The 57671-nt window shown below is 33.8% G+C and carries 50 protein-coding genes (2 of these 50 running past the window's edge); 19 read left to right on the forward strand and 31 right to left on the reverse strand.

From position 1 onward, the window contains the following. Positions 1 to 978, reverse strand: the beginning of a protein-coding gene (locus CSW08_RS17075; RefSeq protein WP_238987304.1) for a glycoside hydrolase family 3 C-terminal domain-containing protein. It extends 1293 nt beyond the left edge of the window; the window shows 978 of its 2271 coding nt (coding positions 1-978); the start codon lies at positions 976 to 978; its stop codon lies beyond the left edge, outside the window. A gap of 239 nt (positions 979 to 1217) precedes the next feature. Here CSW08_RS17075 and CSW08_RS17080 point away from each other — a divergent pair, with 239 nt between their 5' ends. The 5 genes from CSW08_RS17080 to CSW08_RS17100 are packed head-to-tail and all read left to right on the forward strand — an operon-like array spanning position 1218 to position 8172. Beyond that, positions 1218 to 3374: an alpha-glucuronidase family glycosyl hydrolase gene (locus CSW08_RS17080; protein ID WP_106661129.1), complete on the forward strand. Its 2157-nt coding sequence runs from the start codon at positions 1218 to 1220 to the stop codon at positions 3372 to 3374. A gap of 29 nt (positions 3375 to 3403) precedes the next feature. After that, positions 3404 to 4507, forward strand: a complete 1104-nt coding sequence (locus CSW08_RS17085) for an endo-1,4-beta-xylanase (protein ID WP_106661130.1) — start codon at positions 3404 to 3406, stop codon at positions 4505 to 4507. A 16-nt stretch (positions 4508 to 4523) separates the two neighbouring features. Then, complete coding sequence (locus CSW08_RS17090) at positions 4524 to 5663, forward strand: endo-1,4-beta-xylanase (RefSeq protein ID WP_106661131.1); 1140 nt, start codon at positions 4524 to 4526, stop codon at positions 5661 to 5663. Positions 5664 to 5671: 8 nt separating this feature from the next. Beyond that, on the forward strand, positions 5672 to 7108 hold the full coding sequence (locus CSW08_RS17095) for an MFS transporter (RefSeq protein WP_106661132.1): 1437 nt from the start codon (positions 5672 to 5674) through the stop codon (positions 7106 to 7108). Between the two features lie 26 nt (positions 7109 to 7134). Then, positions 7135 to 8172, forward strand: a complete 1038-nt coding sequence (locus tag CSW08_RS17100) for a glycoside hydrolase family 43 protein (RefSeq protein ID WP_106661133.1) — start codon at positions 7135 to 7137, stop codon at positions 8170 to 8172. Between the two features lie 76 nt (positions 8173 to 8248). Here CSW08_RS17100 and CSW08_RS17105 read toward each other — a convergent pair whose 3' ends face one another. The 4 genes from CSW08_RS17105 to CSW08_RS17120 form a co-directional block, all read right to left on the reverse strand. Beyond that, positions 8249 to 11605 carry a VCBS repeat-containing protein gene (locus tag CSW08_RS17105; RefSeq protein WP_238987305.1) on the reverse strand — a complete coding sequence of 1119 codons (3357 nt, stop codon included), beginning with the start codon at positions 11603 to 11605 and terminating at the stop codon, positions 8249 to 8251. 106 nt (positions 11606 to 11711) lie between these two features. Then, the gene (locus CSW08_RS17110; RefSeq protein WP_203226916.1) at positions 11712 to 13211 is read right to left on the reverse strand and encodes a RagB/SusD family nutrient uptake outer membrane protein; all 1500 of its coding nucleotides are present in this window, start codon (positions 13209 to 13211) and stop codon (positions 11712 to 11714) included. Positions 13212 to 13226: 15 nt separating this feature from the next. After that, positions 13227 to 16244, reverse strand: a complete 3018-nt coding sequence (locus tag CSW08_RS17115) for a SusC/RagA family TonB-linked outer membrane protein (protein ID WP_106661134.1) — start codon at positions 16242 to 16244, stop codon at positions 13227 to 13229. A gap of 303 nt (positions 16245 to 16547) precedes the next feature. Beyond that, complete coding sequence (locus CSW08_RS17120) at positions 16548 to 17783, reverse strand: 3-deoxy-D-manno-octulosonic acid transferase (protein WP_106661135.1); 1236 nt, start codon at positions 17781 to 17783, stop codon at positions 16548 to 16550. 143 nt (positions 17784 to 17926) lie between these two features. Between CSW08_RS17120 and CSW08_RS17125 the strand changes: the two genes are divergently transcribed. Both CSW08_RS17125 and galE read left to right on the forward strand, forming a co-directional pair. Then, positions 17927 to 19081, forward strand: coding sequence for a DegT/DnrJ/EryC1/StrS family aminotransferase (locus CSW08_RS17125; RefSeq protein ID WP_106661136.1), 1155 nt, complete (start codon positions 17927 to 17929; stop codon positions 19079 to 19081). Next, a complete protein-coding gene (gene galE / locus CSW08_RS17130; protein ID WP_106661137.1) occupies positions 19074 to 20096 on the forward strand; it encodes a UDP-glucose 4-epimerase GalE in 1023 nt (340 codons plus the stop codon). Before CSW08_RS17125 ends, galE begins: the two co-directional genes overlap by 8 nt. 48 nt (positions 20097 to 20144) lie before the next feature. Here galE and lspA read toward each other — a convergent pair whose 3' ends face one another. The 6 genes from lspA to CSW08_RS17160 all read right to left on the reverse strand — a co-directional run bounded on the left by lspA (position 20145) and on the right by CSW08_RS17160 (position 25428). Continuing rightward, on the reverse strand, positions 20145 to 20657 hold the full coding sequence (lspA, locus tag CSW08_RS17135) for a signal peptidase II (protein ID WP_106661138.1): 513 nt from the start codon (positions 20655 to 20657) through the stop codon (positions 20145 to 20147). A 13-nt stretch (positions 20658 to 20670) separates the two neighbouring features. Then, positions 20671 to 21555, reverse strand: coding sequence for an ACP S-malonyltransferase (fabD, locus tag CSW08_RS17140; RefSeq protein WP_106661139.1), 885 nt, complete (start codon positions 21553 to 21555; stop codon positions 20671 to 20673). A gap of 31 nt (positions 21556 to 21586) precedes the next feature. Continuing rightward, positions 21587 to 22147, reverse strand: coding sequence for a sugar O-acetyltransferase (locus tag CSW08_RS17145; protein WP_106661140.1), 561 nt, complete (start codon positions 22145 to 22147; stop codon positions 21587 to 21589). 10 nt (positions 22148 to 22157) lie between these two features. After that, complete coding sequence (locus tag CSW08_RS17150; protein ID WP_106661141.1) at positions 22158 to 23714, reverse strand: NAD(P)/FAD-dependent oxidoreductase; 1557 nt, start codon at positions 23712 to 23714, stop codon at positions 22158 to 22160. A gap of 198 nt (positions 23715 to 23912) precedes the next feature. After that, a complete protein-coding gene (locus CSW08_RS17155; protein WP_106661142.1) occupies positions 23913 to 24476 on the reverse strand; it encodes a DUF4256 domain-containing protein in 564 nt (187 codons plus the stop codon). Positions 24477 to 24543: 67 nt separating this feature from the next. Continuing rightward, a complete protein-coding gene (locus CSW08_RS17160; protein ID WP_106661143.1) occupies positions 24544 to 25428 on the reverse strand; it encodes a dihydrofolate reductase in 885 nt (294 codons plus the stop codon). Positions 25429 to 25716: 288 nt separating this feature from the next. Between CSW08_RS17160 and CSW08_RS17165 the strand changes: the two genes are divergently transcribed. Further along, on the forward strand, positions 25717 to 26007 hold the full coding sequence (locus tag CSW08_RS17165; protein WP_106661144.1) for an isoamylase early set domain-containing protein: 291 nt from the start codon (positions 25717 to 25719) through the stop codon (positions 26005 to 26007). 51 nt (positions 26008 to 26058) lie between these two features. On the opposite strand, the gene CSW08_RS17170 is transcribed toward CSW08_RS17165, so the two are convergent. From CSW08_RS17170 to CSW08_RS17190, 5 genes are all read right to left on the reverse strand, one after another. Beyond that, positions 26059 to 26883, reverse strand: coding sequence for a thymidylate synthase (locus CSW08_RS17170; RefSeq protein ID WP_106661145.1), 825 nt, complete (start codon positions 26881 to 26883; stop codon positions 26059 to 26061). A gap of 160 nt (positions 26884 to 27043) precedes the next feature. Beyond that, positions 27044 to 28567, reverse strand: a complete 1524-nt coding sequence (locus CSW08_RS17175) for a NupC/NupG family nucleoside CNT transporter (RefSeq protein ID WP_238987306.1) — start codon at positions 28565 to 28567, stop codon at positions 27044 to 27046. 12 nt (positions 28568 to 28579) lie between these two features. Next, a complete protein-coding gene (locus CSW08_RS17180) occupies positions 28580 to 29197 on the reverse strand; it encodes a bifunctional nuclease family protein (RefSeq protein WP_106661146.1) in 618 nt (205 codons plus the stop codon). A 121-nt stretch (positions 29198 to 29318) separates the two neighbouring features. Beyond that, positions 29319 to 30278, reverse strand: a complete 960-nt coding sequence (locus CSW08_RS17185; protein ID WP_106661147.1) for an electron transfer flavoprotein subunit alpha/FixB family protein — start codon at positions 30276 to 30278, stop codon at positions 29319 to 29321. Positions 30279 to 30425: 147 nt separating this feature from the next. Beyond that, the gene (locus tag CSW08_RS17190; protein ID WP_106661148.1) at positions 30426 to 31172 is read right to left on the reverse strand and encodes an electron transfer flavoprotein subunit beta/FixA family protein; all 747 of its coding nucleotides are present in this window, start codon (positions 31170 to 31172) and stop codon (positions 30426 to 30428) included. A gap of 280 nt (positions 31173 to 31452) precedes the next feature. On the opposite strand from CSW08_RS17190, the gene CSW08_RS17195 reads away from it, so the two are divergent. Both CSW08_RS17195 and CSW08_RS17200 read left to right on the forward strand, forming a co-directional pair. Continuing rightward, a complete protein-coding gene (locus tag CSW08_RS17195; protein ID WP_106661149.1) occupies positions 31453 to 32430 on the forward strand; it encodes a pyruvate dehydrogenase complex E1 component subunit beta in 978 nt (325 codons plus the stop codon). Between the two features lie 64 nt (positions 32431 to 32494). After that, a complete protein-coding gene (locus tag CSW08_RS17200; protein WP_106661150.1) occupies positions 32495 to 34990 on the forward strand; it encodes a DUF5686 and carboxypeptidase-like regulatory domain-containing protein in 2496 nt (831 codons plus the stop codon). A 10-nt stretch (positions 34991 to 35000) separates the two neighbouring features. Here the strand turns inward: CSW08_RS17200 and clpX are convergent, their stop codons facing one another. From clpX to CSW08_RS17230, 6 genes are all read right to left on the reverse strand, one after another. Next, a complete protein-coding gene (gene clpX, locus CSW08_RS17205) occupies positions 35001 to 36233 on the reverse strand; it encodes an ATP-dependent Clp protease ATP-binding subunit ClpX (protein WP_106661151.1) in 1233 nt (410 codons plus the stop codon). A gap of 75 nt (positions 36234 to 36308) precedes the next feature. Beyond that, on the reverse strand, positions 36309 to 36983 hold the full coding sequence (clpP, locus tag CSW08_RS17210; protein WP_106661152.1) for an ATP-dependent Clp endopeptidase proteolytic subunit ClpP: 675 nt from the start codon (positions 36981 to 36983) through the stop codon (positions 36309 to 36311). Positions 36984 to 37124: 141 nt separating this feature from the next. Next, a complete protein-coding gene (gene tig, locus CSW08_RS17215; RefSeq protein WP_106661153.1) occupies positions 37125 to 38453 on the reverse strand; it encodes a trigger factor in 1329 nt (442 codons plus the stop codon). A 137-nt stretch (positions 38454 to 38590) separates the two neighbouring features. After that, positions 38591 to 38944 carry a phage holin family protein gene (locus CSW08_RS17220; RefSeq protein ID WP_106661154.1) on the reverse strand — a complete coding sequence of 118 codons (354 nt, stop codon included), beginning with the start codon at positions 38942 to 38944 and terminating at the stop codon, positions 38591 to 38593. Positions 38945 to 38979: 35 nt separating this feature from the next. Then, positions 38980 to 39744 carry an alpha/beta fold hydrolase gene (locus CSW08_RS17225; RefSeq protein ID WP_203226917.1) on the reverse strand — a complete coding sequence of 255 codons (765 nt, stop codon included), beginning with the start codon at positions 39742 to 39744 and terminating at the stop codon, positions 38980 to 38982. A 115-nt stretch (positions 39745 to 39859) separates the two neighbouring features. Then, entirely contained in the window at positions 39860 to 40582 is a 723-nt protein-coding gene (locus CSW08_RS17230) for a pyridoxine 5'-phosphate synthase (protein WP_106661155.1), read from the reverse strand. Positions 40583 to 40691: 109 nt separating this feature from the next. Here CSW08_RS17230 and CSW08_RS17235 point away from each other — a divergent pair, with 109 nt between their 5' ends. The 8 genes from CSW08_RS17235 to murI all read left to right on the forward strand — a co-directional run bounded on the left by CSW08_RS17235 (position 40692) and on the right by murI (position 48986). Next, a complete protein-coding gene (locus tag CSW08_RS17235; RefSeq protein ID WP_106661156.1) occupies positions 40692 to 41351 on the forward strand; it encodes a CBS domain-containing protein in 660 nt (219 codons plus the stop codon). A 3-nt stretch (positions 41352 to 41354) separates the two neighbouring features. Continuing rightward, positions 41355 to 42236, forward strand: a complete 882-nt coding sequence (locus CSW08_RS17240) for an NAD kinase (protein ID WP_106661157.1) — start codon at positions 41355 to 41357, stop codon at positions 42234 to 42236. 99 nt (positions 42237 to 42335) lie between these two features. After that, a complete protein-coding gene (gene porG / locus CSW08_RS17245) occupies positions 42336 to 43022 on the forward strand; it encodes a type IX secretion system protein PorG (RefSeq protein ID WP_106661158.1) in 687 nt (228 codons plus the stop codon). A 3-nt stretch (positions 43023 to 43025) separates the two neighbouring features. Continuing rightward, complete coding sequence (locus CSW08_RS17250; protein WP_106661159.1) at positions 43026 to 43766, forward strand: isoprenyl transferase; 741 nt, start codon at positions 43026 to 43028, stop codon at positions 43764 to 43766. Further along, positions 43699 to 46338, forward strand: coding sequence for an outer membrane protein assembly factor BamA (bamA, locus tag CSW08_RS17255; RefSeq protein ID WP_106661160.1), 2640 nt, complete (start codon positions 43699 to 43701; stop codon positions 46336 to 46338). Before CSW08_RS17250 ends, bamA begins: the two co-directional genes overlap by 68 nt. A gap of 273 nt (positions 46339 to 46611) precedes the next feature. Next, a complete protein-coding gene (locus tag CSW08_RS17260; protein ID WP_106661161.1) occupies positions 46612 to 47601 on the forward strand; it encodes an OmpH family outer membrane protein in 990 nt (329 codons plus the stop codon). 31 nt (positions 47602 to 47632) lie between these two features. Then, positions 47633 to 48139, forward strand: a complete 507-nt coding sequence (locus CSW08_RS17265) for an OmpH family outer membrane protein (RefSeq protein ID WP_106661162.1) — start codon at positions 47633 to 47635, stop codon at positions 48137 to 48139. A 67-nt stretch (positions 48140 to 48206) separates the two neighbouring features. Further along, positions 48207 to 48986: a glutamate racemase gene (murI, locus tag CSW08_RS17270; RefSeq protein WP_106661163.1), complete on the forward strand. Its 780-nt coding sequence runs from the start codon at positions 48207 to 48209 to the stop codon at positions 48984 to 48986. A 72-nt stretch (positions 48987 to 49058) separates the two neighbouring features. Here the strand turns inward: murI and CSW08_RS17275 are convergent, their stop codons facing one another. The 3 genes from CSW08_RS17275 to CSW08_RS17285 all read right to left on the reverse strand — a co-directional run bounded on the left by CSW08_RS17275 (position 49059) and on the right by CSW08_RS17285 (position 52668). After that, complete coding sequence (locus tag CSW08_RS17275; protein ID WP_106661164.1) at positions 49059 to 49574, reverse strand: gamma carbonic anhydrase family protein; 516 nt, start codon at positions 49572 to 49574, stop codon at positions 49059 to 49061. A 94-nt stretch (positions 49575 to 49668) separates the two neighbouring features. Then, positions 49669 to 50403 carry a LytR/AlgR family response regulator transcription factor gene (locus CSW08_RS17280; protein WP_106661165.1) on the reverse strand — a complete coding sequence of 245 codons (735 nt, stop codon included), beginning with the start codon at positions 50401 to 50403 and terminating at the stop codon, positions 49669 to 49671. A gap of 93 nt (positions 50404 to 50496) precedes the next feature. Beyond that, on the reverse strand, positions 50497 to 52668 hold the full coding sequence (locus CSW08_RS17285) for a tetratricopeptide repeat-containing sensor histidine kinase (protein ID WP_203226918.1): 2172 nt from the start codon (positions 52666 to 52668) through the stop codon (positions 50497 to 50499). A gap of 203 nt (positions 52669 to 52871) precedes the next feature. On the opposite strand from CSW08_RS17285, the gene CSW08_RS17290 reads away from it, so the two are divergent. Continuing rightward, entirely contained in the window at positions 52872 to 53588 is a 717-nt protein-coding gene (locus CSW08_RS17290; protein WP_106661167.1) for an SIMPL domain-containing protein, read from the forward strand. 44 nt (positions 53589 to 53632) lie between these two features. On the opposite strand, the gene CSW08_RS17295 is transcribed toward CSW08_RS17290, so the two are convergent. The 6 genes from CSW08_RS17295 to ruvC form a co-directional block, all read right to left on the reverse strand. Then, entirely contained in the window at positions 53633 to 54211 is a 579-nt protein-coding gene (locus tag CSW08_RS17295) for a PhnA domain-containing protein (RefSeq protein WP_106661168.1), read from the reverse strand. A 128-nt stretch (positions 54212 to 54339) separates the two neighbouring features. Next, a complete protein-coding gene (locus CSW08_RS17300; RefSeq protein WP_106661169.1) occupies positions 54340 to 55167 on the reverse strand; it encodes a hypothetical protein in 828 nt (275 codons plus the stop codon). A 156-nt stretch (positions 55168 to 55323) separates the two neighbouring features. Continuing rightward, positions 55324 to 55686, reverse strand: a complete 363-nt coding sequence (locus CSW08_RS17305) for an MmcQ/YjbR family DNA-binding protein (protein ID WP_106661170.1) — start codon at positions 55684 to 55686, stop codon at positions 55324 to 55326. Positions 55687 to 55696: 10 nt separating this feature from the next. Continuing rightward, positions 55697 to 56104: a GNAT family N-acetyltransferase gene (locus tag CSW08_RS17310; protein WP_106661239.1), complete on the reverse strand. Its 408-nt coding sequence runs from the start codon at positions 56102 to 56104 to the stop codon at positions 55697 to 55699. A 32-nt stretch (positions 56105 to 56136) separates the two neighbouring features. Next, positions 56137 to 57264, reverse strand: coding sequence for a radical SAM family heme chaperone HemW (hemW, locus tag CSW08_RS17315; RefSeq protein ID WP_162495566.1), 1128 nt, complete (start codon positions 57262 to 57264; stop codon positions 56137 to 56139). A gap of 98 nt (positions 57265 to 57362) precedes the next feature. After that, on the reverse strand, positions 57363 to 57671 hold the 3' portion of the coding sequence (gene ruvC, locus CSW08_RS17320; RefSeq protein WP_238987307.1) for a crossover junction endodeoxyribonuclease RuvC. It continues 294 nt past the right edge of the window; the window shows 309 of its 603 coding nt (coding positions 295-603); its start codon lies beyond the right edge, outside the window; its stop codon occupies positions 57363 to 57365.

A 57671-nucleotide genomic window follows, 5' to 3' on the forward strand; every position in this document is an offset into this window, starting at 1 on the left:
AACAACACCGCAATTAAGGCTTACGCCACTTTTAAGCGCTAGTGCAGCTGCCTCAACTGGCGTGTTAACCACACCATGACCGCCTGCATTAGCCTGCTTATAAAAATCTTCCAGCGCTCCACAATCGGTTAAAACGTGTCCTTTAAAATGCCACTTATTTCTGAGAACTTCTGTTATTAAATAATTGCTTGAACAGCATGGTTCTCCATTTGTTCTATTATAAGCACACATTACAGATTCAACATTGGCATTAACCAAGGCCTCAAATGCTGGCAAGTACGTTTCCCATAAATCTTTTTGGCTAACTTCAGCGTTAAATTCGTGTCGAACTTGTTCAGGACCACTATGCACTGCAAAATGTTTGGCACAAGCCGCTGTTTTTAAATAATCTGGATTATCGCCTTGCAATCCTTCAACAAAAGCTGTCCCTAAAATAGACGTTAGATAAGGATCTTCTCCATAAGTTTCTTGCCCGCGCCCCCATCTAGGATCTCTAAAAATATTAATATTAGGCGTCCAAAACGTTAAGCCATTATATTGTTTGTAATACCCTTTTTCACTGGTAGCATTATATATAGCTCTGGCTTCATCTGAAATAGCGGATGATACTCTAAATGCCAAATCGGCATCAAACGTAGCGCCAAGCCCAATAGCTTGAGGGAAAATAGTTGCGGCGCATGTACGACCTACCCCATGCAAAGCTTCATTCCAATAATCATAAGGAGGAATATCTAATCTTTCAATTGAAGGCGTGCCATTCATCATCTGGCTTATTTTTTCCTCAAGTGTTAATCTTGAAATTAAATCTTGAATTCTTTCATCTATGGTAAGTGAAGGGTTATAAAAAGGAAGGGAATCATAAACATTGTCAGATACTTCATTTACATTTTCTGAAGCATTTTCACTCTTACGATTGCAGGAACTGATAATTAAAAGTGATAGAATAATTAAAATAGCAGGAAACATTCTTTTTCTCATGATAATTGGTTCTATTTAGTTAAATTGGAATATATTGTAATACAGTAAATGTATTGAAAATTTTTATTTTAAATTTGATTGTTTTAATTTTACGAATTAAATCACGGTATAAATAAATCTTCCACATTTTAATGGTGGCTGTATTGCTAAATATGTATTAATTCCGCATTTTTAAGCACTTTAAAAAAAAATTGATACTGCTATACAGATGAAAATTATTTATCTTTCAAACAAAATTTATGTTTAAAAAAAACATCTTTTTCCTTGCTTTTTTAATTGTTTTTTGCAATAATCTTTTAGCAAATGATGGCTATCATTTATGGCTACAATATAGTTATGTAGAAAATGCTTCTTTAAGACAAGAATATTTAACAGCATTAGAAAAATTATCAACTTCTGGAAATTCTGAAACGATAAAGATAGCATCAAAAGAACTTAATAGAGGACTTAGTAGTATGCTTGGCCCTGAGTTTTCATCCACTTCAACTAATAACAATGGCAATACTTTGATTTTTGGCGCAAAAGCTAACTTGTCAGAGGATGTCATTCTGCAATTGGGAAATGCTTTTAATGAAATAAATGAAGAAGGATACATCATAAAATCCTATTCGCTTAAAGGCAAAAACCATATAATTATTACAGGCAATTCTGATATTGGGGTTCTATATGGGGTTTATAACTTTTTAAAATTATTGCAAACAAATAAATCGATAGAAAAGTTAAATATTATTGATTCGCCTAAAATCAAAGTACGTATTTTAAATCATTGGGACAATTTAGACAGAACTGTTGAAAGAGGCTATGCTGGTTTCTCAATTTGGGATTGGCATCGTTTGCCAGATTATTTAGATCCCAGATATACTGACTATGCAAGGGCAAATGCATCTGTAGGTATAAATGGTACCGTATTAAACAATGTAAATGCCAACGCCCTTATTTTAACTCCGCAGTATCTAGAAAAGGTTGAAGCCCTTGCCAATGTTTTTAGACCATATGGCATTAAGGTATATTTAACCGCACGTTTTTCTGCACCCATTGAAATCGGTGGATTAAAAACAGCAGATCCATTGGATGCCGATGTTATAAATTGGTGGAAAGAAAAAACCAAGGAAATTTATAATAGAATTCCAGATTTTGGTGGCTTTGTAGTTAAAGCAAACTCCGAAGGGCAACCAGGGCCCCAAGATTATGACAGAAATCATGTTGATGGTGCCAATTTGTTGGCTACTGCCGTTGCCCCTTTTAACGGCATTATTATGTGGAGAGCTTTTGTGTACTCTGAACATGATACAACAGATAGAGCAAAACAAGCCTATCCAGAATTTGTACCCTACGATGGACAGTTTAAAGACAATGTGATTATTCAGGTAAAAAATGGTGCCATCGATTTTCAACCTCGAGAGCCATTTCATCCAATGTTTGGAGCGATGCCTAAAACGCCAATAATGATGGAGTTTCAAATAACACAAGAGTATTTAGGCTTTAGCACTCACACCATTTTTTTGCCTACTATGTATGAAGAAACGTTACAAGCAGATACTTATAGAAAAGGTAAAGGTTCTATTGTAGCTAAAGACCTTGATGGTACATTGCATAATAAAAGATTAACTGGCATGGCTGGTGTAAGCAACATAGGTAACGATATTAACTGGACAGGCAACCCAATGTTACAAGCCAATTGGTATGGGTATGGCAGACTTGCTTGGGATCCCTATTTAAGTGCCGAAAGTATTGCAGATGAATGGTTGAGATTAACATTCAGCAATAACAAAAAATTTATTGAACCCGTTAAAGAAATGTTGTTGAATTCGAGGGAAGCTGCCGTTAATTATATGACTCCTTTAGGCTTGCACCACATTATGGATACAGGGCATCATTACGGACCAGGACCTTGGGTATCCAATCTATCTAGACCAGAATGGAATCCAATTTATTACCATAAAGCAGATTCACTTGGTATTGGTTTCGATAGAACGTCTACAGGTAGTAATGCCACTGAACAATATGCTCCAGAAGTTGCTAACGTTTTTAATGATTTAAACTCTATTTCCGAAAAGAACTTATTATGGTTTCATCATGTGCCTTGGGATTATAAACTCAAAAACGGCAAAACACTATGGGATGCTATGGCATTAAAATATCAAGAAGGAGTTGACCAAGTTGCATCCATGATTACTACATGGAATCAAATGGAAAGCTATGTTGATGCTGAAAGATATAACAATATTAAAATGTTATTAAACATTCAATATAAAGAAGCAAAATGGTGGCGAGATGCCTGCTTATTGTATTTTCAACAATACTCTAATATGCCACTACCCGAAGGCGTCGAAAAACCAACACAAACTTTGGAATATTTTCAATCATTAGAATTTCCTTTTGCTCCTGGGAATTAAATGAGACATTGTAAAAACTAATTTATTAAATGAAATTAACTAATTGTTTAACTATAATAATTGCAGCACTTTTAATTAGTTGCTCAGGTTCTGGAGATGACGACCCTAACGTTAGTCCAACTCCAACTCCAACGCCCACACCCACTGCTACACTGAAAGAATCTGCTAATTTTCCAATAGGAAATATTGTTTCTGCAAATAGGTTATCTGGTACAGATACTTATTTTAGAACACTATTAAATAAAGAATTTAATAGTATCACAGCCGAAAACGATATGAAAATGGGAGCCATGTTCGTAGGGCCAGATACTTATGATTTTAGCAAAGGAGACGCCATTGTTAACTATGCAAAAGCAAATGGGCTTAGAGTTCATGGTCATGCCTTGGTTTGGCATGCATCTATACCCAATTGGTTAAAAAATTACGCGGGTACTGATGCTGAATTTGAAGCACAAGTGAAAGGTTATATTAAAACCACTGTGGCACATTTCGCCGCTATAAAAACAACAGAAGGAAAATCCGTTCTTGAAAGCTGGGATGTTGTTAATGAACACTTTACAAATGATGCTGCTGCCGCTGTTTTTAACACTAGAATAGGAAGCGATTATGTTTCGAAATGTTTTACTTGGGCACGTGAAGCAGATGCTGATGTAAAATTATTTTATAATGATTATAATCTAGGAAGTACGGGTTCCAAAGCTGCTCAGGTTGTAGACATGGTAAATACTTTTAAAACAAATTTAACACCTATAGACGGTATTGGTATGCAAATGCACATTGATTTAGAATATCCAGACTTAACAACATTATCAAATAATGTGACGATGCTTAAAAATACAGGATTATTAATTCATTTCTCTGAATTGGATATGTCTGTAAACAAGGATAAATCATTGACCACCTTAACGGCAAGCAGAGCGAATGCTCAAAAAGAAAAATATAAACAAGTTGCCATTTTGTATAAAACTATACCTGAAGCACAAAGATTTGGCATTACATTTTGGGGAATGAGAGATACAGACAGTTGGCTTATTAATTTTCTTAACAACCCCAATGAATGGCCACTTTTATTCGATTCAAATTATAATTATAAACAAGCTTTCATTGGCTTTTTAGACGGATTAAACAACTAAACTAAATATTTAAATCATGAACATAAAAAAACAATTCCTATTAATTACAACCATTCTAATATTAGTAATTGGTTGTAAAGAATCAACTGTGGAAACGCCTACAGAACCTGTAACGCTTAGAAACGTTTATAAAGATGCCTTTTATATTGGTGCTGCCCTTAATAGATTTCAAATAGATGAAACAGATTCAATAATGGCAGGCATCGTTGGTAGGGAATTTAGCAGTATTACTGCCGAAAACGAAATGAAATCAATGCAAATCCATCCAACAAAAGACACTTTCAACTATGAATACCCTGACAAATTTGTCGCTCTGGGCGAAAAACACAATATGTTCATACATGGGCATACTTTAGTTTGGCACAGTCAATTATCTCCATGGATAAGAAATATAGAAGATAGTACAGAAATGGCTGAAGCACTCAAGAGCCACATAACGGCAGTTGTGAGCAGATACAAAGGCAAGATCCATTCTTGGGATGTTGTAAACGAAGCTCTTAATGAAGATGGTACCTTAAGAAAGTCTGTTTTCTTAGAAGTTATGGGAGAAGACTATTTACCTTTAGCATTTAAATGGACATCGGAAATCGATCCTGATGCAGACTTGTATTATAATGATTACAATATGGCAAACCCAGAAAAAAGAGCAGGTGCTATACGATTAGTTAAAAATATTATGGATAAAGGTGTTAAAGTAGATGGCATAGGTATGCAAGGCCATTGGCATTTAAACACTCCCTCCCTTGAAGAGATTGAAAAAAGTATAGTAGATTATGCATCCCTTGGTGTAAAAGTAGCTATTACTGAACTTGACATAAGTGTTTTACCGAATCCTAGAGATCTTGTGGGGGCTGACATAGGTCAAAATTTCGATAATAGTGAATTATTAAACCCTTACACAAAAGGCTTACCAGATTCTATTCAAGTAAAATTAGCAAACCGTTATACTGACATTTTTAAAATATTTTTAAAGCATAAAGATAAAATAAGCAGAGTTACTTTTTGGGGTGTTAATGACGGACAGTCATGGCTTAATGGTTTTCCTGTAAGAGGAAGAACCAATCACCCTTTACTCTTCGATAGAGAGTTAAAACCAAAAAGTGCTTATGATAGTATCATTGCACTAAAACAAAGAGACGATAAACAATCCAACTAATTAAGTACATGGGTTCAGATTCACACAAACTATCCATAAAAGAAAAAATTGGATATAGTTTAGGAGACCTTGCTGCAAACTTGGTATTCCAAACATTGGTTACTTATTTAGCCTATTTTTATACGGATATATATGGGCTTAAAGCGAATGACGCTTCTGCAGTTACATTAATTGTTGGTCTCATTGCTGCTTTTGTTTTTAATCCATTAATGGGTGTTATAGCTGATAGAACAACTACAAAATGGGGTAAATTTAGGCCTTGGATATTATGGACGGCAATCCCTTTAGGTGTGGCATCCATGATGGCTTTTAGCACACCAGATTTTGCCTATAAAGGAAAAGTTATTTATGCCGTAATTACTTATACGCTATTACTATTGCTATACGCTGCAAACAATTTGCCTTATTCCGCTTTAAGTGGCGTTATAACAGGTGATATGAAAGAACGAAACAGCTTGTCGGCGTATCGTTTCATTGCTGTTATGGGTGCTCAATTTTTTGTTCAAGTATTCATGTACGACTTTATTTTGAAAGCTGGTGATGGTAACAAAGCTGCGGGAATGGAAACCGTAATGACCTGGTTGGCCATTATTGGCACCATTATGTTGCTAATTACATTTTTTACTACAAGAGAACGTGTTGTACCTAATTTAGACCAAAAATCCAGTATAAAAGAAGATCTAGGTGATTTAGTAAAAAACAAACCTTGGATTATCATGCTGAGCCTAACAACGTTGGTTTTTATAACATTGGCTATGAAAGGTGGGTCTTATGTATATTATTTTGAAAACTATGTGGATCAAAATGGATTAAAATCATTCTTGGACCCTTTAAAGCGTTTTTTACCAACTTTTGAAAATGAAACATCTTTAGGATTGGGTGTTTTTAATGGAGGGGGTATTCTTATTGGTTTAATAGGTATAGCACTATCTAAAAAATTGGCAGATAAGTATGGCAAACGTAATGTATTTGGTGCATCGTTGTTTATTTCAACATTATTTATAATTGCTTTTTATTTTTATCCTCCTAAAGCAATAGAAATAATTTTTGCATCTCAAATATTGCATATGTTTTTCTATGGAATTAGTACTCCTATCCTATGGGCAATGATTGCAGATGTAGCAGATTTCTCTGAATGGAAAAACAATCGTCGTGCTACAGCTATTATATTTTCTGCCATGATGGTTGGTTTAAAAGGCGGCTTAAGTATTGGAAGTGCTTTAGTATCTTGGCTTTTAGGCGTCTATGGATATATAACTAAAGAAGCTGCCGTCGCAGGAATAATAACCGTACAACCAGAATCTGCTATACAAGGAACTAGACTTCTTGTAAGTATTTTTCCGGCAATTCCATTTTTAATAGGCGTAGGATTGTTGTTTTTCTATGAAATTAATAAAAAAATGGAGACTCAAATAGAAGCCGAATTAAAAATAAGAAGATTATAATATAACCAATAAAAAAATTAAAAATAATGCCAGAAGAAGCCATTGAACATATTGATTTTGAGAGTTTGAATAAAAAAGCTATTTCCAAACCTTTGGTATCTCATATCTATACAGCAGATCCATCGGCTCATGTTTTTAATAAAAAAATTTATATATACCCATCACATGATGTAGATGCAGGAGAAGCATTTGATGACTTAGGAAGTCATTTTGCCATGGAAGATTACCATGTAATATCTATGGATAGTATTGACAGTGATGCTGTTGATAATGGGTTGGCGCTACATGTAAACGATGTCCCTTGGGCAGAAAAACAAATGTGGGCTCCAGACGCTGCACATAAAGACGGAAAATATTACTTATTTTTTCCGGCAAAAGGATATGATGGTATTTTTAGAATAGGAGTCGCAGTAAGTGAGTCTCCTGTTGGCCCATTTAAACCACAACCAGAAGCTATAAAAGGAAGTTTTTCAATTGACCCTGCTGTTTTTGAAGATGAGGATGGAAGTTATTATATGTATTTTGGAGGCATTTGGGGCGGACAATTACAACGTTGGAAAACAGGCGTTTTTAATGCAGAACATCCGGAAAATCCAACTGCGCATCTCCCTAAAGACAATGAACCGGCGCTGACTGCAAAAGTAGCAAAAATGACAAATGACGTATTGGAGTTTTCCGAAGCCCCAAGAGATATAGTTATTTTGGACGCAAAAGGAAACCCTTTATTAGCAGGAGATCGAGAAAGACGCTTTTTTGAAGGTCCATGGGTACACAAATATCATGGCAAATACTATTTTTCGTATTCAACAGGAGACACTCATTTTATATGCTATGCCACTGGAGATAATCCTTATGGCCCTTTTACCTATCAAGGAAAAATTTTAAATCCTGTAGTTGGATGGACCTCACACCATTCCATTTGTGAAGTAGAAGGTAAATGGTATTTATTTTATCATGATTCAAGTTTATCTAAAGGTGTGACTCATTTAAGATCTATTAAAGTTGCCGAAATCACTTATAATGAAGATGGCACCATTAATACTTTAAATCCGTATAGAGATTAATCGTTTTAAATTTAAACTAAAAACCCCTCAATAAGAGGGGTTTTTAGTTTAATATAATCTATTTCTTTTAGTTTAATTAAAGTTTTATAGATTCTATAAATTGCAAATAATCATTATTCTTCGCTGCGATAATATATGATTTGCTACCTACTTTTATTGTAGCCATATCTTTTACATCGCCAGGGACAAAGAAACCGCTTTTGGAAACAGGCACAGCCTGAAAACCACCTTTGCCATTTCCTTTTAGAAAAAGACCATATCCTGCATCATTTCGAGGTGTTTCGACTTCAGAAGCGTGTAAGTTTCCTGCTATTAAAGCATCTAAATGTCCATCATTATCATAGTCGTTAACTAAAATCTGATTGATGCTTGATATTTGGGCCAAATTTGGCAATTTATGGACAATGAACTTCCCTTCTTTATTTTCAAGATATATACTTGCAAACGATTTAACTTGATAATGCAGCGAATTTTCTAAATCCTTTTTTGAGTAAACATCAACTAAAGAGGCTTCTGCAAACGTTTCATAATCTTTGAATTTCTCCTTAATTGAAGGTATTTGTTGGGAAGAACAACCCCTACCCCTTACTGGGTATTGGATACCTTCATTGTAATAACTTAATACAATATCTGTTTTATTATTCTTATCAAAATCATTCGCATAAATATCGAAAGTTTCATTTCCTTCAGCTTTATACTTATAGTTTAACCCATTGTTTCCTATTATATAATCCATATCACCATCATTATCAAAATCACCTTGATTGATGCTCCACCACCAACCGGCTGAGTCTTCATCTAGGCCCATATCTTTTGATACTTCTTTAAATCCGGTCTTTACATTCTTAAAGACACGTATTGGCATCCATTCACCAACTATAATAATATCTAGCCATGTATCATTATCAATATCCGTAATAATGGCACTTGTTGCCATTCCTAGATCTTTAAAAACATTTGGTGAAATTATATCAAACTTTACAGAGTTTCCTTCACTTTTGTTGGTTAATACAAAACTATCTGCCGGTGATGGATAATTTCCTGGAACTTGCCTTCCTAAAGTCAAAATATCCGGCTTTCCATCTTTGTTAAAATCGGCTGAATAAACTCTAGATCCACTTGTAATCATTTCGGGAAGGGCATTATTTGCTTTGCTAAAGTTTCCTTTTCCATCATTTAAATATAATCTGTCCTGCAAACTTTTGGCTCTTTTATCGCTTAAAAATTCATAGCCTCCACTTACTATATACAAATCATTATCTCCATCGTTATCAATATCAATAATTAAAGCTCCTAAATCTTCCGAAACTTTATCTTCAGCAAAAAAGCTTTGTGTTTGCTTTTCAAAAGTTCCTTTTGACGTTTGATAAAATAACTGACCTTCAAAACCAGAAGCGCCTCCAATAAAATAATCGTCTAAACCATCATTATTCAGATCGCCAACAGCAAGTGCAGGACCAAACATTGACATTTTATGAGGAAGCAACACTTGTGTTTCAAAATCATCAAATATATTTTCTTCATGCTTAAATGTTGGAAAAATTTGGGACGTTTCTAAAACCGTTTGAAACAAAACATTATCGTTTAATTGTTTCTCCACAGCATTTTCTGTTATGGCATCTTTGTACTTTAACTTTAATTTTTGATTGGCATTTACATTATTTAATTCTTGTATTTTGCCGTCTCCCCAAACTACTTTTAGTTTTTCGATAGTTTGAGATTGCCCTAGTCCAAAATGTAATTCTGGTGCAACTGACGATTGAAATCCGCGAGTTAAAGTTAACTCTTGCATTTGGGTTTCATCATTATTAGTAACATACACCTGATTTCCAAGTCCAAACTTATTACCATCTTTACCCTCAAAATTTATAGAAATGTAATTGTTAGTTTCAGAACTTTTATTTTCAAAAAGGGTAGCAATATCGTCGATGTTGCTTATTACTACTTCTAAATCACCATCGTTATCTAAATCGGCGTAAGCAACACCATTAGAAAAACCTTCTATTTCTATTCCCCATTTTTCATTAACCTTTTCAAAATTAAGATCTCCGTTGTTTTTAAACATGAAATTATCAATTTTCTCTGAAGGAATTCCTAAGCTTTTTTCCAGAACGGACAAGTCTTTTCTTTCATGATCCAAACTTTTGAAATAGTCGTTATGGTTAATTTCTTTACGAGTACCATTGGTAACATATAAATCTTTTTTACCATCATTATCAAAATCAGCAAATAATGGCCCCCAGCTCCAGTCTGTCGATGTGGTTCCAGTAATTCCAGATACATTTGTAAAATAAGGAACGCCATCATCTGTATAAAGTCCTGTGTTAATCTGCATCACATTGTTCATATATTGATAATGAAATCCCGCATCAACAACATCCCAAAATAATTGGGGATTCATACTAGCCATATTGGCTTTTTTACGACGGTTGTTATTGGCATCCATATCCACTTGAAATATATCAAGGTGCCCATCATTATTTATGTCGGCTATATCGGCACCCATACCATAAAATGCTGTATGTGGTGATGCCTGTTTGTTAACTTCTTTAAATGTGCCATCTTGATTATTAATATAAAAATAGTCAGGAGAACTAAAATCGTTAGAGACATATATGTCAGCCCAACCATCGTTATTTATATCGCTAACAGTTGCACTTAAAGTGAGTCCAAAGTTTTTAACACCGGCCTCACTAGTTACATCTATAAACTTTCCGTTATCATTTCTATATAAATGATCCGAATCAATATCCTTAATATTATTCATGGCGTATTTATATACTTCTACAGGTGCAGAAAATGGTGTTGCAGGATAATTAGCTACATAAACATCTAAATCGCCATCATTATCATAATCAAAAAAAGTAGCTTGCACACTACTACCTCTATCATCAAGGCCATATTGTGCAGCCATTTCTGTAAAAGTTAAATCTCCATTATTAATAAACAATTGATTTTGTCTTGAACCAGATTGACCACTAACAGAACAGTAAATATCCAACAAGCCATCATTATTTACATCGGCCATAGTTACACCTGTATACCAACGACTATCTCCTCCTACATTGGCTTTATCTGTAACATCTTCAAATTGTAGATTACCTTTATTTAAATACAGCTTATTTTCAACCTGATTTCCTGTAAAATAAATATCCACTAAACCATCATTATTTATATCACCAACAGCTACTCCACCACCCATATAAAGGTATCCATAAGTAAAATAATTTAAAGTATCGCTTTCAGTAAGTGTATTGTTAAAAGTAATTCCTGTTTTAGAAACATCAAGTTTACTAAAAATTTTTTCGTCAGTTACAGATGTATTTGATTCCTCCTTTTTCGAACAGTTTTGTAAAGTGCTTAAAAAAAATAGCCCAATACAAAGTTTTAAAAAAAACATGGAAGTTAGTTTTTCTAATGTCATTGTTTTCATGATAATGTTTGTATTTGTAAAAATAAAATAAAGATAAAAGCAGCGTATAATACGCTGCTTTAATTAAAACTAACTCAAAATAAATTAACTAATAATATCCAAAATATTAATAACCAGGGTTCTGATCTTCTGGTGTTAAAGCATCATTAGAATCTAATTCTCTTCTTGGAATAGGCCATAGCGCGTGTTTGCTTTGATATCCTTGGCCTGCCAATTCAGTAGCAGCTAATCCCCATCTAACTAAATCACTAAAACGTGCCTGCTCTCCTGCCAACTCAACTCTTCTTTCATGAACGATAGCATCAAAAACTGCAGGTGCAGCCAATCCAAGTGGCAAAGCAGGTAGCATAACGCTTGGTCTTTGTCTCACTTGATTTATGTAACCAATTGCAGCATTTTGACTACCTCCTGGTCTTTTATTTTCACATTCAGCCATCATCAATAAAACATCAGCATATCTTATATATTTAAAATTGATACTAGAGTTTATATTCTCATTTAATCTTTTATAATAATTTTGATATTTCTTCCATCCAGCTGCTCTTACGGCTCCTGGAACAGTTAGATCGGCTGCTAAAACAGCTCTTCCTCCTGTACCTCCAAAGAAGTCACCAGCAACATAAAAAGTATCTTCAAATCGTGTGTCACCTGTTTCGTATTCAGCTAGCAAATCATTTGCAGGATAGGTGTTAAACCAATCGTTAAAACCATATTCTTGCCCACGTAATGTCGACTCATTGGCTCCAGCTCCACTAACACTACTGTTCCAAAGAGCATTGGCCCCTAATGTTTCATCGTATTCTATTTCAAAAATTGATTCTACCCCATGCTCTGTTTCATCCATAAAATTATCATAGAAATCGGGTTCTAATGAAAATTGACCATTTAATTTGTTAAACTCTGCTAAGGCAAGGTCATATTTCTCTTGATATAAATAAACTTTACCCAATAATGCGATAGCTGCTTGTTTAGTAGCTCTACCATTTGCCTCAACCCCTTTGTCCAATAATGTAGTTGAAGCACTTTGCAAATCTGATATGATTAAATCATAAACAGCTGCTTTAGGCGATTTAGCAATACCATCAGTTGTAGTTGGAATATCAGTTATTAAAGGTATATCTCCCCATCTCGTAACTAAAAGAAAGTTATATAGAGCCCTTAAAAACTTAGCTTCTCCAAAAAATTTATCTTTTTTTGCTTGGCTTATTGGCGCCGCATTTATAGATTCCGCATTACCTAAAACAAAATTCGCTTTATTTATACCTCTGTAACAGCTTTCCCAATAATCTCCCATATTACCATGGTTTGCATCAAAGCTAAATTCTAAATATTGTCTTTTATCAGCTTCCAATTGTGGATTACCTCCAGCATCACCACCCATTAAATCAAACATGAAAAAATAGGCCCGAGTAAACAAACCAATGGTTTGAAGATTAACATATGCTGCATTTACTGAAGACTGAACCTGAGCTTCTGTTCTAAAAAAAGTTTCAGGAGATAACTGAGTTGGGTTTACCAACTCCAAATCTTTAGTACTACAAGCACTTATTATCACAATGGCAGTGCACATTGTGAAAAATGCAAAAATAATTTTGTGTGTTTTCATAAATTTTTTTTTTAATTAAAATGTTAGTTGAAGACCAACTAAATACGTCTTAGGTTGTGGATACGCCCCTCTATCTATACCATATTCAAATAACGCACCACTCGCAATTTCAGGATCCAAACCAGAATACTTTGTGATAGTGAATACGTTTTGACCACTCACATATATTCTAAATTTAGAAAACATTTCACTACCAAACATATTATTAGGTAATGTATAACCTATAGTAAGGTTTTTAAGTCTTGTAAAAGAAGCATCTTCTAAATAACGTGTAGATATTGCTGTGTTTTGAGGCGCTCCTCCAGCTCTAGGCACTGAGTTTGAAGTGCCCGGACCAGTCCATCTATTTAACACACCTACTCCAGCATTAAATAACCTTGGCATGCCCTCAAGATCGTATATATTTGTGTTCATTAAATCTCTACCAGCTAATCCAGTAAAGAATACATTAAAATCCCAATTTTTATAAGTGGCATCTAAATTTAAACCAAAAGAAAGATCAGGATTGGCATTTCCAATAATGGTTTTATCAGCATTGGTTATAGTACCATCTCCATTTAAATCTAAATATCTAATATCCCCTGGTCGTACAGTAGTTTGACCTGGATTAGCAGTAAATACAGCATCTACCTCGGCTTGAGTTTGATAAATACCATCCATTACTAAGCCATAGAAATGAAATAAAGCCTCACCTTCAACAACTCTAGTGATATTTTCACCTTCAAAACCACCTCCATTTAACTGGGTTATAGTACCACCTAAAGATTTAGCGGTATTTGTACTTGTTCCTAAATTTAAATTTGCAGACCATTTAAAATCACCTTCACGATCATTATATCCTAAACTTAACTCAAAACCTTTAGTTTCAACAGAACCAACATTTTTAGTTTGATTACCTGCATTGATACCTAATGAAGTTGGTGTAGGTACACTAAGCAATAAGTCGTCACTTGTATTTACATAATATTCAAGAGCTGCGGTTACTTTTTCGTTAAAAAGACCTAAATCCAAACCAATATTTGTTTGAACTGTTTGCTCCCATTTTAAATTAGGATTGGGTAATCCAGCAGATGTTGTTCCAACTACGGCTACACCACCAATGGGGTATTGAAAATTATCAGTAAGTGTAGCACTATATAAATAATTTCCAATTCTGTCATTACCAGAAGTACCATGACTACCTCTTAATTTAAGAGTGCTAAATGCTGAATCGCTCATAAAATCTTCTTTAGCTATGTTCCAACCTAAAGAAAAAGAATAGAAACTTCCCCAACGGTTATTAGCTCCAAATCTTGATGAGGCATCACGTCTAATAGAACCTGATGCAATGTATTTGTCTTCATAATTATAATTCAACCTAGCTAAATATCCCAATCTATTGTATTCGTTAGAGTTACTACCTAAATTTGAATCTTGGTTTGAAAGTTCCATAACATCATTAGTAATAAAATTTCTACTGGTTCCGTTTATACTACTAAATTTATTTTCATATTTCTCACTAAGTAACAATAATTCAAAATTATGAGCATCTGCGACTGTGTTTTTATACGTTAAACTATTAGTATATATAATTGTTTGCCCAGAAGATCTGTTTCTATTTATATTCGCAAAACCTTGACTGTGTGTTGCTCCTAGACTATCATCATTAAATGACGGAGTAAAAGTGAAATTGTTTGAGCTGAAATAATCCAAACCTACTTGAGTTTTAAATTCCAAACCTTCAATAATTTCCAGAGTAGCATAGATATTTCCAATAAGGCTAAACCCATTATTTAATCTATCGCCATGTCTCATGATTCTCACAGGGTTTTCAGCATCTTGTCCATCACCTGCACTGTTAGGCCCTTGAAAACCACCTAAATTATTAGGATTATATACATTATAATAAGGTGCCATTTTAATAGCATGCTCTAATAATGAGCGCCCTCCTCCTCCAACTTCTGGCTTAGTAGTATTAAAGTTAGTAGACATTGTTTGCCCTATTTTTATTCTTCCTAAATCAAAATCGCTGTTTCCTCTAAAAGTGAATCTTTCAAAACCTGTTTCTATAATGATACCTTCCTTTTCGGCATAACCTGCAGAAAACCTAAAAGTACTTTTTTCACTACCACCAGAAACTGCAAAATCATAGTTTTGCACTAAACCACTTTGATATAATTCATCTTGCCAATTAGTATTAACCCCAGATTGTGATGCCGGTGTAGTTGGCACTACGCCAAATGCCTCTTGAGCAAATTGTAAATACTGAGGTGTGTTTAATACATCATATCTTTGATTTTGTACTTGAAACCCAGTGAATATGTTAGCAGTGAATTGAGTTACTCCTTTTTTACCTTTTTTGGTAGTAACAATAATAACACCATTAGATCCTTGAGACCCATACACAGCAGTCGTTGATGCGTCTTTCAAAACGTTAATCGATTCTATATCATTTTGGCTAATACCAGAAAGATTACCAACAATAACCCCATCAATAACATACAATGGCGCATTATTACCAAAAGTACCTAAACCCCTTATAGTAACAGATGGCTCAGTACCAGGCGACCCAGTGTTTACAACCAAAACACCAGCTGCACGACCTTGTAATGCCTCGACTGGATTTGCCACAGGAATTGCCGCAATTTCTTCAGTTTTAATACTAGAAATAGCTCCAGTTACACTTGCTCTACTTTGGGAACCATAACCCACAACAACAACCTCATCAAGAGCTTGTAAATCTTCGGCTAATGAAACGTTAATAGTTGTTTGTCCATTTACAGGAACTCTTTGGGTTACAAACCCTACATAACTAATTACAAGCGTTGCATTAGAAGCCACATTTGATAATGTGTATTTACCATCAAAATCGGTGGCAGCTCCATTTGAAGTACCATCTACAACGACAGTTACTCCTGGCAATGGCCCATTTTGGTCAGACACAGTACCGGAAACACTAATTTGTGCATTCATACTTGTACAAAACACAAGCAAAAGCACAAGGAATCCTAAATGCTTAATGCCTTTCTTTTTAAAAAATAAAAATTTTGTCATAAAATTTAGTTTAGTTTAATTTAGTTTTGATAATTAATTAGATTCATATTGTTGTTTTATAAAATGTGTTCTATTTTAACCCGAACATGTTTTATTTTGTCAAATATAGAAATTTTTTCAAACGAAACAACCGATTGCGTTAATTTTTTAATTTTTTTTCCTACCAATGTTTTGTTAAATTTTACATTAGTTAACAACATGAATGCGAATATATATCTCTTGAGGAGTTTGATTTAAGGCGAATCTTTTAAAGGATTTTTTGTTATTTTTTTATTCTAATAGTTCTTTTTAAGTCTTAAAAAACTACAAATCCAAATACTCGAGTATTTTATTCAATGCGCCTTTATTTATTTTAATGAAGTCTGAATTTTTATTTCCTGAAAGGGAACGTTTTATTGGATTTTCAATTAATTCGGTTAAAACTAAATTTAATTGATTTTGGTTTGAAATTGAAAAAACACCTGCAGTATCAATCATCTCTTTGGCTTCAGGGAATTTTGAGTAATTGTTACCTATAATAATAGGTACGCCAAAAACGGCTGGTTCTAAGATATTATGCAACCCTGTTGTGCCCACTGCCCCACCAACAAAAGCTATATCAGCATAACTATAAATTTTTGAAAGAATCCCAATGGTGTCAACTATCAACACTTTTGCTGATTTAAGTCCTTCATCACTCATTTCCGAAAATAAAACAACATCAACCGTTAGGCTTTCTTTGATATTTCTTATTTGATGTGCTTTCATATTATGAGGCGCAATAATACACTTTACATCTTTCGGGGCTTGGTGATTTATAAATTCAGTAAGAAGTGCTTCGTCTTCTGGCCAAGTACTTCCTGCAACAATGCACAATTTATCTTGCTTAAAAATTTCTATAAAATCTAAATGGTTATCTTGTTCTAACTGACTTGAAACCCTATCAAAACGCGTGTCTCCAGAAACCGTTATATTATTATAGTGTATGGATTGGAGTAATTTTTTAGAGCTTTCATTTTGAGTAAAAATATGTTCAAAAGCAAATAATGCTTGGCGCCGTGGTTTTCCGTAAAATTTAAAAAAGGAGTGATTTTCCCTGAAGTTTGCCGAAATAAGTATCGTTCTTAATTTCCGTTTCTTTAGTTCATTTAAAAAATTTGGCCAAATATCATATTTAACAAAAACCGTAAGTTCTGGTTTAACAATATCTAAAAAATGCTTGGCATTATTTTTTGTATCCAATGGCAAATAAATGACAACATCGGCAATAGGTGAATTTTTCCTTATTTCATAACCTGAAGGCGAAAAAAAACTGAGTACAATTTTATGCCTTTTATAATGTTCTCTCATCACTTTAAAAACAGGAAGCCCTTGTTCATATTCCCCTAAAGAGGCACAGTGAAACCAAATCGTCTTATCATTGGCTTTTATATTTTCTCTAAGAATGGCAAAAACATTTTGACGTCCAACTACGCCTTTCTTTATTTTTTCGTTAAAAGTCGATGCACATTTTAAACCAAAATGCACAAGATGAATACCAATATTATAGATAAAACCCAATTTTTTTTCTTTGATGCTAAATTACATTTCTTTAAAATAAATTAACCAATTACGTCAATGAATTTTGTAATTTTGTGTGTCTCTAAATCAAATTTAGGAGTGATTAAAATTGACCATACCTAAATGGTCTGTAATTTTTTTAGATGAAGAAAATTCAAATGGTTGACCTTAAAAGTCAATACGCCCAAATTAAAGATGTTGTAAATCTTTCCATCCAAGAGGTAATTGAAACCACCGCATTTATTAACGGTCCAAAAGTTCATGAATTTCAAAAAAATTTAGAACAGTATTTAAATGTTAAGCATGTTATTCCATGTGCCAATGGAACGGATGCCTTGCAAATTGCCATGATGGGCTTAGGATTAAAACCTGGCGATGAAGTTATTACTGCCGATTTTACCTTTGCCGCAACTGTTGAAGTTATCGCTTTATTACAATTAACACCCGTTTTGGTTGATGTTAATGAAGATGATTTTAACATCAATATCGAGGCCATTAAAAAAGCCATAACTCCAAAAACCAAGGCTATTGTGCCCGTGCATTTATTCGGGCAATGTGCTAATATGGAAGCCATTATGGAAATTGCAAAAGCTCATAATTTATATGTTATAGAAGACAACGCTCAAGCTATTGGTGCGAATTATACTTATAAAAATGGTAAAAAAGTAAAAGCAGGAACCATTGGTCATGTTGGCGCAACCTCATTTTTCCCTTCAAAAAATCTAGGATGTTATGGAGATGGTGGTGCTATTTTCACAAATGATGACAATTTAGCTCATACGCTTAGAGGCATTGTAAATCATGGTATGTATGAACGTTATCATCATGATGTGGTTGGGGTTAATTCCCGTTTGGATAGTATTCAAGCTGCCGTTTTAAATGTCAAATTACCATATTTGAATGATTATAATAAAGCCAGACAAAACGCCGCAAAAAAATATAATAGAGCTTTTAAAGATATTGATGCCATTGTTACACCAAAAGTAACATACAGCTGTGGGGAGATTTGTGATACTTGTGATTGCCATGTGTTTCATCAATATACCCTACAATTAAAGGGCGTTGATAGAGATGCTTTAGTAAAGCATTTAAACGAAAAATCCATTCCTTGTGGTGTTTATTATCCCATTCCCCTTCACAATCAAAAAGCCTATACTGATTCTAGATATAATGAAACAGATTTTCCCGTTACAAATCAATTAGTTAAAGAAGTTATTTCATTGCCCATGCATACCGAATTAGATGATGAACAGATTGAATACATAACCTCAACAATTTTAAATTTTATATATGGATAAAATATTAGTCACAGGCGGATTGGGCTTTATAGGATCTCATACCGTTGTAGAGTTGCAAAATGAAGGCTATGAAGTCGTTATTATTGATAATTTATCTAATTCTTCAATAAACGTATTAGATGGCATTACATCTATAACCGGCAAAACGCCTCTTTTTGAAAAATTAGATTTAAAAAACAAAGAAGGTGTTGAAACTTTTTTCGAAAAACACAACGATATAAAAGGTGTTATCCATTTTGCTGCCAGTAAAGCGGTTGGCGAAAGTGTACAGGAACCTTTATTATATTATGAAAACAATTTAGTTACTTTGGTTTATATTCTTAAAGAATTAAAAAATCTGTCTTCCGCAAACTTTATATTTAGTTCTTCTTGCACGGTTTATGGACAAGCAGATGAATTACCAATCACCGAAAAAGCTCCCATAAAATCAGCAGAATCCCCATATGGAAATACCAAGCAAGTAGGTGAAGAAATCATTAGAGATACTTGCAAAGTAACACCAAACATCAAAGCCATTGCGCTACGTTACTTCAATCCAATTGGAGCTCATGAATCCGCTAAAATTGGCGAATTACCCATTGGTGTACCTCAAAATTTAGTGCCATTTATTACGCAAACTGCTATGGGAATCCGTGAACAATTGTCTGTTTTTGGAGATGATTACCCCACACCGGATGGTACTTGTATCCGTGATTATATTCATGTAATTGATGTAGCCAAAGCACACGTAATTGCATTAAAACGTCTTTTAGAAAACCATAATAAATCCAATTATGAAATTTTCAATTTGGGAACAGGAAAAGGAAGTTCTGTATTGGAAGTCATTAATTCATTTGAGAAAGTTTCTGGCAAGAAACTAAATTATAAAATTGTTGACAGACGAGAAGGTGATGTAATTTCAGCTTATGCTGACACAAAAAAAGCCAATGATGAATTAGGCTGGAAATCACAATTAACTTTAGATGACGCTATGCGTTCTGCATGGAAATGGGAACAAGTAGTTAGAGGAAAATAACTACAATTTAAAACAAAAAAATGTTGCTAATAACTTAGCAGCATTTTTTTATTCAGTAACTTTTTTCTTTTTAAAACTTACCAAAACAAGTATAATCATACCCGTAGTTACTGATAAATCTGCCATATTAAAAATGCCTGTTTTGAAAACGCCTCCTAAATCTATAAAGAAAAAATCGGTTACAGAGCCATAAACGATACGGTCAAAAACATTGGCTATCCCACCACCTACGATACTTGAAAAAGCAAAAAGCGAGAGATTGTCTAACGATTTGTCTTTTATAATGTAGCGTAAAACAAATACTAACACAAGAATTGGTAAAATAAGCAAAAAGATGAGTCTGAGCATGGGGTTTAAATCACTTCCCATGCCTAAAAATGCACCTGTATTTTCAACATTCATCATAATGAAAGCATCTCCAACTAACGAAATGCGTTCACCACGCTGTATCTCTGTTTGCGGTGCTATAGAAGCTCTTACAAGTGATTTTGATATTTGATCGATGGCAATAGTCAACACAATTATCACTATAATGTAGATAGAACGTTTAGATAATTTCATCTATCTGTATGTATTAAGACAACGTTGCTGAAGTAGTTTCTGCATCTCTATAAATCTTCTTTACCAAGCCCTGCAAAACGTTTCCGGGGCCAACTTCAGTAAATAAAGTAGCTCCATCGTAAATCATTTGTTGCACAGATTGTGACCAACGTACAGGCGCTGTTAATTGCGATATTAAATTTGCTTTGATGTCGTTTTCATTAAGGACAGCTTGAGCTGTTACATTTTGATAAATTGGACATATGGGTTTACTAAATACAGTATTTTCAATAGCTGCTGCCAATTCTTCTCTTGCCGGTTCCATTAAAGGTGAGTGAAAAGCCCCGCCCACTGGCAATACCAAAGCGCGTTTAGCACCAGCTGTTTTTAACGCTTCGCAAGCTTTGTTCACTGCATCAATGTCACCAGAAATCACCAATTGCCCAGGACAATTATAGTTAGCTGCCACAACCACACCTTCAGTTGAAGCACATATTTTTTCAACAAGACTATCTTCTAATCCTAAAACCGCAGCCATCGTACTTGGTTGCATGTCGCAAGCTTTTTGCATAGCCAAGGCACGTTGGGAAACCAACTTCAATCCATCTTCAAAATTTAAGGTACCATTGGCAACCAAGGCTGAAAACTCGCCAAGTGAATGTCCAGCGACCATATCTGGTTTAAAACTATCTCCTAATGTTTTTGCTAAAATAACCGAATGTAAAAATATGGCTGGTTGCGTTACTTTGGTTTCTTTTAGGTCTTCGGCAGAACCTTCAAACATAATGTCTGTAATATTAAAACCAAGTATGTCGTTTGCTTGTTCGAATAATTTTTGTGCTAAAGGTGAGTTTTTATAAAGGTCTAAACCCATTCCTGAAAATTGTGCGCCTTGCCCTGGAAATATATATGCGTTCATGTATTTATTTTTAGTAGTGCAAAAATAGGAATTAATTATTATTTATAGTCTTAATTACTTTTGCAGGATTTCCTCCAATAACAACATCATTAGAAAAACTTTTAGTCACAACTGCTCCCGCTCCAACCACCGTGTTATCACCTAAAGTTACACCCGGACAAATGATAGCGCCACCTCCAATCCATACATTATTGCCTATGGTTATTGGTTTTGCATATTCTTTCCCACTATTTCTTAATGTATGCTCTAAAGGATGGGTTGCCGTATAAATTTGTACGTTTGGTGCGAACATGCAATTATCGCCAATGGTTACCAGTGCCACATCTAAAATGCAGCAATTAAAATTTATAAATACATTGTTACCAACTTTAATATTACTTCCATAATCGCAATGAAATGGTGGTTCTACAAATAAGTTTTCTCCTGCACATTTAAAAATATCATATAAAACCTTAGTACGCTCCTCCATGTATTCCTCACTCAAACTATTGAATTTATAAAACAATAACCTTACACGATGGCGCTCTTTTGCTAGTTCTGGGTCTGACGGATTATACATCTCCCCTGCTAGCATTTTCTGTTTTTCTGTCATAATATTAAATTTACAAGCCCGCAATGGCTGCTTCCGCACAACGTTCACCATCTATAGCCGCCGACACTATACCTCCTGCATAACCGCCTCCTTCACCACAAGGAAATAAGCCTTGAATTTGAGGGTGTTCCAAACGCTCGTTTCTTGGAATACAAACTGGTGATGATGTTCTAGATTCTACACCAACTATATTGGCTTCAGCAGTATAATATCCTTTCATTTTTTGTCCGAAAGCCTGAAAACCTTTTCGCAAACTGCTTCCTATTAATTTTGGCAATAAGGAGTGTAAAGGTGCCGAGTTTAATCCTGGTTGGTAAGAGGATGGATTCAAATCCATAGATAATTTACCTTCTACAAAATCGGTTAAGCGTTGTGCTGGAGCTACTTGACTTCTACCGCCTGCTGTAAATGCCATTCGCTCTAAGCTTTTTTGATATTCCAACCCCTTTAATGCTCCAAAATGTTCATACTTAGGTAAATCCCTATTCACATCAATTTCAACCACAATACCCGAATTGGCAAACAAATTATTTCGTTTTGAAGGGGACATGCCATTAACTACCACTTCGCCATTAGCTGTTGCTGCTGGCACGATAAATCCGCCCGGACACATACAAAAAGAATACACGCCGCGATCATTTACTTGTTGTACCAAACTGTAAGAAGCCGGAGGCAAAAGTTCATGACGATGACCTTCACAATGGTATTGAATGGCATCAATGATATGCTGCGGATGCTCCACCCGAACACCCATGGCAAATGACTTCGCTTCTAAAGCAATTTCTTTTTTATGAAGTAAATAAAAGATATCCCTAGCCGAATGTCCTGTTGCCAAAATAACTCGATTAACAGGCATTTCTTCGCCATTTAGCAATTGAATGGCTTGTAGTGTATTATTTTTTATAATGAAATCGGTAACACGGGTTTCAAAATGAATCTCGCCACCATGTTTCAAAATAGTTTCCCGAATATTCTGTACCACTTTTGGGAGTTTGTTGGTACCAATATGCGGATGTGCATCGACTAAAATTTGGTCGGTAGCCCCATGAAATACTAGATTTTCAAAAATTCTACGTACATCACCACGCTTTAAACTTCGGGTGTATAATTTTCCATCACTATACGTACCCGCGCCTCCTTCACCAAAGCAATAATTAGAATCTTCGTCGACAAAATGGTCTTGATTGATGGCCCTTAAATCACGACGACGGTCTTGTACATTTTTACCACGTTCTAAAACAATAGGCTTAAAACCTAGTTCAATACAACGCAACGCGGCATACATCCCAGCCGGGCCAAAACCAATGATGTGAATGGGCTTTGCTTTTGGAACATCTTTATAATCGAATTTATAATCAGATGTTTTAGGCAACATTTCTCTAATATATACAGCAACTTTATAGTTGAAGATGATTTTAGGTTTGCGGGCATCAATAGATTTACGAAGCACTTTTACGCCCGTAATATCTTCTTTGTCGATATTTAAGGCTTGAGCCGATTTTATTACTAAAATATCGCTGCGTTCTTCTTCTTTAAGTGTTATACGAAGCTGAAGTTCTTCTATCATACCGCAAAATTACTGAAATTTGGGATATGTGCTTAAAAAAGAATTTTAAGATTTATTTGATTTAAATAAAATATGGCCTCGCTCTAATTTTTATTCAGAAATGGACAAAACCTAAAGAATAATCTTGAAATTTACCACTAATTAGACCAGCCATTAAAGTCAATAAATTTTTACAGTTTAAAAATAGTATTGCAAAAATCAAACCTTTAACAATCCCCGAAATCCTCTAGCGGCATAGTAAGATTCCGCACTATTGTGATATATAAAAACAGTCCCGTAACGGTAATCTCCAAAAACAGCACCACCTAGCTTTCTTATGTCATCTGGTGTTTTTAGCCAACTGGATGTTTTAGTATCAAAATTTCCAAGTTTTTGTAAGGCTCTGTAGTGTTCTTCGTTTAAAAGTTCAATCCCAATAGCGGTTGCCATATCTATAACGCTATCTGCTGGTTTGTATTCTTTTCTCGCCTCTAGTGCTTCACGGTCGTAACACAAGCTTCTACGACCTTTAGGGCTTTCTAATGAACAATCATAAAAAACATACTCCCCCATTTTGGCGTCAAAATCAATTACATCAGGTTCTCCAGCGGTTTTTTCCATGTTGTGAAGCGACCAAAGTTTCTCAGGATTAGCCTCTAGCTTTGCTTGAACTTTAGTCCAATCAATATCACTATGTCGATTCTTGTTTTTTTCAAAACGTGCTTTTAATACGTTTACAAGTTCATCGGCTTGTTTTGGCAATAACTCTTTTTTAGTTCCCAATGTTATAGTATATAATTAAGGTTTGTTAAACTAAATTAGTTGAATTATTTTATAAAATCAAGAATTTTTAGTATCTGACATAGGTAATAAACGAACAATCATACTCATTGTTTTCGTCCTTTTGGTGAAAAGTATTGACTATTTCTTTCCAAACAGTTGTATCTATTTCAGGGAAAAACGTATCGGCTTCAAAGGTTTCATGCACTTTAGTAATTTCAATTTTATCGGCAATAGTCATTGCTTGTTTATAAATATCCCCACCGCCAATTACAAATGGTTGTGAATCGTTTTTAGAAGCATCTAAAGCATCTTCTAAAGAATTGACCACAATTACCCCATCTGGGACATGATAATTGTCTTGTCTGGTAATAACAACGTGTGTTCTGTTTGGCAATGGTTTTGGAAAACTCTCAAAGGTTTTTCGACCCATAATAATATGATGCCCATTAGTAAGCGTTTTAAATCGTTTTAAATCGTCACTTAAATACCAAATAAGTTTATTGTCTTTCCCAATGGCATTATTCTCGGCAGCAGCAACAATGAGGGTTAGTTCAGACTTTTTTTTTTCTGAATTTTTATGAGCAATTTCCTGTTCCACTTTTTGTTCTAATTGTCCAATACGCTCTTTTTGTTTAGAAACTAATTTTTGTAACTGCTCTTCTTCCCAAGATTTCCCCATAAATTTATGGGTAATAAACACATTGAAAATATGATAAATAAACAAAAAGAACCAAATTAAAATAGCATAAACAAACCATTCTTTACCAAAAAAAGTGATGCCTTCCCCTATTCCTAAAAGTGTGTTGGCTATGATTAAGAAAACCGCACCAATTAAAAAAATTACAAAATGAATGTATAATCTTTTCTTTTGCTTTATCCGCTTTTGTGCATTTTTTAGCAGTTCTAATTGCTCTTTCTCTATTTGTGGTGTTGTGTTACGTTTTCCAAACATATTGAAATAATTATAAATGTAAAATTAATGTTTTTAATTAAAAACCACCAATCAAGGCAATGTTATCTTAATAATAAGATACTGTTAAAATATTTAAAATCAGAGAAAAACAAATTTTAATATCACTGATAATTCGACAATTTAATCAATAATTTATTATTTACTTAAGATTAAATAGAACTCATATTAATAAATTGATAATTCTTTATAGTGAAGCAGGTTAATATTTAAAGCTTAGAAAATTGTTTACTAAATTTGCAACAACAAACAACACAACACATTATAATTATGGCTATTACAAAACAATATCTTAAAAGCAAACCTATTTGTAAAGTAACTTTTTCAATACTTGCTGAAGATGCTAAAAAAGTTGGAATTGCTGGAAGTTTTAACAAATGGAAAGCGACGCCTTTAAAAAAATTAAAAGATGGAACATTTAAAGGGACTGTTGATTTAGATATCGATAGTTCTTACGAATTTAAATACATAGTTGATGGCACTTATGTAAATGATGATGCTGCCGATAATTATGTATGGAATGATTTTGCCGCTGCTACTAATAGCGTTGTAAATGTTTAGTTAAATCCAAAAAATTAAACAAAAAAGTGCTTTCAAATGAAAGCACTTTTTTTATACAGCAACAATACCTTTTATATGTGGATGCGGATTATAATCTACCAAAGTAAAATCTTCAAATTTAAAATCGAAAATATCTTTAACCTCTGGGTTTAATATCATTTTTGGCAACTGTCTTAACTCTCTAGAAAGTTGTAATTCCAATTGCTCATAATGATTGCTGTAAATATGGGCATCACCAAATGTGTGGATAAATTCGCCTACTTGGTAGCCGCAAACTTGAGCCATCATCATAGTAAACAATGCATAAGATGCTATATTAAAAGGCACACCTAAAAATATATCGGCACTACGTTGATACAGCTGACAAGACAATTTTCCATCGGCAACATAAAACTGAAAAAACGCATGACAAGGTGGTAATGCTGCTTTACCGTCAGCCACATTTTCGTTGAATGATTTAGAAGTGTCTGGCAATACCGAAGGATTCCATGCAGATACCAACATACGTCTGCTATTTGGATTCTTTTTTAAGGTTTCTACAACTTCTTTAATCTGGTCAATCTCATCACTGTTCCAGTTGCGCCATTGATGACCATACACAGGCCCCAAATCACCATTTTCATCAGCCCATTCATTCCAAATTCGAACCCCATTTTCTGTTAAATAATTTATATTGGTATCTCCTTTTAAAAACCAAAGTAATTCATAAACAATAGATTTTAAATGCAGTTTTTTGGTAGTTACCATGGGGAATCCTTCGCTTAAATCAAATCGCATTTGGTAACCGAACACACTTTTTGTACCAGTGCCAGTTCGGTCTCCTTTTTCATTTCCATTTTCTAAAACATACTTTACTAAGTCGTGATATTGCTTCATCCCATCTTCCGTCTTCCCAAAGGGAAGAAACTGTTTAAATTAAACTTTATTTAAGTTATTAAAAATATGAAAACTGATAAACTCTAAGAATTAGATTTTGAAATATTATTACAAAGTTATTAACTAGAAGATATAGAATTTCTTCTTTTATGAAACCTGTTTACCCTATAATCATTCCTGCAATAGTTGCAGAAATTAAAGAAGCAATGGTACCACCAAGTAAGGCTCTCATGCCAAACTCTGATAAGGTTTTTCGTTGTCCTGGTGCCAGCGAACCAATACCTCCTATTTGGATGCCTATGGATGCAAAATTGGCGAAACCGCATAGCATATAGGTTGCAATAATGATAGATTTTTCATATTTTAAATGGGTCACACTAGCTACATTTTTAAGTTCTGCTAATTGAATATATCCAACAAATTCGCTAGCGGCTAGTTTGATACCTAAAAGTTGACCCATTAGCGCCATATCTTCCTTAGCAACACCAATAATCCACATAAGTGGCGCAAAAATATAACCCAAAATAAGCTCAATTGAAAAGCTTTGAAATGCTGTGTTCCTTAAAACCCAATTGTTAATAGTGGTAACATCACCCATCCAACCTAATATGCCGTTAATCATAGCTATAAAAGCTACAAAAACCAAAAGCATACCTCCAACATTCACTGCCAATTTTAAACCTTCTGTAGTTCCGTTGGCTATAGCATCCAAAAAATTAGTCCCAATAACTTCTTGCGAAACACTCACATCGTTATTAACCTCTTCTGTTTGTGGATATAATATTTTCGAAATAACAATGGCTCCTGGAGCGGCCATAACCGAAGCTGCTAAAAGATGTTTTGCATAAAACAATCTTAATGCGGGATCTTCTCCTCCTAAAAAACCTATGTATGCAGCTAATACGGCACCTGCAACTGTTGCCATACCACCAATCATAACCAAAAGCATTTCAGACTTATTCATTTTTTCCAAATACGCCTTAATTAATAAAGGTGCTTCGGTTTGACCTAAAAAAATATTTCCTGCAACACTTAAACTTTCAGCTCCTGAAACTTTTAAAAATTTTGATAGCAACCACGCCATCCCTTTTACTAGTTTTTGTATGATGCCCAAGTAAAAAAGAACCGATGTTAATGCCGAAAAGAATATGATGGTTGGCAATACTTGAAATGCAAAAATGTACCCGAACTTTTCCTGATCTACTACCAAACCTTCAAATAAAAACTGGCTTCCTGCTTTTGTAAATTCTAACACACTTACAAATAGACCGCCAACAAACTCGAATATGGTTTTAACAAATTCCACCTTTAAAACCCCAATGGCTATAAGCAATTGAAACGCCAGTCCTAAACCCACAATCTTCCAATCTATGGCCTTTCTATTTTTACTAAATAAAAAAGCTATAAATATTAGTGAAACCATCCCTAAAATACCACGCCATAAACTATCAAGTGAAAAACCTTGGCTTGGTATGATGGTATTTGTTTCTAAAGATTGTGAAGTGTTTTGTAAATTTTTGTTTTGAAGTAAGGCTGAATTAGTAGAATCTGAGCTGATTAATGTTAATTGTGATTTGTCTTGTACTTGCTCAATACCTTGAATATCTTTTATGTCTGGTTCTTTTGCTAATAGTGTTGATACGCTAAACAAAATAACAAAAACAGACAAAAAAATATGCTTCATATATTTTGAGTATTATCGCTTAGAAATTTCGTCCCGAATATGGGCTGCTTTTTCGTAATCTTCATTACTTACCGCTTCGTCCAACAAATTATGGAGCTCTTCTAATGTCTTTGCTGAATAATTTTCTTTGGGCGCACTTGGCTCGAGATTACTATCTAACAATTCATCCATTAAAATGCTATTCTGATTTTCGTCCTCTTTCTGTTTTTTTGACTCCACTTTTAAATAAATTCCTGCCTTATCCAATATGTTTTTATACGTAAAAATGGGTGCCTCAAAACGAAGTGCTAAAGCAATGGCATCACTAGTTCTAGCATCAATAATTTCTTCGATTTTATCGCGTTCACAAATTAAACTGGAATAAAATACACCATCAACTAATTTGTGAATAATAACTTGTTTAATGACAATATCAAACCTATCGGCAAAATTTTTGAATAAATCGTGTGTTAATGGTCTTGGTGGTTTTATTTCCTTTTCTAAAGCAATGGCAATGGATTGGGCTTCAAAAGCTCCAATGACAATAGGAAGTTTACGGTCTCCATCAACTTCGTTCAAGATTAATGCATATGCACCATTTTGGGTTTGGCTATAAGATATCCCTTTTATATTTAATCTAACTAGACTCATAATTTATAAAAACGCAAAGAACTGTTTAAATTAGGACTTTACCAAACTGCCTGATGCAGATTTATCTATAAAAACCGAATTTAACAGCCTTTTTTTGCTAATACAATTTATAAAAAATAATTTATTGTTGTGCTTTAAATGCCTTTAATTTTTCTATAAGCTCTGGAACCACTACAAAAGCATCTCCAACCACTCCATAGTCGGCTGCTTTAAAGAAAGGTGCTTCTGAATCTGTATTAATAACCACCTTAACTTTTGAGGCATTAATCCCTGCTAAATGCTGAATAGCCCCTGAAATACCAATGGCTATATACAAATTTGCCGCTACAGGCTTTCCTGTTTGCCCAACGTGCTCACTATGAGGTCTCCAACCTAAATCTGAAACTGGTTTTGAACAAGCTGTGGCAGCGCCTAAAACGGATGCCAATTCTTCAATCATTCCCCAATTTTCAGGACCTTTTAATCCTCTTCCAGCTGAAACAACAATCTCAGCATCGGCAATGGTTACTTTACCAGTTACTTTATCAACCGATTCTATTTTAATCCCCGATTCTGCAAGCGAAGGAGAAAATGCTTCAGCCGTATCACTGCCTGACGATTCTACCAATCCAAAGGAATTGTTTGAAACCCCAACTATTTTTACATCGGTAGTTATTTGTACAAATTCAAAAGCTTTGTTTGTAAATGCCGTACGTTTAACAGTAAATGGGGATATATTTGACGGTGCTTCAATAACATTGGACGCATAACCAGCATTAAGCTCCACTGCCAATAATGGGGCTAAATACTTACTATTGGCACTTGAGCCAATGATAACCACTTTGGCGCTTTCTTTTTCAGCAGCTTGCTTTATGACATTTGCATAGATTTTGGCATTAAAATGATCCAACTGCGTATTGGTTACATTTAAAACTTTATCTACACCATAAGTTCCTAATTGAGATGTATCACTAACATTAATTGCTATGGCCGTAACTGTTGTTCCCAATTGATTGGCAACTGCTTTGGCATAAGAAGCAACCTCAAAAGCTACTTTTTTAAATTTTCCTTGTTCTGATTCTGTATATACTAAAACTGACATAGACTTATTTTATTTTCCTCACCCCAACCCCTCTCCAAAGGAAAGGGGCTTGAAAGGCATATGTTAATATTGTTTTATCTCCTAAAATTATTATAGTTTATTATTTTCCACCCCAACTTCCCCTCCTTTGGAGGGGTTAGGGGAGGATTAAATCACTTTCGCTTCATTATGAAGTAAGTTTATTAACTCATCTAAATTATCTGGGGACACTAATTTTACAGCGCCTTTTGCTGCTGGTTTCTCAAATTTAGTGGATATTGTTTCGACATTAGCCGCAATGGGCTCTACAACCGTTAATGCTTTTTGACGGGCCATCATAATGCCTCTCATATTTGGTATACGCAAATCGCTTTCTTCAACCAAGCCTTTTTGTCCGCCAATAACTAATGGCAATGATGTAGAAAGTGTTTCTTTACCGCCATCAATTTCCCTAACAGCTTTTACCGAATTATCTTCAATCTCCAAACCAATACAATTATTTATAAAATTAGCGTTTGTTAAACCTGCCATCATACCTGGCACCATCCCACCATTATAATCAATAGACTCACGACCTGCAATAACTAAATCGTAACCACCATCTTTTACCACATTTGCCAATTGCTTTGCCACCGAAAAACCATCCGTAGCAGCAGTATTTACTCTTATAGCAGCATCAGCCCCTATGGCTAAAGCTTTACGAAGTGTTGGCTCGGTTTCTGACCCACCAACATTTACAACAGTGACCGTTGCTCCTTGTTTTTCCTTAAACCACATCGCGCGCGTTAAACCAAACTCATCATTTGGATTAATGACAAATTGAACGCCGGTCGCATCAAATTTGGCATTGTCATTAGCAAAATTAATTTTTGAAGTGGTATCTGGCACATGACTAATGCATACTAGTATTTTCATTTTCAACAATTTAAAAAATTAATATTTCTGCTTTATATTTTAAAGTATAACTACATATATAACCAATACAAATAGGCTAAAATCCTAGACATTTTAATGGATTTTAAAGCTACGAAGTTAATTATTTTATTCTAAATAATTATTATGCATGCATAATAAATTTAAATAATTCTTTTAAGAATAGTACACCTTTTATTCCTATTTTTGCATTTCAATTTACTAAGATACTCAAGATAAACTATTAAAGAAATTCCTATATTGAGGAAGATAAAATAAGCGAATGAAGACAATTCAATTTAGAGAAGCTATTTGTGAAGCCATGAGCGAAGAAATGCGCAGAGATGAAAGCATTTATTTAATGGGTGAAGAAGTTGCAGAATATAATGGTGCCTACAAAGCATCAAAAGGCATGTTAGACGAATTTGGAGCAAAAAGAGTGATCGATACACCTATAGCAGAACTTGGTTTTGCGGGTATTGCAATAGGCTCGACCATGACAGGATGCCGACCAATTGTGGAGTATATGACGTTTAACTTTTCTCTTGTTGGAATTGATCAAATTATAAACAATGCCGCCAAAATAAGACAAATGTCTGGTGGTCAATTTAAATGTCCCATCGTATTTCGTGGCCCAACAGCATCAGCTGGTCAATTAGGTGCGACACATTCACAAGCATTTGAAAGTTGGTTTGCCAATACACCTGGCTTAAAAGTGGTAGTTCCATCAAATCCTTATGATGCAAAAGGACTTTTAAAAGCTGCAATTCGTGACGATGACCCCGTCATTTTCATGGAAAGTGAGCAAATGTATGGTGACAAAGGAGAAGTTCCTGAAGGTGAATATGTTATTCCGTTGGGAGTTGCAGAGATTAAACGAGAAGGTACGGATGTAACCATTGTATCTTTTGGGAAGATTATAAAAGAAGCTTATATCGCTGCCGACGAATTAGCTAAAGAAGGTATTTCTTGTGAAATCATAGATTTACGCACCGTAAAACCTATGGACAAAGAAGCTATTTTGAAATCGGTTAAAAAAACAAATCGTTTAGTGGTTTTAGAAGAAGCATGGCCTTTTGGAAATGTAGCTACTGAAATTACTTATATTGTACAATCTGAAGCATTTGATTATTTAGACGCTCCCATAGTAAAAATTAATACCGCTGACACCCCCGCTCCATACTCACCCGTTCTATTTGCAGAATGGTTGCCAAATAGCAAAGATGTCATTAAAGCGGTAAAAAAAGTTTTATATAAATAAATTAAAACATTTTACGTTATGAACTTCATTAGCACACTTTCGTTGATGAAGTTTTTTTATATATATGAAGTTAAAATTAACTGTTACCCTATTTTTATTCGGAATACTATCCCTACTTGCTCAAACTAAAGTAAGCGGTTATGTATTTGATGAATACAACCAATCTGTTCCGTTTGCCAATGTATTGTTTAAAGGTTCTTCACAAGGGACCATTACAGATGAAAACGGAAAGTTTTATTTAGAATCTGACCAAACTTGGAATACTTTAATAGTTTCTTTTATTGGCTACCAAACTCTTGAAATTGCTTTAGATAAAAAAGTGAATTTCGATTTAAAATTCACACTTTCAGAAGAAGCCTCTCAATTAGACCAAGTATTCATTACAACTGGTAAGCAATCCAAAAAAGATAATCCTGCGATAGATATTCTTAGGAAGATTTGGGAGCATGAACGGAAAAACGGCTTACAAAAATTCAATCAGTATGAGTATAGCAAATACGAGAAGGTAGAGTTTGACATCAATACCATTGATAGCTCGCTGATGAAAAGCAAACTTTTTAAAGGCATGGAATTTGTTTTTGATCAAGTAGATACCTCAAGTGTTACCGGAAAAACATATTTACCTATGTTTATCAACGAAGCCGTTTCGCAAGTTTATGGTGACAATCTTATTAACAAGAAAAAAGAAGTTTTAAAAGGGAATAAAAACTCAGGCTTCAGCGATAACCAAACGATTATTGATTTTGTTGGCGAATTGTATCCCGATTTTAATATCTATGATAATTATTTGCAGTTTTTTGACAAAGGTTTTGTAAGTCCCTTGTCTAAAACAGGTATTAACACTTATAATTATGTATTAGCAGACAGCTCATTTATAGAGAATAAATGGTGCTATAATATTATTTACTATCCCAGACGAAAAAACGAGCTGACTTTTAAAGGTAATTTCTGGGTGGCTGATACCACATATGCTATTAAAGAAATTAATCTGCAGGCATCAAAAAGTGCCAATATTAACTGGGTAAAAGATATTTATATTGAACAAGAATTCGAAGTGTTGAACGATTCTGTTTTTCTTATAAAACGAGATCATATGATGTCTGATTTCGCTTTCAACAAAAAAGAAACTTCCCATGGTATTTATGGCAAACGCACCACATTATATGATAATTATAAGTTCGATAAAGTAATAGATAAAAAATTCTACGATGAAGAAGTTTACGACTACGATAAAGATATTTATGATAGGGATGATGATTTTTGGACTCAAAATCGCTTAGAGGCTTTAAATAAAGACGAGAAGGGTGTTTACAAAATGTTAGATACCTTAAAAACCGTCAAGAAATTTAAACGTCTTTACAATTTGGGGAGTATTCTGGCTTCGGGCTATATTGAGTTCAATACGTTACCATTGGATTATGGCCCCATATTTTCAACGTTTGGATTTAATGAAGTAGAAGGCTTACGCTTACGGACAGGCGGACGCACCTATTTTGGAAGAAACGATTTATGGCGATTGGAAGGGTTTTTAGCCTACGGATTTAAAGATGACAAATTTAAATATGGCATTTCAGGAAAATGGCTTTTACATAAAAAAAGTCGGTTCATTATTTCTGGAGGAAATAGGCGCGATGTTGAGCAAATTGGGGCTAGTTTAACTACCTCTACAGATGTACTGGGGCGTAGTTTTGCTTCCTCTGCTGTAGTAGGCACTGGTGCTAATGATAAATTAACATCTATAAATCTGACTAGTTTAGCTATGGAACTTGAACCTTGGCGTAATTTTATAATGAGGTTGGGCGGAAATTACAGAACATTAGAATCGGGTTCACCAACTTTTAGTTTAGATTACAACACACCAAATGGTATTGAATCTGAAATAAAACAGTTTGAATCGTCCTTCTCTGTTTCTTATTTTCCTGGTAGAAAAATGACAGGATTTGGCGTAGAACGTAAAATTGCCAATGATAACTATGCCAGCCTTTTTGCGCTAGTAAGTCGTGGTGATAAAGGCGTATTTGATAGTGATTTCGATTATACAAAAGTTCAGTTTTCTTATATTCAACCTTGGCAAGTTGGAGGTTATGGCAGATTAACCACGACCGTAGAAGCTGGTAAAACCTTTGGAGAAGTCCCGTTAGGATTATTAAGTGTTATTCCTGGAAATCAATCGTATTTTTCCATCTATAATACCTTTCCTCAATTAGATTTTTATGAATTTGTTTCAGATACTTATACGTCATTTCATTTCGAGCATAATTTCAATGGTCGTCTATTTTCAAGAATTCCTTTTTTAAGAAAATATAATCTTAGGGAGATTATAAGTTTACGTGGTGTTTGGGGAGATATTTCAGATGAAAATATAGCATTAAGCACAACAAGTAACCCAAACACTATACCGTTATTGGCCCCTAATGATAAAGTGTACTATGAATATGGTTTTGGAATTGGCAATATCTTTAAAGTCTTTAGAATTGACTTTAATTTTAGAGGTAATTACCTAGAAAATGAAAATGCCCGCAAGTTTGGAGTTACGGGCACTTTTGGATTTTATTTTTAACAAAAAAACGTTATGAAACCGCTTTTAGTTTTTTCAATGTGGTTTTTGTTAATTTATCTTCTGCATACATTTTAGTAACATTCAATTTTTTCTCATTACTACTAGGCAATTCAAACATCGCATCTGTTAAAATTTCTTCACATAACGAACGTAGTCCCCTAGCTCCAAGTTTATACTCTACCGCTTTATCTACTATATAATCTAAAGCACCATCAGTAATACTAAAATCTATATTATCCATGGTAAACAACTTTTTATATTGTTTAATAATGGCATTTTTAGGCTCTGTAAGAATAGCTCTTAATGTTTCAGCATCCAAAGGATCCATGTATGTTAATACAGGTAATCGTCCAATAATTTCAGGAATTAAACCAAAATCTTTTAAATCTTTAGGAATGATATATTGTAATAAATTGTTTTGGTCTACCACATCATCAGATATGGAAGCACTATAACCAACCGCTTGCATATTCAAACGTCTGGATATAATACGTTCGATGCCATCAAATGCACCACCCGCAATAAATAAAATATTTTCTGTATTGACTTCAATAAATTTCTGATCTGGATGTTTTCTACCTCCTTTTGGCGGCACATTAACAACAGTTCCTTCCAATAATTTTAAAAGTGCTTGTTGCACACCCTCTCCAGATACATCTCGTGTTATAGATGGATTATCACTTTTACGGGCGATTTTATCTATTTCGTCAATAAACACGATGCCTTTTTCAGCTTTTTCAAGATTATAATCGGCTGCCTGTAGCAATCGGGTTAATATACTTTCAACATCTTCACCTACATAACCCGCCTCTGTTAAAACAGTGGCGTCTACAATAGCCAAAGGCACGTTAAGCATTCTGGCAATTGTTTTTGCCATTAACGTTTTACCCGTTCCTGTTTGACCAACCATAATGATATTACTTTTTTGAATATCAATATCATCACTTGTTGTTGGTTGTAATAAACGTTTGTAATGGTTGTAAACCGCTACAGACATGACTCTTTTTGTTGCATCTTGACCAATAATATATTGATCTAAAAATTCTTTAATCTGTAAAGGTTTGCGTAATTTTAATTCTGCAGATAAGTCACTGCTGTCACTTTGTTTGGATTCTTCAATAACAATCCCATGTGCTTGTTCAATACATCTATCGCATATATGGGCATCTAATCCTGCTATTAATAGGTTAGTTTCGGGTTTTTTTCTACCACAAAACGAGCATTCCAATTGTTCTTTTGCCATTAATCATTTGTTTAAAATGAGAGAAAAATGATGTTAATTCCCTAATTAGAATTTGTAAAATTACAAAAAAAATGTTTAACTACGGGCTAAAACCTCGTCAATCATACCATATTCTTTGGCTTTATCAGCTTTCATCCAATAGTCTCTATCACTATCTTCATATACTTTGTCGTATGGTTGACCAGAATGCTTACTAATAATTTTATAAAGTTCTTCTTTTAAAATCAATATCTCTCTGGCAGTAATTTCTATATCGCTGGCTTGCCCTTGAGCACCTCCTAATGGTTGATGAATCATGACACGAGAATGTGTTAAGCCGCTTCTTTTTCCTTTGGCCCCTGCACAAAGCAATACAGCACCCATGGATGCAGCCATACCTGTACAAATAGTAGCAACATCTGGTTTTATAAACTGCATGGTATCATAAATACCTAATCCTGCATACACGCCGCCGCCTGGAGAATTAATATACATTTGAATATCTTTTGATGCATCAACACTTTCTAAAAACAATAATTGCGCTTGAACAATATTAGCGATATTATCATTTATTCCGGTTCCAAGAAACAGAATTCTATCCATCATTAAACGGGAAAAAACATCTAATTGAGAAATGTTCAATTGACGCTCTTCAATAATATAAGGGGTCATATTTGCTGGATACATACTGCTTATAATTTTATTGTAATATGTACTGCTAATACCTTGGTCTTTTATAGCGAATTTTTCAAATTCCTTTCCGTAATCCATAGTAATTTTTATATTATAATACTTTAAATTAAACCCTCAATAGTATAAACTGAGGCTTTTAGTTTTTACTTAATAAATAAAGCGCTTTAATGTGTAAATTAAAGCGCCTAAATATAAGGAATAATTATTTAAACGATAGGTTTATTTGTCTCCGTAAACTTCTTTAACAAAGTTTTCATAAGTCAATTCCTTAACCTTTAAATTAGCTTTCTCTTTATATAAAGCTATAAGTTTTTGACTTATAAGTTGCTCTGAAATTCTACGTGCTTCATCTTGGTTTGATAGCACCCGAGCTGCAATATCATCTAATTCTTTATCTGTTGGATTTAATTGTCCGAACTGAGCCATTTGAGTTCTTATCATCTCCCTTGCATGACCTTTGATATCTTCTAAGGTTACTTGAATGTTGTTTTCTGTAATCAACTTACCTTCAATTAACTGGTAACGTAAACTTTTTTCAGACTTTTCATATTCTTCTTTGGCCTGATCGTGATCCATTGGTTTTTCACCAGCCGTTTGCATCCATTTTTGTAAAAATGTTGCAGGCAAATCAAACTTAGTGTTGTCAACTAAATACTCAGTGACATCATTCAACAATTTTTGATCGGCCTGTTGTTTAAATTGTTTTTCTGCGTCTTCTTTTATTTTCTCTTTTAATTCGGTAACAGAATTAACAACACCCTTTCCAAATAATTTATCAAACAACTCTTGGTCTAAATCTGCCAATTCGCTTTTATTTATTTCGGTAACGGTAAAAGTTACATCAATATCCAAACCATGAATATCGTCATGTTCTAATTTAAAAGCATGCATTAATTCATGCTCATCATAATAAAGTCCTTTGGTGTTTAAAGCGATAACATCTCCCACTTTAGCACCAACAAATTGTTTTTGGGTGGCTTTACTTTTAAATTTATCTAAAGTTAAAGTTACCGTATTGTCTATATCGCGCTCTTCATTTTTGTATACACCTGTAATATTGCTATCTTCTTCAACTTCATTTTGAGATACTAATTTCCCGTATTGTTTTTGAATACGCTCCACTTGCTCATCAATCATTTTGTCGTCAGCTGTAATAATATATTGATCGATTGGTTTCTTGCTGTTTAAATCAACTTCAAACTCTGGAGCCAGGCCTAATTCAAATTCAAATGAAAACCCATCAGAATCCCAATCAATATTATCTTGTGGTTTTGGTAATGGTTGCCCTAAAACATCAAGTTTTTCTTCAGTTAAATATTTGTTTAAAGCATCTTGCAATAACTTATTTACCTCATCAACCAAAACGGCTTTTCCGTACTGCTTTTTAACCATTCCCATGGGCACATGTCCTTTTCTAAACCCTGGAATGTTGGCGGTTTTACGGTAATCTGTTAAGATTTTTTCTACTTTTGTAATGTAATCTTCTCTAGCAATATCTACTTTCACTACAGCATTTAATGCATCAACGTTTTCTCTTGTAATATTCATTTTTAAATGATATAAAACCCTAATAGGGGATTTAACAAAAAGCTTTTTTAAAGCTTGGATTTTTCGTAACTGAAATCGGGATGCAAAAATATAACTTTTTTACATCCTAACAAAGTTTTAATAAACTGTATTTTAGACTAGTCCTTGCCTTCCTTTAAAAGCGAATGTAAGATGGATTGAAGTATAGATAATAAGATACTGAACAGAATGGCTACCCATATACTACTAACTGAAAAACCATCTATAAGCCTATCTACCAAAAGAATGATTAAAGCATTTATTATGAGTAAAAACAACCCCAGCGTAAGAATCGTTATTGGCAGCGTAAGTATAACCAGAATTGGTTTTACCAATATATTTAACACCGATAACACAATAGCTACGATGATTGCCGTAACAAATTTATCTCCAGACAATTCTACCCCGGGTAAAAAATAAGCCAATATAAATACCGCCAAGGCATTTAATAAGAGTTTGATAATTAGATTCATTTTTAATTGATTTTCAATAAAAGTACAAAAATTATTTATTTAGTAAATTTAATTACAGCATCAAAAAAGTCATCTGGATTCTCGGCATGCAACCAGTGTCCTGCATTTGAAATAGTTATTATTTGAGCATTAGGGAAGTGATTTTTAATGATGTTTTCATCTTCAACTCCTATATATTCTGACCTGTCCCCTTTTAAAAAAAGCGTTTCTTTTTCAAATCTGGCTTGGTCTGGAAGTGGCTCTCCTATTTCTGTAATTTCTTCTTTTAAAACGTCTAAATTCATTCGTAAAGCAAGTTTGCCCTTTTCAATCCAATATAAGTTTTTTAATAAAAATTGTCGAGTGCCAAAGTCAGATACATATTTGCTAAGTAGGTCATCGGCTTCACCTCTACTTTTAATGACATCAAAATTTAGGGCGCTTAAACCGCTTAAAATGCCATCATGATGCACCGGATAAAAACGAGGGGAAATATCGGCAACTAATAATTTTGAAACCATGTCTGGATACTTTGTGGCAAACAACATAGCTGTTTTGCCACCCATGGAATGACCTAATAAGATAACATGCTTCAAACCATTAGTTTCACAATATGTTTTTAAATCTACTACAAGAACGTCGTAATTAAATTCAGAACTATGAAAACTATGCCCGTGGTTTCTTTGGTCAACCAAATGCACTTGAAAACCTTCTTCGCTAAATTTTTGCCCCATGGTTTTCCAATTATCGTTCATTCCCAAAAACCCATGAAGAATAACAAATGGAATACCCTCGCCTAATATGTTTGAATGTAATATCATAAGCCTCCCTTAATCCCTCCTAAGGAGGGAAACTGTTATGTTTAACTTTTTTTATACTGTCTATATATACTAGTGCCCACCTCCATTTTGAGTGTTTCCTTCCCTATGGGAAGGATTAAGGATGGGCTTTTAATTTATGTAAATACATTTGGATAACGTTCTCAATCCCTAAATATAAACTTTCTGCAATTAATGCATGACCTATTGAAACTTCTAATAAGTTAGGAATATGGTCTTTAAAAAATTTGATGTTATCAAGAGACAAATCATGCCCAGCATTAATTCCCAAACCTAATTTATAGGCTAATTCGGCACTCTCCTTAAAAGGCCTTACAGCATTTTTATTGCCCAGACCGTATTGATGCGCAAAACTTTCGGTATATAATTCAATTCTGTCCGTTCCTGTTTCTTTAGCACCTTCAATTTGTTTTAAAACGGGATCCACAAAAATGGACGTCCTAATACCATTTTGTTGAAACTCTTTAATAACATCAACCAAAAAATCTTTATGCTTAATGGTATCCCAACCAGCATTAGATGTTATGGCATCCTCCGCATCTGGAACTAATGTCACTTGTGTTGGTTTCACTTCTAAAACCAATTTCATGAATGAATCAACTGGATTGCCTTCAATATTATATTCCGTATAAACTACCGGTTTTAAATCTCGGGCATCCTGGTAGCGAATATGCCTCTCATCGGGTCTTGGATGTATGGTAACCCCTTCTGCCCCAAATCGCTGTACATCTTTTGCAAACTGTACTACATTAGGCACATTACCACCCCTGGAATTTCTTAATGTCGCTATCTTGTTAATATTTACACTTAACTTTGTCATGAATCCATTTTAAAACGCAAAAATACAAAGTAGAACAGGCTTACATACTTTTTTTTTGATTAATTTGCACACATATAAAACGATTGAAAAATAAAGGAAACATCTACCGATGAAACTTTCAGAATACATTATTAACGACATAAAACCTTTAAATAGGAATAGTAAAATAAGTGATTTGCAGCTGATGTTCAATCAACTTACTTATTCACACATTCCCGTTGAAAATGACGATCATATTTATTTGGGTTGTTTTTCTGAAACTGATGCTCATTGTTTTGAAAGCGACAAAGCGTTAAGTGAGTTTACCAATGCCCTAGAGGATTTTTTTGTTAGAAACACCACCCTTTGGTTAGATGTTTTAGAAGCTTTTGCCAGAAACTCTGCCAATATTATGCCTGTTTTAGATGAGAAAAATAAATACTTAGGCTATTATGAACTCAATGATATTATAAGCCTGTTTGGTGATTCACCATTTTTTACTGCTCCTGGTGGTATTTTAGTTATAGAGAAAGGCATAAATGATTATTCATTTAGTGAGATAAGTCAAATTGTAGAGTCAAATAATGGAAAAATCCTAGGTGCTTTTGTATCTAGAATAAAAAATGACGTTATACAAATAACCATTAAAATTGGCAATGTTGGCTTAAGTTCCATCATTCATACTTTTAGACGCTACAGCTATAATATAGTCTCTGGACATGAAGAAGATAGTTATACGGAGAGTCTTAAAGAACGATCGGATTATTTGAATAAATATTTAAATATATAATGTATGAAGGTTGCCGTTTTTGGAAGATTTTACAACAAAACCACGTCTAGTTCTGTTGAAACATTATTTAATTACTTATTAAAAAAAGATGTTGATGCCTATATAGAAACCGAATTCTATAACATTATAAAAGCGGCAGCCCCTAATAATAATTATTCTAACTTTAAAACATTTGATGACCTAGACAAATCCTTTGATTTGCTTGTTAGCGTTGGTGGCGATGGCACAATTTTAAGGGCCATTACCTTTGTTAAAGATATTGATATTCCTATTATTGGCATTAACACAGGTCGTTTAGGTTTTTTGGCAACCATTCAAGTGGATGGTATAGAAAGTGCCATTCAAGATATAATTGACGGTAAATATACTATTTCAGAACGCACATTATTATCCGTGGAAACCATTCCAGAAAATGAAGACATCACCTCACTTAACTTTGCCTTAAATGAAATAGCCGTAAATAGAAAAAATACGACGTCAATGATATCGGTAGAAACCTATTTAAATGGGGAATATTTAACATCATACTGGAGTGATGGTCTTATAGTTTCTTCACCAACTGGCTCAACAGGTTATTCATTAAGTTGTGGCGGTCCCGTTATAACACCCAATACCAATAGCTTTGTTTTAACACCTATTGCACCACATAATTTAAGCGCACGCCCTTTAGTAATACCAGATTCTACAGAAATCCACCTTAAAGTTGCGGGAAGAGAGGATAATCATTTAATATCGCTAGACTCTAGGATTGCTACCCTAGATAATAATACACTTATAATAATTAAAAAAGCGCCATTTAAAATTAAAATGATCGATTTATTAAATGAAAGCTTTTTGGATACCCTTCGCAAAAAACTTCTTTGGGGAGAAGATACACGTAATTAAACAATAATTTTCAGTAAATGTTGTTTTAAACTCATACAAATCAACTCAAATTGCTTTGGGCTAATCTTATTTATTATATTTGCAAACTTTTAATTTCTTATGAGGTATATAACCATAATTATTATAAGCATTTTAACCATTCAATATAGTCATTCACAAATCAATGAGCTTGGTGTGTATGTTGGTGGCAGTAATTTTATTGGTGATATTGGCGCTACAAATTATATATCGCCCAATCAATTGGCTTTTGGTGCGGTTTATAGATGGAACAGGAGTTCAAGACACTCCTATAGAGCTACATTGATTTTTACCGATTTAGAAGGCGATGATTTAAAATCTGATGATCCAAGGCGCACCCAAAGAGGCGATGATTTTACCAATAAAATTATAGAAGCTTCAGTTGGCATGGAGCTCACTTTTTTTGATTTCGATTTACATTCTGGAGAAAAATTATCAACTCCTTATTTATATTCAGGAATAACTGTTGCAAATTATGATGATTATTATTTTCAAAATGGTGTTCAAACATCTGAAAATGGTTCAAGTTGGGCATTTGGAATTCCAATGGCTATAGGCTTTAAAACCACATTTATTGATAACTTTGTATTAAGTGTTGAAGTCGGCGCACGTTATACATTCACTGATGCCATTGACGGAAACCTTCCTAATAATCCAAACCATTTAGCAAATAGATTTGGCAATATTAATAATAACGACTGGTATGTCTTTTCAGGTATTATATTAACCTATACCTTTGGGCAAAACCCCTGTTATTGTGTAAATTAAAAAATGAACTCACTAGAAAGCATACAAGCCAAAAAATTACCAAAACACGTTGCCATTATTATGGATGGCAATGGGCGTTGGGCAAAACAACATGGCATGATGCGTACTTTTGGTCATGAAAATGGTGCTAAAGCCGTTAAGCAAGTCGTTGAGGGCAGTGCCGAACTTGGTATAGAAAACCTAACACTTTATGCGTTTTCTACAGAAAACTGGAACCGCCCAAAATTTGAAGTGGACACACTTATGAAATTATTAATCTCTTCTTTAAGAAAAGAAATAAAATCACTTCATGAAAACAACATAAAATTATTGGCTATAGGCACATTAGATACACTTCCTTCCAAGGTAAACAAGGAATTATTGGAAGTTATTGAAAAAACCAAGAACAACAATAGAATGACTTTAACCATCGCCCTAAGCTATGGTTCGCGGGAGGAACTTATAAATACAATAAAAGAAATTAGTTTTAAAGTTAAAAATAATATAATTTCGGCCGAAAAAATTGATGAATCAATTATAAATGAGCATCTTTACACGCGAAATTTACCAGACGTAGATTTACTTATAAGAACAAGCGGGGAGCAACGAATAAGTAACTTTTTACTATGGCAAATAGCTTATGCCGAATTGTATTTTACTGATACACTTTGGCCTGATTTTACTAAGCAACATTTGCATGAAGCTATTATTGAATATCAAAAAAGAGAAAGACGATTTGGGAAAACTAGTGAACAACTTAGCTAATAAACTACCTATAAAAACATATATAAAACAATGCATTGTACTATTTATAGTTGCAATCAGTTTTAATGTATCGGCACAAGACCCATACGATGCTGGTAAAAAATACACATTAGGAGGTGTTTCTGTTTCTGGCAATACAACATTTAACGAACAAACTATTGTAGCCTATTCTAAATTAAGTGAAGGCCAAGAAGTTACCATTCCTGGAGAAGAAATAGGTACTGCCATTAAAAAACTTTGGGGCTCTAATTTATTTAGTGATATAGAAATTTATATCACGAAAATTGAAGGCAACGTCGCTTACTTAGAAATTCGTCTTTCAGATTTACCACAGCTTAATGAAGTTAAAATCAATGGTGTAAAAAAAGGAAAAATTGAAGGCATTATAAAGGAAAACAAATTAGAGAAGGGCACAAAAGTAACCGAAAACCTTAAAGCTACAACAAAAAATTATCTAACTACAAAATATCAAAAAGAAGGCTTTTACAATACCAAAGTTAACATAAATGCTGTTGATGTAAAAGACTCTCTTCAAATAGCGCGTGTTAACATGGTTGTTAATATTGACAAGGGCAAAAAAGTAAAAATTAAGGATATCATTATTTCGGGAAATGAAGCTTTAAGCGATAAAAAGCTTAGAAAAAGCATGAAAAAAACCAAACAAATAAATCCTATACGTATTTTAAAACGTTCAAAATATGTAGAAAAAGATTATGAAGAAGATTTAACAAAACTTATAGATGCCTATAAGGAAAACGGCTATAGAGATGCACGTGTTTTATCTGACAGCTTAATTGTAAATGACGATAAAACCATTTCCCTTCAAATAAATTTGGAAGAAGGCGAACAATATAAATTTGGCGATATCACATTTATTGGCAACACTGTATATACTAACCAGCAATTAAACAGGGTTCTTCGTATTAATAAAGGAGACACTTATAATGGGGTGCTTTTACAGGAACGGATTCAAGATGAAAGCCCTGATGCTGATGACATAGCTAATGCATACCAAAACTATGGTTATTTATTTTCAAAAATAGACCCCGTTGAAGTAAGTGCAGATAACAATGTAATTGATTTGGAAATAAGAATCATTGAAGGGAAACCCGCCTATTTTAATAACGTATCCGTAGTTGGTAACGATAAAACCAACGATCATGTTATTTATAGAATGTTACGTACACTTCCAGGACAACTGTACAGTAAAGCCAATGTGGTACGTACCGTAAGAGAACTTGGGCAATTAGGATTTTTTGATGCTCAAGAAATTTCTCCAGACTTCAAGAATGTAAATCCAAACGAAGGCACTATAGATATGGAATATTCCGTAAAAGAAACAGGGTCTAGCCAAATTGAACTTCAAGGTGGTTATGGTGGCGGTGGCTTTATTGGTACTTTGGGTCTATCATTTAATAATTTTTCTATAAAAGATATTTTCAATAAGGATGCATATAAGCCTATCCCCATGGGTGATGGCCAAAAATTGGCATTACGTTTACAGGCAAGCCAATTTTTCCAGACCTATAGTTTTTCATTTTCTGAACCTTGGTTAGGCGGCAAAAGACCCGTTCAGTTTTCTACATCTTTATCACAAACAAAACAATTTCTTTACAACTATCAAACTAGAAGGGCTGATAAAAATCAAAGTTTTAATATTACTGGTATTTCTGTTGGTTTAGCAAGACGATTATCTGTACCTGATGATTATTTCACACTATCTCAAGCGATTAGTTTTCAACTTTATGATTTAAATAATTACAATACAGGGCTATTTACGTTTGGCAATGGTACTTCAAGAAACTTGTCTTATACAGTAGGTCTAAGTAGAGATGACACCAAAATTGACCCTATTTACCCAATAGGGGGTTCCAGATTTGGTGTTACTGCCAAGTTATCAATACCATATTCTTTATTTGATGGAGTTGATTATAAGGCATTAAGCAATGAATATGATCTATTAGACAAAAGCATTCCTGCCGATTATACCAGAGCTGGAGAAATTGATCAAGAACGTTATAAATGGTTGGAATTTTATAAAGTTAGCTTCAAAGGTGAATGGTTTACCCAAATCACTAAAAATTTAGTTTTAAAACCAAATGTGGAATTTGGGTTTTTAGGTGCCTACAATAATGATAGAGGGGTAATACCTTTTGAACGTTACTTTGTAGGAGGTGACGGTATGGCCAATTTTGCGATGGATGGCAGGGAAGTCATTCAATTAAGAGGTTACCCAAACCAATCCATACAACCTTTGGATAGAGACGGCAACACCACTAATGATGGCGCAACTATATACAACAAATTTTCATTAGAATTACGTTATCCTATTACATTAAAAGCGTCGGCTAAAATTTATGCCCTGGCTTTTATGGAAGGAGGCTCTGCTTATAATAGCTTTAAAGATTACAATCCTTTTAACCTTTATCGTTCCGCTGGTTTGGGCGTTCGTATTTTCATGCCTGCATTTGGTTTATTGGGTATAGATTTTGGACATGGATTCGATCCTTTATTTGGAGAAACCGGCAGTCATGGCTGGGAAACCCACTTTATTATTGGACAACAATTTTAAGAAAAAATTTTTGGCACGATATTTTCTATTATCAATTTAATTATTTGAACCAAGAATTAAAATTTTTAAGATTTAATTTCGTTAATTTTGAAATGAGCAATCTAAAATTTTTTATGACATTAAAAATATTTACTTTGCGAATTGCATCTGACAATAAAAACAATTGAAACAATCAGATGAAAATACAATTCAAAAAAAGGTAATAGGTTTCAAATAAAATCATTTGTCTTTTTAGAATTTATATGATGATAAATTATAAAATAAAATCAACTGATGAAACATAACGTTCTTTTTTTATTGACATTAGTTCTCATGTGTAGCTTGTATTCAAACGCTCAACGTGGCGTAAGAATTGCTTATATAGACACCGAATATATTCTAGAAAACGTGCCCGAATATCAAGAATCCATGGTACAGCTTGATAATAAAGCCCAAGATTGGAAAAATGAAATTCAAACGAAACTTTTAGATATTGAACAAAAACGAAAAAATTTAAGCAACGAGAAAGCATTATTAACAAAGGAACTTATTGATGAACGCGAAGAAGATATTGCTTTTGAAGAAAATGAAATATTAGATTATCAACAAAAACGGTTTGGCCCCAATGGTGATTTAATGATTCAAAAAAAACAATTGATGCAACCCATTCAAGATCAAATTTTTTCAGCAGTTCAAGATTTGGCAGCCAGCAGAACATATGATTTCATTTTTGATAAATCATCTGATGCTGTTATGCTATATTCAGCAAAACAATTTGATTTAAGCGAACAGGTTTTAAGAAGTATTACAAGAGCTTCAAAACGAACACAGGCAGAAACAAAAGCAGAACTTAGAGCCGCTGAAGATGAAGAATTGATTCCTGAAATTAATGAAGAACTAGAAGCGCGCGAAAAAGCATTAGAAGAAAAGAAAGAAGAACGTGAAAGTGCCATAGAAAAACGTAGGCAAGAAATTTTAGAAGCTCGTGAAGCCAAACAAAAAGAAGCAGAAGCAAGACGTCAGCAGATATTAGAAGAACGTGAAAAGGCCAAACAAGAAAAACTAGAAGCAAGAAATACTAGTACAACAAATTCTGTAAGTGACCCTGAAAATACTACTACCGAGGCCAACAAGGTAGAAACCAAAACAAGGGAACAACTTATAGAAGAAAACAGACAAAAAAAATTAGCAGAACGAGAAGCCAGAATCAAAGAACTAGAGGCTAAAAAGAAACAAATTTTAGAAGACCGACAAAAAACAAAAGATAGTATAAACAATAATTAAATAATTTATAACACATTAATATACATTTAAAATGAAACAATTAAAAACCCTATTATTAGCAACAGTATTATGCATTGGAACCGTAAGTTTTACATACGCTCAAAGCAAAATTGCACATATAAACACCAATGAATTGATTATTGCCATGCCAGAAATGAAAGCTGCTCAAACTGAACTTGAAGCCCTTTCCAAAACATACCAAACAGATTTACAAAGCATGGGTACAGAATTACAAAAAAAATCTGAGCAATATAATGCCGAAGCTGCTACTAAAACACAAGAAGAGAATGCTAAAAGAGAGCAAGAATTAATGACTATGGAGCAAAATGCGCGTCAGTTTCAAACTAAAGCACAACAAGATTTAGAAGAAAAACGAGAAACTCTATTTAAACCTATTACAGAAAAAGCGAGAGCTGCTATCTTAAAAGTAGGTAGAGCACAAGGTTTTGAATATGTTTTAGACTCGGGTGTAGGCGTCACTATCGTAGCCGATGGTAAAGATTTACTGAATGATGTGAAAAAGGAATTAGGTATCTAATTTTTAAACAAATAAAATTACTTAAAGCTGTCTTTTTATAAGACAGCTTTTTTATTTTTGTTACACTATGAGTACACAACCTATTGGCATTTTTGATTCCGGTGTTGGCGGCACGTCCATTTGGAAAGAAATCCATAAACTTTTGCCAGATGAAAATACTATTTATTTAGCCGATAGTGCTAATGCCCCTTACGGATTAAAAGGAAAAGAAACCATTATCAACTTAAGTATTAAAAATACTGAATACTTGATTGATAAAGGTTGTAAACTTATCGTGGTGGCGTGCAATACCGCAACAACAAATGCTATTAGCATTTTAAGGGAAACATACAATATCCCTTTTATTGGTATTGAACCTGCCATTAAGCCCGCGGCATTAAATACACAAACTAAAGCCGTAGGCATCTTGGCTACCAAAGGAACGCTTACAAGTGAACTGTTTCATAAAACTACCAATTTATTTGCAAGTAATATTCAAGTAATTGAACGCATTGGCGAAGGCATTGTTGAACTTATAGAAAGCGGACAATTATACTCTAATGAAATGAGGGGTTTATTAAAAGTATATTTAAAACCCATGATAGATGCCAATATTGATTATTTGGTTTTAGGTTGTACACATTATCCCTATTTAATTCCGATGCTTGTTGATTTACTACCAAATCATGTTAAAATAATCGATTCCGGGGAAGCCGTAGCCAGGCAAACCAAAGCTGTTTTGGAACAACACGATTTACTAAACACTAAAAGAGTAAAGTCCAATATCCAATTTTTTACTAATGGAAATCCTGAGATTTTGCAATCGCTTTTAGAATCTAAATATAAAGTTGAGTATTTAGATTTTTAAACTAAAAAACAGATTACAACTTGGTAATGCTCTAATTATGAGATTCCGAAACAAGTTCGGAATGACAAACAATTAATCCTTAAACCAACTCGAATATTTAATGTAGTTATTGGCTATACGGTCTATCTCGCCAGAAATAAGTTCTTCACTTATGTCCTTAACTTTTTTTGCCGGAACACCTGCATAAATACTCCCCGCTTCTACCCGTGTGTTTTTTGTAACAACGGCACCTGCTGCTATAATACTGTTGCTCTCTACAACGCAATCGTCCATAATAATGCTGCCCATGCCCACTAATACATTATCATGAATGGTACAGCCATGTACTAGGGCATTGTGACCGATAGACACATTATTGCCAATGGTAGTTGGTGAGGTTTTATAAGTAGCATGAATAACGGCTCCGTCTTGAACATTCACCTTATTGCCCATTTTGATAAAGTGCACATCGCCACGAATTACGGCGTTAAACCAAACACTACATTGGGTTCCCATAACTACATCGCCCACAATCGTAGCGTTCTCTGCTATGTAGCAATCTTCTGGTATTTGTGGAGATTTTCCGTTTACTGGTTTTATTATTGGCATATTAAATTGATTATTTTCTATTTACTATTGAATATTACCTATTTTGAGAATTGGTATTCTTCAAACTGGGAAAAGGTTATCTAATTGTTCTTAATCATTTAAAATAATCCAATAATTCAGATTTTTTAGAAGCAGAAACCATGATTTCCCTTCCATTGCTAAGCACAACGCTCCCACCTTTTCCTTTTAAATATTTAACTACCTCGTTAACGTTAATTAAATAAGATTTGTGTACACGTGCAAAATTACTACCATTTAAAGCATCTTCAAAATATTTAAGTGTTTTGCTTACCAATTTCTTTTTATTGTTATTCAAATAAATTTCTGTGTAATTATCGTCTGCCTTACAATATAAAATATCAGCCGTATTAATAACTTCAAAACCCTCTTGTAAAGGAATCGTAATTTTCCCATTCACTGTGTTCATTTTTGGGATTAATACCTGGTCTTGAAGGGCGTTTTCTTTGGTTTTAATTTCTGAAACATAATCAACCGCTTTAATAAGTTCATCAATCGAAATAGGTTTCATCAAATAATAAGAAGCATGGGCGTTCAAGGCCTCGATAGCATAATGATTATAGGCGGTAACAAATACAGTTTCAAAATTAATGTCTTCAACCTTATCCAACAAATCGAATGCATTGCCATATGGCATTTCAACATCAAGAAATACCAAATCCAAATCATGATTATTTATCAAAACAAGTGCCTCATTAATATTGGCAGCTTCACCTAAAACAGTGACACTCGGACAATATTTTTTTAGATAATTTTTTAGAATATCTCTACTGGTTTCTTCGTCTTCTACTATAATGGCGTTTAGTTTCATCTTTTTATATTTATTGTTCTTTATTGGTCAGATGTAACATCCATATCATTCTTTTATGTGCGACAATATTTTTTATAAATGAATGTTTCATAATCAATCCTTTTTAAGTGTTACAACAACTTTAGTTCCTGTGTCTTCTTCATCTTGATAATCTTCAATAAAGACATCTACCTTATCTTTATACATGGCATTTAAAATAGAAACACGCTTTTTAATATTTCCCATGCCTTTTGAATTTTGCTTTTGCTGATTTTCGGTTTTTAAAGCTTTCGATTGTTCCCTTCCTATACCGTTGTCTGCAATGGTAATGGTAATTTCATCATTTTTAGTTTGTGCTATTGTAATAGATAAGTGTCCTTTACTTTTTTTATAACGCAACCCATGCCAAACAGCATTTTCAATATAAGGTTGCAATAACATAGGCGGAATTACAAAATCTTCAATAGTAATGTTTTCGTCTATATGAATGGTATAATCAAACTTATCCTTAAATCTAAAATGTTCTAGCTTAGTGTACAATTGTAAAAGCTCAATTTCTTTTTCCAACGGAATAAAATCTTCTTCACTGTTCTCTAAAACGGCACGCATCAACAATGAAAAATCAGAAAGGTATTTATTAGCTGTACGCTCATCGTTAGAAGCAATAAAACTATTAACAGAATTTAATGCATTGAAAATAAAATGGGGATTCATTTGGCTTCTTAACGTTTTTAAAGCGAGTAAATTATTTGCCAACCGTTGTTGCTTGATATATTTAAACATAAAAAAAGCGGTAAACAACAGCAATAATACGCCTCCAATGAGTGAATAAATAATAAGTTGTTGCCGTTTTGTTTGTTCGGTAGTTAGTTGGTATTTACTTTCTGAAAGTTCCCTGTCACTTTCTAAACTTACTATCCTATTTTGTTTAGCTACCAATTCTTTGCTAAAACGAGACGCCTGCGAAATTTCCTGTTCCTTTTTAATATAAACCTTATCAACCAAATCCACATACTCTTGATAAACGCTTAATGCTTTCTTATAATCGCCAGCATCTCTATACACTTCGGAAAGTCTTCTGGTGGCATCTTTTTGCACAATAAGATCTTCTTTTTCATCTGCTTCAGCAATGCTTTTTTCTAGATAAGGAATCGCATTTTCATAATCTCTTTGCAAGGCATAAGCACTACCAATTCTATAATTTTGTTTTTGTGGTGTTAAAGCACTTTCATTATCCAATGGTTGTGCCTCATTTATGTTATCAATGTCTTTTAAGGCTTCTTTTCTTAACTGAATTTCACTGGAATAATTACTGATATTATTTTGAAAATCGGCTACTTTTACTTTCTCTTCAGCGGCTCTTACTTTATTTTCGGTATTGGCAAGTTTTAAGGATTTATTAAAATAATCTTTGGCAGCTTCGCTATTTCCACTGGCGCTATAGGCTTCACCTATTTTGGAATTCAAATCTGTGATTTTAGCTGAGATTTTATTGTCTTCAGCAACTTTTAATCCCTCTTTATAAAAATCAATGGAGGCTTTATAATTCTTGGTCAATAGATTAACATCCCCCAACCCTTCGTTAAGGGACACCAATTGCCATTTTGAAAGTTCATTTTTGGAAATCCCGCTATATGTTTGAATACTCTCCTGATAATTTTTGTTGAGCTGAAAAGCTTTTGCAAGTTTAAGTTTAGTCTCATTCGATTGAATATTTTGAAGACTTATTCTATAGTTGGTAACCGCCAAATCATATTGTTTCCAATACATATAAATATCACCAATCACATCATAAACATCCGCATTTTCCTTTGCAGAACTACTCTTTGCTAGGGCATCGGTGATAAATTGCAAACTCCTTTTTGCATCTTTTTTTAAATAGGTTTCAGCTGAATCAACAAGAGATTTGAATAATTCTTTGCTTTGTAATTTTGAAATTGATTTTGATTTAGAATCATCTATGTCGTTGGATTCTACCAAAACAGTAATACGTTCATTATCTTGGATGGTGTAATAAACTGTTTCAAAATCTTGATGTTTTATTATAAGTTCATCACCTTTTTTGGCTTCGATTTTAAACTCTCCAAAAAAATCAGTAGTTGTATATGAGCCGCCATTAACCTCAATATTTACATTTTTAATGGGATCACGAGTAAGTTTTTCAACAACAGAACCTCGCACGGTAAATTTTTCGGCATTATTATTAAATGGATTGTTCTGTGCCTGTAAAATAGTACTAACGCACATCAGAAAAAAAACACCTAAACATTTAACAAATAACTTCATATACAACTTAAAAGCAGATAAACTTACGTACTTTACTTGGTATAATAAAATGCTGATTTTATAATTTATCCACTTATTTGTACTGAAAATAGGTGTTCACTCATTACCTAATATTGTTTACTCATCAATCCTTTTGTTTCACTCATTATTCTTTTTTTAATAAAAAAGTTGCTTCTAGATTTACTTCATAATAAAATCATATTATGAAAATTACTAGAACACTTTTAATCGTATCCATTTTAATATCATCTATTTCATTTTCCCAAAATGGAGAAAAAAATTTTATAGACCAGCCCTATATTGAGGTTACTGGAGACATAGAAACCGAAGTTATCCCTAATGAAATTTACCTAAATATCACCCTAAATGAACATGCTAAAAAAGGAAAAATAAGTGTTGAAGAACAGGAAAACCAAATGATTGCCGTATTGAAATCACTTAACATTGATTTAGAAAAAAACTTCTCTATTCTAGATTTTGATGGTTATTACCAAAGAAAATTTTTAGCCAATAATGAAGTTACTAAAATCAAACATTATGAGCTAATTGTGAATGACGGAAAAACACTGGGAATGGCTTTTGAAGCTCTAGACCGGATTGATATTTCAAATATTTCAATTACAAAAACGGATCATTCGGATATTGAAAACATTAAAAGAGAAACTAAGCTAAGAGCTGTGAAAGTAGCCAAAGATAAAGCCGCCAATTATGCTAAAGCTATTGACCAAGGCTTAGGAAAAGCTTTGTTCATCCAAGAACTAAACAATGATGTAGTGTCCCCTTTTTATAAAAACAATAACTTCATGCTTAATGAAGTAGTTACTGTTGGTTTTGGAACGGAACAAGAGAAAATCCAAGATTTAAACATAAAATCAATTACAGTAAAAGCTACGGTATTAACAAGATTTGCCCTAAATTAAAATCTCACAAAAACTAAAAGAGCCTCAGGAATGAGGCTCTTTTACTATACTTTTTTAACATATTTAGTAATAATGACTATTTGCTGCCCATCTACTTTACCTTCTATATACTCGGCGTTTTCATGATCTAAGCGAATGTTTCTAACGGCAGTACCTTGTTTGGCTACCATACTAGAACCCTTGACTTTTAAATCCTTTACCAAAACCACAGAATCTCCAGCTTCTAAAATAACACCATTCACATCTCTATGAATAATTTTTTCGCTATCATCCAACCCTTCATTTGTTGCCTTGGCAAAAGCTAATATGTCATCATCTAAATACATCATATCCAACAAATCTTGCGGCCATCCTTCGGCTTTCAAACTGGATAAAAGTCTCCAAGCCATTACTTGAACTGCTCTATGCTCGCTCCACATACTATCATTTAAGCAACGCCAGTGGTTGGCATCTCTTGTATCTGGATTTTCTATTTGGTCTATACACGTCTTACAAGCCAACAGACTACCATCAACACCCCCTGCCGACATTGGTGGCACTTCATAGATTTTAAGATTGTTGGTAGCTGTGCATAGTTCGCATTTTGAACCGCTTCTTTCTTGTAGTGCCTGAATTAAACTCATAATTAAATTTTATTTTGCAAAAATACTGTTAAAGGACTGCTTCTACAAATTTAGACTCCATAGAATCTTTAAAATAAATAAGGCCCCTAATCGGGGCCTTATTTAAACTTCATAATTATTAATTAAAATTATTTGCTAAGTCCAGCAACTAGTGAATACACATAGTCACCATGAACCCCTGTAAAATATTTTCCAAATTTTTCACCTCTTTCTTTACGAGCTGCTTCGTCTGGCCATGCTTTTTCATAAAGATCTGGAAGCCCATCAAACATTTTTTCTAAGTCTGCCAACGAATCAAAGAAAAAAGCCTCCATCATTTCTGTTCCATCAGCACCCCAAGCATGTCTGTTCGGATAATAACCTTTTACTAATGGATTGTCTTTAATTATTTTCTCAAAATTTTCTGTGAATAATGTTCTTAATTCATCATTTTTTCCATCTTCGGGAAATGCTAAATGTGTTTTACGAACATAGCATACCATATCTTTAGAATTGTCTAACAGAGGTTTTGTAACCTCTGGCATTGTCGAATAAATTTCATCGGAATGTTCATTTGAGTAAAACGCTCCTTGTTTCTTAAAGAAAGTTTCTCTGGAGGTTTCGTCAGCCCATGCTTCCTTTTGCAATTCTGAATTCTTTTGAGATGCTTTTTCAATATCTGCCCATGACCCATAAGTCCTTACAGATATCAATTCAGTGTTATCTGGTGTTAAATTATGTAAATAAAACGATGAAGACATGATGTATTCGTTCTTCATGGTTACTTTGTCTAAATATTCCTTTTCAACGGATTTCCATGTATCCATGTCAAAATCATCATTTTCCATATTCCAATGCATGGTAGTTACAGTAATAAACTGAGGTGCTGTTTGCGCTTCTTGAGCCAAAATTTTTGTGGTACTAAACAACAAGAGTATAGCGACCATTGTTGTAAAAAATCGTTTGATAGTTTTCATAATCTGTTAAAAATTAAAGTTAGATATAATGGTTAAATTAAATACTACTTCAAGATTTAGGGCAACCTCGATTATGCTAACAATAAATTATGGGGAGAGAGTTTGTGACTTAAGTAAATATACAAAAAATAGTGATTTACAGCAATTTAAAAAATTTTATTCTAATGTATCCTTTAGCTTTTTGGGCATGCTTTTAACAACCATATTATAGGAATGGTCTATAAGCTCTAAAATGAACTGTGGAGACAAGTCTCCTTCATGGATTTTTACGGTATTCCAATGTTTTTTATTCATATGAAACCCTGGTTGGATACTTTTATATTCTGCACGAAGTTCTTCAGCGTAATCGGGGTCGGCTTTTAAGTTAATGGATGCGTTGCCAGACTCCCAACTTTTTAACGACACCAATAAAAATATCTTCCCTAAAACTTTAAACACCAGCGTGTCCTCATCAAAAGGAAAATCTTCCGTAACACCTTTTTTGCTTAAACAATATTGATGGAGTTGTTCTATGTTCATTCTATGTATTTCATTTTAAAATACGCTCCATCACTTTTTCTGGATGTCCTAATTCGGTATAACCAAATTGCTTGTATAAGCCATGAGCATCTAAGGTTTTTAACATCCAAACTTTACATGAGTTTAGTTTAGGTTCTTCATTAATGGCTTTCATTAATTGTTTTGAATAGCCTTTACCTCTATGTTCTGGAAGAATGAATACATCCATTATATAAGCAAAAACCGTGTAATCAGTCAACACTCGGGCAAATCCAATTTGTTTATCTTGAAGATAAACCCCAAAACACAAACAATGTTCTGTTGTTTTTTTAACATCATCAATCGTTCTTCCTTTTGCCCAATAAGAATTAGTTAAAAACTCATGAATCACCTCTATTTGAAGTTTACTTTTATCAGTGGAAATTTCTAATTTTATCAAAATATGAATTATTAAATAAGATATAAATATAATCAAACAATAAACAATTCTGAAGCAATGCCATCAACCAAAAATTTTCCTTTTTGGGTTGTTTTTAATATATTTTCCTCAATAACGAGTAACCCTTCATCAATAAATTTTTGTGACGATTTTTTTAAATGATTTAAATACACTTTCCCAAAATCATATTCAATTTTATCAAAAGACACCCCCCAAATAGTCCGTAAACCTGTCATGATATATTCGTTATACTTATTTTCGGTAGAAAGTGTCTCCGTTTCCATTGGCAAGACGCCATAAGATAACGAGTTTATATATATTGAATTATTCCTCACATTCCAACTGCGTTGTGTTCTATTAAATGAATGCGCAGAAGGCCCAATTCCTAAATAGGGTTTTCCTTGCCAATAGCTGGTGTTATGTTTCGAAAAATAATCTGGTTTGCCAAAGTTTGAGATTTCATAGTGTATAAAACCTTGTTCTGTGGTTTTTTGTATTAAATGATTAAAATGCTGAAGTGCCAAATCCTCATCAATTGGTGGATACTTTCCTTTTTTTATAAAGTTATCCAAGGCCGTATTGGTTTCAACCGTTAATGCATAACTGGATATATGATTAATACCAAAATTGAATACGGTTTCTAAATTTTTATCCCATTTTTCCAAACTCATGTTTGGGATGCCATAAATTAAATCAACTGTAATATTATCAAAATATTGGGTTGCTAAGGATAAACACGCCTTTGCCTCTTCAGCATTGTGGGCACGATTCATGCTTTTTAAATCGTCTTCAAAAAACGACTGTATTCCTATACTAAGTCGGTTGATTTTACTTTTAGCAAGCTCTTTTACTAATTCCTCCGATAAATCGTCCGGATTGGCCTCCAAGGTTATTTCTGGATTTTTTACAACCTTATAATTTTTATATATGGCATCAAGTATCGATTGTAATTCGTAATTTTTTAATAAACTTGGGGTACCGCCACCAAAATAAATGGTTTCTATAAATTGTCCTTGAAACTCATTTTTCCTGAGTTCTAGTTCCGTAATAAGCGCATCTACCAGTTCGTCTTTTTTCTTTAATGAGGTAGAAAAATAAAAATCGCAATAAAAACATGCTTGTTTACAAAATGGGATATGGATATAGATAGCCCCGCCCAGCCTTCCCGAAGGAGAGGAGTTCTCACTGCTGTTTTTAAGGTTTTTACTTAACAATCTATACCTAGTTAAACTATTATGATTTTATTTTTAACCATCCGCTAATTTTTGCCTTTTCGTAGATTTACAATGGTAGCCTTTGTTGTTCCCCCTTTGGGGGTTGGGGGGCTATTCTGTTTTACAAACGCATCCCAACCTGTATAGCTTTTGCCTACCTCCACTTTCCCATCGTTATAAAAATGGCAAACTGCTGCTGCCAAACCATCAGTAGCATCCAAATTTTTTGGAAGTGTTTTAAGTCCTAATAGACTTTGGAGCATTTTTGCGACTTGCTCTTTGCTGGCATTACCGTTTCCCGTAATGGCCATTTTAATCTTTTTAGGGGAATACTCTGTAATCGGGATTTGCCT

It is taken from the genome of Confluentibacter flavum, assembly GCF_002843175.1.
GTDB lineage: Bacteria > Bacteroidota > Bacteroidia > Flavobacteriales > Flavobacteriaceae > Confluentibacter > Confluentibacter flavum.

Bases quoted from the DNA above. Each gene is read 5' to 3' on its own strand.
- fabD (WP_106661139.1), bottom strand. From the start codon at position 21,555: ATGAACGCATATATATTTCCAGGGCAAGGCGCACAATTTTCAGGAATG.
- CSW08_RS17265 (WP_106661162.1), top strand. From the start codon at position 47,633: ATGAAACAATTAAAAACCCTATTATTAGCAACAGTATTATGCATTGGA.
- CSW08_RS17290 (WP_106661167.1), top strand. From the start codon at position 52,872: ATGAAAATTACTAGAACACTTTTAATCGTATCCATTTTAATATCATCT.
- CSW08_RS17085 (WP_106661130.1), top strand. From the start codon at position 3,404: ATGAAATTAACTAATTGTTTAACTATAATAATTGCAGCACTTTTAATT.
- clpP (WP_106661152.1), bottom strand. From the start codon at position 36,983: ATGGATTACGGAAAGGAATTTGAAAAATTCGCTATAAAAGACCAAGGT.
- CSW08_RS17220 (WP_106661154.1), bottom strand. From the start codon at position 38,944: ATGAATCTAATTATCAAACTCTTATTAAATGCCTTGGCGGTATTTATA.
- CSW08_RS17275 (WP_106661164.1), bottom strand. From the start codon at position 49,574: ATGCCAATAATAAAACCAGTAAACGGAAAATCTCCACAAATACCAGAA.
- porG (WP_106661158.1), top strand. From the start codon at position 42,336: ATGAGGTATATAACCATAATTATTATAAGCATTTTAACCATTCAATAT.
- CSW08_RS17300 (WP_106661169.1), bottom strand. From the start codon at position 55,167: ATGAAAACTATCAAACGATTTTTTACAACAATGGTCGCTATACTCTTG.
- CSW08_RS17225 (WP_203226917.1), bottom strand. From the start codon at position 39,744: ATGATATTACATTCAAACATATTAGGCGAGGGTATTCCATTTGTTATT.
- tig (WP_106661153.1), bottom strand. From the start codon at position 38,453: ATGAATATTACAAGAGAAAACGTTGATGCATTAAATGCTGTAGTGAAA.
- CSW08_RS17200 (WP_106661150.1), top strand. From the start codon at position 32,495: ATGAAGTTAAAATTAACTGTTACCCTATTTTTATTCGGAATACTATCC.
- lspA (WP_106661138.1), bottom strand. From the start codon at position 20,657: ATGAAATTATCTAAACGTTCTATCTACATTATAGTGATAATTGTGTTG.
- CSW08_RS17195 (WP_106661149.1), top strand. From the start codon at position 31,453: ATGAAGACAATTCAATTTAGAGAAGCTATTTGTGAAGCCATGAGCGAA.
- CSW08_RS17305 (WP_106661170.1), bottom strand. From the start codon at position 55,686: ATGAACATAGAACAACTCCATCAATATTGTTTAAGCAAAAAAGGTGTT.
- CSW08_RS17110 (WP_203226916.1), bottom strand. From the start codon at position 13,211: ATGAAAACACACAAAATTATTTTTGCATTTTTCACAATGTGCACTGCC.
- CSW08_RS17280 (WP_106661165.1), bottom strand. From the start codon at position 50,403: ATGAAACTAAACGCCATTATAGTAGAAGACGAAGAAACCAGTAGAGAT.
- murI (WP_106661163.1), top strand. From the start codon at position 48,207: ATGAGTACACAACCTATTGGCATTTTTGATTCCGGTGTTGGCGGCACG.
- CSW08_RS17190 (WP_106661148.1), bottom strand. From the start codon at position 31,172: ATGAAAATACTAGTATGCATTAGTCATGTGCCAGATACCACTTCAAAA.
- CSW08_RS17145 (WP_106661140.1), bottom strand. From the start codon at position 22,147: ATGACAGAAAAACAGAAAATGCTAGCAGGGGAGATGTATAATCCGTCA.
- clpX (WP_106661151.1), bottom strand. From the start codon at position 36,233: ATGGCAAAAGAACAATTGGAATGCTCGTTTTGTGGTAGAAAAAAACCC.
- CSW08_RS17230 (WP_106661155.1), bottom strand. From the start codon at position 40,582: ATGACAAAGTTAAGTGTAAATATTAACAAGATAGCGACATTAAGAAAT.
- CSW08_RS17285 (WP_203226918.1), bottom strand. From the start codon at position 52,668: ATGAAGTTATTTGTTAAATGTTTAGGTGTTTTTTTTCTGATGTGCGTT.
- CSW08_RS17180 (WP_106661146.1), bottom strand. From the start codon at position 29,197: ATGAGTCTAGTTAGATTAAATATAAAAGGGATATCTTATAGCCAAACC.
- CSW08_RS17175 (WP_238987306.1), bottom strand. From the start codon at position 28,567: ATGAAGCATATTTTTTTGTCTGTTTTTGTTATTTTGTTTAGCGTATCA.
- CSW08_RS17295 (WP_106661168.1), bottom strand. From the start codon at position 54,211: ATGAGTTTAATTCAGGCACTACAAGAAAGAAGCGGTTCAAAATGCGAA.
- CSW08_RS17095 (WP_106661132.1), top strand. From the start codon at position 5,672: ATGGGTTCAGATTCACACAAACTATCCATAAAAGAAAAAATTGGATAT.
- CSW08_RS17250 (WP_106661159.1), top strand. From the start codon at position 43,026: ATGAACTCACTAGAAAGCATACAAGCCAAAAAATTACCAAAACACGTT.
- CSW08_RS17105 (WP_238987305.1), bottom strand. From the start codon at position 11,605: ATGAAAACAATGACATTAGAAAAACTAACTTCCATGTTTTTTTTAAAA.
- galE (WP_106661137.1), top strand. From the start codon at position 19,074: ATGGATAAAATATTAGTCACAGGCGGATTGGGCTTTATAGGATCTCAT.
- CSW08_RS17160 (WP_106661143.1), bottom strand. From the start codon at position 25,428: ATGTTTGGAAAACGTAACACAACACCACAAATAGAGAAAGAGCAATTA.
- CSW08_RS17235 (WP_106661156.1), top strand. From the start codon at position 40,692: ATGAAACTTTCAGAATACATTATTAACGACATAAAACCTTTAAATAGG.
- CSW08_RS17100 (WP_106661133.1), top strand. From the start codon at position 7,135: ATGCCAGAAGAAGCCATTGAACATATTGATTTTGAGAGTTTGAATAAA.
- CSW08_RS17170 (WP_106661145.1), bottom strand. From the start codon at position 26,883: ATGAAGCAATATCACGACTTAGTAAAGTATGTTTTAGAAAATGGAAAT.
- CSW08_RS17080 (WP_106661129.1), top strand. From the start codon at position 1,218: ATGTTTAAAAAAAACATCTTTTTCCTTGCTTTTTTAATTGTTTTTTGC.
- CSW08_RS17165 (WP_106661144.1), top strand. From the start codon at position 25,717: ATGGCTATTACAAAACAATATCTTAAAAGCAAACCTATTTGTAAAGTA.
- CSW08_RS17185 (WP_106661147.1), bottom strand. From the start codon at position 30,278: ATGTCAGTTTTAGTATATACAGAATCAGAACAAGGAAAATTTAAAAAA.
- CSW08_RS17150 (WP_106661141.1), bottom strand. From the start codon at position 23,714: ATGATAGAAGAACTTCAGCTTCGTATAACACTTAAAGAAGAAGAACGC.
- CSW08_RS17125 (WP_106661136.1), top strand. From the start codon at position 17,927: ATGAAGAAAATTCAAATGGTTGACCTTAAAAGTCAATACGCCCAAATT.
- bamA (WP_106661160.1), top strand. From the start codon at position 43,699: ATGAAGCTATTATTGAATATCAAAAAAGAGAAAGACGATTTGGGAAAA.
- CSW08_RS17090 (WP_106661131.1), top strand. From the start codon at position 4,524: ATGAACATAAAAAAACAATTCCTATTAATTACAACCATTCTAATATTA.
- CSW08_RS17260 (WP_106661161.1), top strand. From the start codon at position 46,612: ATGAAACATAACGTTCTTTTTTTATTGACATTAGTTCTCATGTGTAGC.
- CSW08_RS17115 (WP_106661134.1), bottom strand. From the start codon at position 16,244: ATGACAAAATTTTTATTTTTTAAAAAGAAAGGCATTAAGCATTTAGGA.
- CSW08_RS17240 (WP_106661157.1), top strand. From the start codon at position 41,355: ATGAAGGTTGCCGTTTTTGGAAGATTTTACAACAAAACCACGTCTAGT.